Source organism: Streptomyces sp. NPDC050416, assembly GCF_044458845.1.
Taxonomy (GTDB): domain Bacteria; phylum Actinomycetota; class Actinomycetes; order Streptomycetales; family Streptomycetaceae; genus Streptomyces.
Map to the genome: position 1 here is coordinate 1 of NZ_JBITII010000011.1, position 54,883 is coordinate 54,883.

General features: G+C 71.0%; 54 protein-coding genes, 1 rRNA gene, 2 pseudogenes and 1 riboswitch (1 of these 58 cut by a window edge). Of the genes and pseudogenes, 35 read left to right on the forward strand and 22 right to left on the reverse strand.

All coding sequences use genetic code 11. From position 1 onward, the window contains the following. The 11 genes from rrf to ACIBL4_RS29660 form a co-directional block, all read left to right on the forward strand. Positions 1-95, forward strand: a 5S ribosomal RNA gene (rrf, locus tag ACIBL4_RS29610); the annotation flags it as partial. 109 nt (positions 96-204) lie between these two features. Beyond that, positions 205-813, forward strand: coding sequence for a CDP-alcohol phosphatidyltransferase family protein (locus tag ACIBL4_RS29615; RefSeq protein ID WP_399414857.1), 609 nt, complete (start codon positions 205-207; stop codon positions 811-813). A 115-nt stretch (positions 814-928) separates the two neighbouring features. Then, entirely contained in the window at positions 929-3,424 is a 2,496-nt protein-coding gene (locus ACIBL4_RS29620) for a mannose-1-phosphate guanyltransferase (protein WP_279539736.1), read from the forward strand. A gap of 97 nt (positions 3,425-3,521) precedes the next feature. Next, positions 3,522-4,436 (forward strand): DUF881 domain-containing protein, encoded by a 915-nt coding sequence (locus tag ACIBL4_RS29625; RefSeq protein WP_399414858.1) that lies wholly within the window; start codon positions 3,522-3,524, stop codon positions 4,434-4,436. Then, positions 4,433-4,765 (forward strand): small basic family protein, encoded by a 333-nt coding sequence (locus ACIBL4_RS29630; RefSeq protein ID WP_003988855.1) that lies wholly within the window; start codon positions 4,433-4,435, stop codon positions 4,763-4,765. Before ACIBL4_RS29625 ends, ACIBL4_RS29630 begins: the two co-directional genes overlap by 4 nt. Before the next feature lie 5 nt (positions 4,766-4,770). Beyond that, positions 4,771-5,733 (forward strand): DUF881 domain-containing protein, encoded by a 963-nt coding sequence (locus tag ACIBL4_RS29635; protein WP_399414859.1) that lies wholly within the window; start codon positions 4,771-4,773, stop codon positions 5,731-5,733. 61 nt (positions 5,734-5,794) lie between these two features. Beyond that, positions 5,795-6,736, forward strand: a complete 942-nt coding sequence (locus ACIBL4_RS29640) for an FHA domain-containing protein (protein WP_399414860.1) — start codon at positions 5,795-5,797, stop codon at positions 6,734-6,736. Positions 6,737-6,787: 51 nt separating this feature from the next. Continuing rightward, positions 6,788-7,522: a MerR family transcriptional regulator gene (locus ACIBL4_RS29645; protein WP_399414861.1), complete on the forward strand. Its 735-nt coding sequence runs from the start codon at positions 6,788-6,790 to the stop codon at positions 7,520-7,522. Between the two features lie 84 nt (positions 7,523-7,606). Beyond that, entirely contained in the window at positions 7,607-8,080 is a 474-nt protein-coding gene (locus ACIBL4_RS29650) for a bifunctional nuclease family protein (RefSeq protein WP_003988851.1), read from the forward strand. Positions 8,081-8,397: 317 nt separating this feature from the next. Continuing rightward, positions 8,398-9,081, forward strand: a complete 684-nt coding sequence (locus ACIBL4_RS29655) for a MerR family transcriptional regulator (protein WP_399414862.1) — start codon at positions 8,398-8,400, stop codon at positions 9,079-9,081. A 134-nt stretch (positions 9,082-9,215) separates the two neighbouring features. Beyond that, complete coding sequence (locus tag ACIBL4_RS29660; RefSeq protein ID WP_399414863.1) at positions 9,216-10,622, forward strand: DNA polymerase IV; 1,407 nt, start codon at positions 9,216-9,218, stop codon at positions 10,620-10,622. 17 nt (positions 10,623-10,639) lie between these two features. Here ACIBL4_RS29660 and ACIBL4_RS29665 read toward each other — a convergent pair whose 3' ends face one another. Continuing rightward, positions 10,640-11,014, reverse strand: a complete 375-nt coding sequence (locus ACIBL4_RS29665) for a PRC-barrel domain-containing protein (protein ID WP_399414864.1) — start codon at positions 11,012-11,014, stop codon at positions 10,640-10,642. A gap of 113 nt (positions 11,015-11,127) precedes the next feature. Continuing rightward, positions 11,128-11,223, forward strand: a riboswitch (glycine riboswitch). A gap of 177 nt (positions 11,224-11,400) precedes the next feature. Here ACIBL4_RS29665 and gcvP point away from each other — a divergent pair. Then, the gene (gene gcvP, locus ACIBL4_RS29670) at positions 11,401-14,286 is read left to right on the forward strand and encodes an aminomethyl-transferring glycine dehydrogenase (RefSeq protein ID WP_399414865.1); all 2,886 of its coding nucleotides are present in this window, start codon (positions 11,401-11,403) and stop codon (positions 14,284-14,286) included. A 51-nt stretch (positions 14,287-14,337) separates the two neighbouring features. Here the strand turns inward: gcvP and ACIBL4_RS29675 are convergent, their stop codons facing one another. The 5 genes from ACIBL4_RS29675 to ACIBL4_RS29695 form a co-directional block, all read right to left on the reverse strand. Next, the gene (locus tag ACIBL4_RS29675; protein ID WP_399414866.1) at positions 14,338-14,757 is read right to left on the reverse strand and encodes a molybdopterin-binding protein; all 420 of its coding nucleotides are present in this window, start codon (positions 14,755-14,757) and stop codon (positions 14,338-14,340) included. A 26-nt stretch (positions 14,758-14,783) separates the two neighbouring features. Continuing rightward, positions 14,784-15,869 carry an ABC transporter ATP-binding protein gene (locus tag ACIBL4_RS29680; protein WP_399414867.1) on the reverse strand — a complete coding sequence of 362 codons (1,086 nt, stop codon included), beginning with the start codon at positions 15,867-15,869 and terminating at the stop codon, positions 14,784-14,786. Between the two features lie 85 nt (positions 15,870-15,954). Then, positions 15,955-16,773, reverse strand: a complete 819-nt coding sequence (locus ACIBL4_RS29685) for an ABC transporter permease (RefSeq protein ID WP_399415143.1) — start codon at positions 16,771-16,773, stop codon at positions 15,955-15,957. Positions 16,774-16,781: 8 nt separating this feature from the next. Next, the gene (gene modA, locus ACIBL4_RS29690; protein ID WP_399414868.1) at positions 16,782-17,585 is read right to left on the reverse strand and encodes a molybdate ABC transporter substrate-binding protein; all 804 of its coding nucleotides are present in this window, start codon (positions 17,583-17,585) and stop codon (positions 16,782-16,784) included. A 163-nt stretch (positions 17,586-17,748) separates the two neighbouring features. Then, on the reverse strand, positions 17,749-18,144 hold the full coding sequence (locus ACIBL4_RS29695) for a molybdopterin-binding protein (protein ID WP_399414869.1): 396 nt from the start codon (positions 18,142-18,144) through the stop codon (positions 17,749-17,751). Between the two features lie 128 nt (positions 18,145-18,272). On the opposite strand from ACIBL4_RS29695, the gene ACIBL4_RS29700 reads away from it, so the two are divergent. After that, positions 18,273-18,869: a DUF1707 domain-containing protein gene (locus tag ACIBL4_RS29700; protein ID WP_399414870.1), complete on the forward strand. Its 597-nt coding sequence runs from the start codon at positions 18,273-18,275 to the stop codon at positions 18,867-18,869. Between the two features lies 1 nt (position 18,870). Here the strand turns inward: ACIBL4_RS29700 and ACIBL4_RS29705 are convergent, their stop codons facing one another. Next, a complete protein-coding gene (locus ACIBL4_RS29705) occupies positions 18,871-20,850 on the reverse strand; it encodes an amino acid transporter (protein ID WP_399414871.1) in 1,980 nt (659 codons plus the stop codon). A gap of 586 nt (positions 20,851-21,436) precedes the next feature. Here ACIBL4_RS29705 and ACIBL4_RS29710 point away from each other — a divergent pair. The 4 genes from ACIBL4_RS29710 to ACIBL4_RS29725 all read left to right on the forward strand — a co-directional run bounded on the left by ACIBL4_RS29710 (position 21,437) and on the right by ACIBL4_RS29725 (position 25,688). Beyond that, positions 21,437-22,729, forward strand: coding sequence for an extracellular solute-binding protein (locus ACIBL4_RS29710; RefSeq protein ID WP_399414872.1), 1,293 nt, complete (start codon positions 21,437-21,439; stop codon positions 22,727-22,729). 6 nt (positions 22,730-22,735) lie between these two features. Next, a complete protein-coding gene (locus ACIBL4_RS29715) occupies positions 22,736-23,734 on the forward strand; it encodes a carbohydrate ABC transporter permease (RefSeq protein WP_399414873.1) in 999 nt (332 codons plus the stop codon). A 71-nt stretch (positions 23,735-23,805) separates the two neighbouring features. Then, entirely contained in the window at positions 23,806-24,570 is a 765-nt protein-coding gene (locus tag ACIBL4_RS29720; RefSeq protein WP_399415144.1) for a carbohydrate ABC transporter permease, read from the forward strand. Between the two features lie 53 nt (positions 24,571-24,623). Next, positions 24,624-25,688 (forward strand): endo-1,4-beta-xylanase, encoded by a 1,065-nt coding sequence (locus tag ACIBL4_RS29725; protein WP_399414874.1) that lies wholly within the window; start codon positions 24,624-24,626, stop codon positions 25,686-25,688. A 696-nt stretch (positions 25,689-26,384) separates the two neighbouring features. On the opposite strand, the gene ACIBL4_RS29730 is transcribed toward ACIBL4_RS29725, so the two are convergent. From ACIBL4_RS29730 to ACIBL4_RS29740, 3 genes are all read right to left on the reverse strand, one after another. Continuing rightward, positions 26,385-27,419 carry a LacI family DNA-binding transcriptional regulator gene (locus ACIBL4_RS29730; protein ID WP_399414875.1) on the reverse strand — a complete coding sequence of 345 codons (1,035 nt, stop codon included), beginning with the start codon at positions 27,417-27,419 and terminating at the stop codon, positions 26,385-26,387. 200 nt (positions 27,420-27,619) lie between these two features. Next, a complete protein-coding gene (locus ACIBL4_RS29735) occupies positions 27,620-27,826 on the reverse strand; it encodes a DUF5999 family protein (protein WP_037667161.1) in 207 nt (68 codons plus the stop codon). Positions 27,827-28,222: 396 nt separating this feature from the next. Continuing rightward, positions 28,223-28,807 (reverse strand): hypothetical protein, encoded by a 585-nt coding sequence (locus ACIBL4_RS29740; protein WP_399414876.1) that lies wholly within the window; start codon positions 28,805-28,807, stop codon positions 28,223-28,225. A 554-nt stretch (positions 28,808-29,361) separates the two neighbouring features. Between ACIBL4_RS29740 and ACIBL4_RS29745 the strand changes: the two genes are divergently transcribed. Further along, a complete protein-coding gene (locus tag ACIBL4_RS29745) occupies positions 29,362-30,879 on the forward strand; it encodes a glutamate-cysteine ligase family protein (RefSeq protein WP_399414877.1) in 1,518 nt (505 codons plus the stop codon). A 67-nt stretch (positions 30,880-30,946) separates the two neighbouring features. Then, complete coding sequence (locus tag ACIBL4_RS29750; RefSeq protein ID WP_399415145.1) at positions 30,947-31,750, forward strand: CPBP family intramembrane glutamic endopeptidase; 804 nt, start codon at positions 30,947-30,949, stop codon at positions 31,748-31,750. Between the two features lie 18 nt (positions 31,751-31,768). On the opposite strand, the gene ACIBL4_RS29755 is transcribed toward ACIBL4_RS29750, so the two are convergent. From ACIBL4_RS29755 to ACIBL4_RS29765, 3 genes and pseudogenes are all read right to left on the reverse strand, one after another. Beyond that, positions 31,769-32,587, reverse strand: coding sequence for a PhzF family phenazine biosynthesis protein (locus ACIBL4_RS29755; protein WP_399414878.1), 819 nt, complete (start codon positions 32,585-32,587; stop codon positions 31,769-31,771). A gap of 63 nt (positions 32,588-32,650) precedes the next feature. Then, positions 32,651-33,328: pseudogene (locus ACIBL4_RS29760) on the reverse strand (MFS transporter); the annotation flags it as partial. Between the two features lie 43 nt (positions 33,329-33,371). Next, positions 33,372-33,869: pseudogene (locus tag ACIBL4_RS29765) on the reverse strand (TnsA-like heteromeric transposase endonuclease subunit); the annotation flags it as partial. A 195-nt stretch (positions 33,870-34,064) separates the two neighbouring features. Between ACIBL4_RS29765 and ACIBL4_RS29770 the strand changes: the two are divergent. Continuing rightward, positions 34,065-34,700: a PadR family transcriptional regulator gene (locus tag ACIBL4_RS29770; protein ID WP_399414879.1), complete on the forward strand. Its 636-nt coding sequence runs from the start codon at positions 34,065-34,067 to the stop codon at positions 34,698-34,700. Between the two features lie 82 nt (positions 34,701-34,782). On the opposite strand, the gene ACIBL4_RS29775 is transcribed toward ACIBL4_RS29770, so the two are convergent. After that, a complete protein-coding gene (locus tag ACIBL4_RS29775) occupies positions 34,783-35,211 on the reverse strand; it encodes an SRPBCC family protein (protein ID WP_399414880.1) in 429 nt (142 codons plus the stop codon). Between the two features lie 223 nt (positions 35,212-35,434). Here ACIBL4_RS29775 and ACIBL4_RS29780 point away from each other — a divergent pair, with 223 nt between their 5' ends. The 3 genes from ACIBL4_RS29780 to ACIBL4_RS29790 all read left to right on the forward strand — a co-directional run bounded on the left by ACIBL4_RS29780 (position 35,435) and on the right by ACIBL4_RS29790 (position 38,301). Next, positions 35,435-36,007, forward strand: coding sequence for a Clp protease N-terminal domain-containing protein (locus ACIBL4_RS29780; protein WP_399414881.1), 573 nt, complete (start codon positions 35,435-35,437; stop codon positions 36,005-36,007). A gap of 86 nt (positions 36,008-36,093) precedes the next feature. Beyond that, entirely contained in the window at positions 36,094-37,107 is a 1,014-nt protein-coding gene (locus ACIBL4_RS29785; protein WP_399414882.1) for an EamA family transporter, read from the forward strand. Positions 37,108-37,353: 246 nt separating this feature from the next. After that, the gene (locus ACIBL4_RS29790) at positions 37,354-38,301 is read left to right on the forward strand and encodes a DMT family transporter (RefSeq protein WP_399414883.1); all 948 of its coding nucleotides are present in this window, start codon (positions 37,354-37,356) and stop codon (positions 38,299-38,301) included. A 31-nt stretch (positions 38,302-38,332) separates the two neighbouring features. On the opposite strand, the gene ACIBL4_RS29795 is transcribed toward ACIBL4_RS29790, so the two are convergent. Continuing rightward, positions 38,333-39,016 carry a pyridoxamine 5'-phosphate oxidase family protein gene (locus ACIBL4_RS29795; RefSeq protein ID WP_399414884.1) on the reverse strand — a complete coding sequence of 228 codons (684 nt, stop codon included), beginning with the start codon at positions 39,014-39,016 and terminating at the stop codon, positions 38,333-38,335. Positions 39,017-39,051: 35 nt separating this feature from the next. Between ACIBL4_RS29795 and ACIBL4_RS29800 the strand changes: the two genes are divergently transcribed. Continuing rightward, positions 39,052-40,383: an aminotransferase class I/II-fold pyridoxal phosphate-dependent enzyme gene (locus tag ACIBL4_RS29800; protein ID WP_399414885.1), complete on the forward strand. Its 1,332-nt coding sequence runs from the start codon at positions 39,052-39,054 to the stop codon at positions 40,381-40,383. Between the two features lie 29 nt (positions 40,384-40,412). Here the strand turns inward: ACIBL4_RS29800 and ACIBL4_RS29805 are convergent, their stop codons facing one another. After that, the gene (locus ACIBL4_RS29805; protein WP_399414886.1) at positions 40,413-41,351 is read right to left on the reverse strand and encodes a DMT family transporter; all 939 of its coding nucleotides are present in this window, start codon (positions 41,349-41,351) and stop codon (positions 40,413-40,415) included. 75 nt (positions 41,352-41,426) lie between these two features. Between ACIBL4_RS29805 and ACIBL4_RS29810 the strand changes: the two genes are divergently transcribed. Beyond that, a complete protein-coding gene (locus ACIBL4_RS29810) occupies positions 41,427-42,329 on the forward strand; it encodes a LysR family transcriptional regulator (RefSeq protein ID WP_399414887.1) in 903 nt (300 codons plus the stop codon). 15 nt (positions 42,330-42,344) lie between these two features. Here the strand turns inward: ACIBL4_RS29810 and ACIBL4_RS29815 are convergent, their stop codons facing one another. Continuing rightward, positions 42,345-42,815: a pyridoxamine 5'-phosphate oxidase family protein gene (locus ACIBL4_RS29815; RefSeq protein ID WP_243381392.1), complete on the reverse strand. Its 471-nt coding sequence runs from the start codon at positions 42,813-42,815 to the stop codon at positions 42,345-42,347. 140 nt (positions 42,816-42,955) lie between these two features. Between ACIBL4_RS29815 and ACIBL4_RS29820 the strand changes: the two genes are divergently transcribed. After that, a complete protein-coding gene (locus tag ACIBL4_RS29820; protein WP_399414888.1) occupies positions 42,956-43,606 on the forward strand; it encodes an isochorismatase family protein in 651 nt (216 codons plus the stop codon). Here the strand turns inward: ACIBL4_RS29820 and ACIBL4_RS29825 are convergent. Next, a complete protein-coding gene (locus ACIBL4_RS29825) occupies positions 43,593-44,048 on the reverse strand; it encodes a Rieske (2Fe-2S) protein (RefSeq protein ID WP_399414889.1) in 456 nt (151 codons plus the stop codon). The genes ACIBL4_RS29820 and ACIBL4_RS29825 overlap by 14 nt on opposite strands. A 196-nt stretch (positions 44,049-44,244) precedes the next feature. Between ACIBL4_RS29825 and ACIBL4_RS29830 the strand changes: the two genes are divergently transcribed. Further along, complete coding sequence (locus tag ACIBL4_RS29830) at positions 44,245-45,000, forward strand: HipA family kinase (RefSeq protein ID WP_399414890.1); 756 nt, start codon at positions 44,245-44,247, stop codon at positions 44,998-45,000. Continuing rightward, a complete protein-coding gene (locus tag ACIBL4_RS29835) occupies positions 44,997-45,410 on the forward strand; it encodes a DUF3037 domain-containing protein (RefSeq protein ID WP_399414891.1) in 414 nt (137 codons plus the stop codon). The genes ACIBL4_RS29830 and ACIBL4_RS29835 overlap by 4 nt, the downstream gene beginning before the upstream one ends. Before the next feature lie 17 nt (positions 45,411-45,427). Here ACIBL4_RS29835 and ACIBL4_RS29840 read toward each other — a convergent pair whose 3' ends face one another. After that, positions 45,428-45,862 (reverse strand): excalibur calcium-binding protein, encoded by a 435-nt coding sequence (locus tag ACIBL4_RS29840; protein WP_399414892.1) that lies wholly within the window; start codon positions 45,860-45,862, stop codon positions 45,428-45,430. 231 nt (positions 45,863-46,093) lie between these two features. On the opposite strand from ACIBL4_RS29840, the gene fabG reads away from it, so the two are divergent. The 5 genes from fabG (at position 46,094) to ACIBL4_RS29865 (ending at position 50,826) form a co-directional block, all read left to right on the forward strand. Further along, positions 46,094-46,855 carry a 3-oxoacyl-ACP reductase FabG gene (gene fabG, locus ACIBL4_RS29845; protein ID WP_059418653.1) on the forward strand — a complete coding sequence of 254 codons (762 nt, stop codon included), beginning with the start codon at positions 46,094-46,096 and terminating at the stop codon, positions 46,853-46,855. A gap of 21 nt (positions 46,856-46,876) precedes the next feature. Next, the gene (locus ACIBL4_RS29850; protein ID WP_399414893.1) at positions 46,877-47,629 is read left to right on the forward strand and encodes an SDR family oxidoreductase; all 753 of its coding nucleotides are present in this window, start codon (positions 46,877-46,879) and stop codon (positions 47,627-47,629) included. Between the two features lie 198 nt (positions 47,630-47,827). Further along, positions 47,828-49,414 carry an ABC transporter substrate-binding protein gene (locus ACIBL4_RS29855; protein WP_399414894.1) on the forward strand — a complete coding sequence of 529 codons (1,587 nt, stop codon included), beginning with the start codon at positions 47,828-47,830 and terminating at the stop codon, positions 49,412-49,414. 115 nt (positions 49,415-49,529) lie between these two features. Further along, positions 49,530-50,213 (forward strand): uracil-DNA glycosylase, encoded by a 684-nt coding sequence (locus ACIBL4_RS29860; RefSeq protein ID WP_399414895.1) that lies wholly within the window; start codon positions 49,530-49,532, stop codon positions 50,211-50,213. A 97-nt stretch (positions 50,214-50,310) separates the two neighbouring features. Next, entirely contained in the window at positions 50,311-50,826 is a 516-nt protein-coding gene (locus ACIBL4_RS29865; protein ID WP_399414896.1) for a hypothetical protein, read from the forward strand. 653 nt (positions 50,827-51,479) lie between these two features. Here the strand turns inward: ACIBL4_RS29865 and ACIBL4_RS29870 are convergent. The 3 genes from ACIBL4_RS29870 to ACIBL4_RS29880 all read right to left on the reverse strand — a co-directional run bounded on the left by ACIBL4_RS29870 (position 51,480) and on the right by ACIBL4_RS29880 (position 53,277). Next, complete coding sequence (locus ACIBL4_RS29870) at positions 51,480-52,004, reverse strand: hypothetical protein (protein ID WP_399415146.1); 525 nt, start codon at positions 52,002-52,004, stop codon at positions 51,480-51,482. A 126-nt stretch (positions 52,005-52,130) separates the two neighbouring features. Then, the gene (locus tag ACIBL4_RS29875) at positions 52,131-52,643 is read right to left on the reverse strand and encodes a DinB family protein (protein ID WP_399414897.1); all 513 of its coding nucleotides are present in this window, start codon (positions 52,641-52,643) and stop codon (positions 52,131-52,133) included. 43 nt (positions 52,644-52,686) lie between these two features. Continuing rightward, the gene (locus ACIBL4_RS29880; protein WP_399414898.1) at positions 52,687-53,277 is read right to left on the reverse strand and encodes a TetR/AcrR family transcriptional regulator; all 591 of its coding nucleotides are present in this window, start codon (positions 53,275-53,277) and stop codon (positions 52,687-52,689) included. Between the two features lie 105 nt (positions 53,278-53,382). On the opposite strand from ACIBL4_RS29880, the gene ACIBL4_RS29885 reads away from it, so the two are divergent. Both ACIBL4_RS29885 and ACIBL4_RS29890 read left to right on the forward strand, forming a co-directional pair. Next, positions 53,383-54,567, forward strand: a complete 1,185-nt coding sequence (locus ACIBL4_RS29885) for an FAD-dependent monooxygenase (RefSeq protein WP_399414899.1) — start codon at positions 53,383-53,385, stop codon at positions 54,565-54,567. A gap of 13 nt (positions 54,568-54,580) precedes the next feature. Then, positions 54,581-54,883 carry the 5' portion of a Gfo/Idh/MocA family protein gene (locus ACIBL4_RS29890; protein WP_399414900.1) on the forward strand. The gene runs 603 nt beyond the window's last position, so the window shows 303 of its 906 coding nt (coding positions 1-303); it begins with the start codon at positions 54,581-54,583; the stop codon falls past the right edge of the window.

Sequence of the window (54,883 nt, forward strand, 5' to 3'; positions counted from 1 at the left end):
AAACGCCCGGTTACATTCCGAACCCGGAAGCTAAGCCTTACAGCGCCGATGGTACTGCAGGGGGGACCCTGTGGGAGAGTAGGACGCCGCCGAACTCCCTTTAGAGCTCTGGCTCTTGGGCACTCAGCCCGAGAGCCAGAGCTTTTTTGCGTTGAGGTAAGGTCAGGGAGCATCGTTGGCACGTTTCCCACAGGAGGCCCCCGGGTGGAGGTTCAGGAGACTCGCGTCCAGACGGACCGTGTGCTCACCATCCCGAACATCCTCAGCATGGCGCGCCTCGTCGGCGTGCCCCTCTTCCTGTGGCTGATTCTGCGGCCTGAGTTCGGTGGGCCCAAGAGTGACGGCTGGGCACTTCTGGTGCTGGCCCTGAGCGGCATCAGTGACTACCTGGATGGCAAGCTCGCGCGACGCTGGAACCAGATCAGCAGCCTCGGTCGGCTCCTCGACCCCGCGGCCGACCGGCTCTACATTCTTTCGACATTGGTCGGCCTCACCTGGCGCGAGATTCTGCCCCTCTGGTTGACCGCTGTACTTCTGGCGCGGGAGCTGGTTCTCCTGGTGATGGTGGGCATCCTCCGCCGGCACGGCTATCCGCCGCCCCAGGTGAACTTCCTGGGCAAGGCCGCCACCTTCAACTTGATGTATGCCTTCCCGCTGCTCCTGCTCAGCGACGGAAGTGGTTGGATCTCGTCACTGGCTGCTATTTTCGGATGGGCGTTCGCTGGATGGGGTACAACGCTGTACTGGTGGGCAGGAGTCCTCTACGTAGTACAAGTCCGCCGCCTGGTCCGTGCGGACGCCATGTCCGATTGAACTCGCGGATTGCTCCCACTGAAGCGGTGCGATGGCCCGTGGTGGAAAAGTGCGGGACAATCCTCGCGGGGGAAGTCGGCTAGACCGTCGTCTCTTCAAGGAGGACGCTTCCGACATGAAGGCCGTCGTGATGGCCGGAGGCGAAGGCACGCGTCTTCGCCCCATGACCTCAAGCATGCCCAAGCCGCTCCTGCCCGTGGCCAATCGCCCGATCATGGAGCATGTGCTGCGGCTGCTCAAAAGGCATGGGCTCAACGAAACAGTCGTAACTGTCCAGTTCCTGGCCTCGCTCGTCAAGAACTACTTCGGCGACGGCGAAGAGCTCGGTATGGAGCTCACCTATGCCAATGAGGAGAAGCCACTCGGTACCGCCGGAAGCGTCAAGAACGCCGAAGAAGCGCTGAAGGACGATGCCTTCCTCGTCATCTCGGGCGATGCGCTGACGGATTTCGACCTCACCGAGCTCATCAATTTCCACAAGGAGAAGGGTGCACTGGTCACGGTCTGTCTGACGCGTGTGCCCAATCCGCTGGAATTCGGTATCACCATTGTCGACGAGGAAGGCAAGGTGGAGCGCTTCCTCGAGAAGCCCACCTGGGGCCAGGTCTTCTCCGACACCGTGAACACCGGCATCTACGTGATGGAGCCCGAGGTCTTCGACTACGTCGAGCCCGACGTGCCCGTCGACTGGTCCGGCGATGTCTTCCCGCAGCTGATGAAGGAAGGCAAGCCCATCTACGGCTACGTCGCCGAGGGTTACTGGGAGGACGTCGGCACCCACGAGAGCTACGTGAAGGCCCAGGCCGACGTCCTGGAGGGCAAGGTCGACGTCGACATCGACGGATTCGAGATCTCCGCCGGGGTGTGGGTCGCCGAAGGGGCCGAGGTCCATCCCGACGCCGTCCTCCGAGGTCCGCTGTACATCGGGGACTACGCCAAGGTCGAAGCCGGCGCCGAAATCCGTGAGCACACCGTCGTGGGCTCCAACGTGGTCGTCAAGAGCGGCGCTTTCCTGCACAAGGCCGTCGTTCACGACAACGTCTACGTGGGACCCCACAGCAATCTGCGTGGCTGCGTGGTCGGGAAGAACACCGACATCATGCGCGCGGCGCGGATCGAGGACGGCGCGGTCATCGGCGATGAGTGCCTGATCGGTGAAGAATCGATCGTTCAGGGCAATGTGCGGGTCTATCCGTTCAAGACCATCGAAGCCGGTGCCTTCGTCAACACCTCCGTCATCTGGGAATCCAGGGGACAGGCACACCTCTTCGGCGCCCGTGGTGTGTCCGGAATCCTGAATGTGGAGATCACGCCGGAGCTGGCGGTGCGGCTTGCCGGTGCCTATGCGACCACCCTGAAAAAGGGCTCGACCGTCACTACGGCCCGCGACCACTCGCGTGGTGCCCGCGCGCTGAAGCGGGCGGTGATCTCCGCGCTGCAGGCCAGTGCCATCGACGTACGGGACCTGGAGAACGTGCCGCTGCCGGTGGCCCGGCAGCAGACGGCGCGCGGCAGTGCGGGCGGGATCATGATCCGTACGACGCCCGGGGTGCAGGATTCCGTCGACATCATGTTCTTCGACGGGCAGGGCGCCGACCTGTCGCAGGGCAGCCAGCGGAAGCTGGACCGGGTGTTCGCGCGGCAGGAGTACCGGCGTGCGTTCCCCGGGGAGATCGGTGACCTGCACTTCCCGGCGAGTGTCTTCGACTCGTACACGGGGTCGCTGCTGCGGAACGTCGACACCACCGGGATCGCGGACTCCGGCCTGAAGGTCGTCGTCGACGCCTCCAACGGTAGTGCGGGACTCGTCCTGCCGAGTCTGCTGGGCAAGCTCGGTGTCGACTCGCTGACGATCAATCCCGGTCTCGACGAGTCCAGGCCGACGGAGACGGCCGACATGCGGCGGTCGGGGATGGTGCGTCTCGGAGAGATCGTGGCGTCCTCGGGGGCCGCGTTCGGGGTGCGGTTCGATCCAGTCGGTGAGCGGCTGTCCCTCGTCGACGAGAAGGGCCGCATCATCGAGGACGACCGGGCGCTGCTCGTGATGCTCGACCTCATCGCGGCTGAGCGGCGCAGCGGCCGGGTCGCGCTGCCGGTGACCACGACCCGGATCGCCGAGCAGGTGGCGGCGTACCACGGGACCCAGGTCGAGTGGACGACCACGTCTCCCGACGACCTCACACGCGTGGGTGGTGAGGAAGGGACGATCTTCGGTGGTGACGGCAAGGGCGGGTTCATCGTCCCCGAGTTCAGCAGCGTGTACGACGCCACCGCGGCGTTCGTACGGCTCATCGGGCTCGTGGCGCGGACGCAGCTCACGCTCAGCCAGATCGACGCGCGGATCCCGCGGGCGCACGTTCTGAAGCGGGATCTGGCGACTCCGTGGGCCGTCAAGGGACTCGTGATGCGGCGGGTCGTCGAGGCGGCCGGAGACCGGTTCGTGGACACCACGGACGGCGTGCGGGTGGTGGAGACGGACGGTCGTTGGGTGATGGTGCTGCCCGACCCGGCGGAGGCCGTCACCCACCTGTGGGCCGAGGGGCCGGACGACGCTTCCGCGCAGGCCCTGCTGGACGAGTGGTCAGCGGTCGTGGACAGCGCCGGCCGGTAAACGGGCTGCACGCGTGCGTGCCGGACAAGTGTCCCCAACGGGGCCTGTCCGGCACGCCGTGGGGCCGTTTCGGAGGTAGTGGCCGCGACGTGCGACGATGTGCGGCATGCCGCAGCAACCCCCCATTCGGAGCACACCGACGCGGCCCCGGCGCCCGGACGCGTCCATGTCGTTGATCACCAACGTCATGGACCACAGCCTCGACGACGGATACGCCGAGGCCGCCGCGCGCAAGAAGGCCGCGGGCGACGGTGGCATGCCGAGGACGCTCAGGGCGAAGCTGGGACTCGCTGCCGGCCTGGTGCTGGCGGCCCTCGTCGTGACCTTGGGAGCGGCCCAGGCGCGCGTCGCCGCTCCGGTCGTCGCCAAGGAGCGGGAGGAACTGGTCGACCGGATCGACCGGGAGACCGAGGCGGCGGACAAGCTGGAGGACTCCGTCGACCGGCTGCGCGAGGACGTGAGCGCGCGCCAGCGGGAGGCCCTGAAGCACAGCGGTGGAAGCGCCGAGTCCGACATCGTGGGCATCCTGTCGGGCGCCACCGCTGTGCACGGCCCCGGAGTGAAGCTCGTGGTGAACGACGCCAAGGAAGCCGGCTCGGGTGGTGACGGCGACCCGCGTGAGACCACCGGGTTCTCCGACACGGGCCGGGTGCGCGACCGGGACATGCAGCGCGTGGTCAACGGGCTGTGGGAGTCGGGCGCCGAGGCCGTCTCCATCAACGGACAGCGGTTGACGGCCCTGTCCGCGATCAGGGCAGCGGGGGACGCGATACTGGTCGACAACAAGCCGCTGGTGCCGCCGTACACGGTGCTCGCGGTGGGGGACGGGCAGCGGCTGAGCACTCGGTTCCAGGACAGCGCGGACGGGCTGTATCTGAACGCGCTCCAGGAGAGTTACGGCATCAGGACAGGCATCTCCGTGGAGGACGACCTCCGGCTGCCTGCCGCGCCGAGTGTGATCGTACGTACAGCACAGCCGAGCATTGAGAAGAGCGAGAAGGGCACATCGTGATCGCCGTACTGGGCCTCGTCGTGGGAGTCGTGGCCGGCCTGTTGGTCCGGCCTGAGGTTCCGGCGGTGGTCGAGCCTTATCTGCCGATCGCTGTCGTGGCGGCGCTCGACGCCGTCTTCGGTGGCCTGCGGGCCATGCTCGACGGCATCTTCGACGACAAGGTCTTCGTGGTGTCGTTCCTGTCGAACGTGGTGGTGGCCGCGTTGATCGTGTTCCTGGGGGACAAGCTGGGCGTGGGTGCCCAGCTGTCCACCGGTGTGGTGGTCGTCCTCGGTATCCGGATCTTCTCCAACGCCGCGGCGATCCGCCGGCACGTGTTCCGGGCGTGAGGCCGATGAGCGAGCACGACGACAAGCGCCCCGAGGAGAACGGCGGCACGCGCGCGGACCAGCGTGACAGGAACGGCGAGTCCGGGAACCGGCTGCGCAGGGAACTGCCCCACGAGGTGTCCGCGCCGGCGCCGGCCGCCCAGGACGCCCCTGAAGCAAAATCAGCACCAGCACGGGAAGCAGAACCTGAACCTGAGCCCGAACCGCAGACGGCTCCCGGGCCCGGTCCCGAGTCCGAGCCGAGGCTGACCGGTCGGCAGCGGCTGGTGAAGGGGCTGTGGCCACCGCGGGTCTCACGGGCCCAACTCATCGTCGCGTTGCTGCTGTTCGGCCTCGGGTTCGGGCTGGCCGTGCAGGTGGCCTCGCACAGCGACAGTGACAGCGCGCTGCGCGGGGCACGGCAGGAAGATCTCGTCCGCATCCTCGATGAACTGGACGACCGTACGCAGCGTCTTGAGGACGAGAAGCAGGGCCTCGAGAAGCAGCGCGACGAGCTGGAGAACAGCTCGGACCAGGCCGAGGAGGCCCGGAAGCAGACGGTCGAGAAGGAGAGGCAACTCGGCATCCTGGCCGGCACCGTGGCCGCGCAGGGGCCCGGCATCACCATGACCATCGAGGACACCAAGGGCACGGTCGAGGCGGACATGCTGCTCGACGCGGTGCAGGAGCTGCGCGCGGCAGGTGCCGAGGCGATCCAGGTGAACGGCGTGCGGGTCGTCGCGGGCACGTACCTGGCGGACTCCGGCAAGGGCGTGGGCGTCGACGGGAACAAGATCAACGCGCCCTATCGTTTCAAGGTCATCGGCAAGCCGCAGGATCTCGAGCCGGCGCTCAACATCCCCGGAGGCGTGGTGCAGACTCTCGAGAAGGAACACGCCACGGTCACCATCGAGCGGTCGACCAAGATCGTCGTGGACGCCTTGCGGCAGGTGAAGCGGCCTGACTACGCTCGGTCGTCCTCCCAGTGAACCGGGGGTGCATGGGCGAGGTCGGGCTAGGGCATGAGGTTGCGGGGGGTCGGCGCACCGAATGGGTGGTGCGTGGTGGAAACTGTCTGGTGCAGACGGACGTTGTCAGGATGTCCGGGTCGGCCAGAGTGTTCAGTCAGGGTTCGTCCTGCCCCACGGGCGGGTCTGTTTCGGTCAAGGGGAATCGCCCGTGAAGTTGTTTGCGAAGTTGTTCGGCAAGAGCGCGCGAGAAGGCAGCGACAATGCGACCGCTCGCCATCGCGCACAGCCTGACGCGGAGGGCCAGCGGCCGCTGTTCCGGGACCAGGTCGGTGACGTTTCCGGAGGTCAGGGCGCGCCGTCGGTTGACCCCGCGCAGCCCGGCGGCATAGGTTTCGGGCAACCGTCAACCTCAAGTGCGGGTGGAGGGTTTTCCGACCCGTATGCGTCCAATGCCCCCGGTGGGCAGCCGCGGCAGGAGGATCCGATGTCGGCCCTGGTGTGTACGAGGTGCGGTAACCGCAACGCGGAGAACAGCCGCTTCTGCTCCAACTGCGGCGCGCCGCTGCGGGCGGGGGCGGCGGCGGAGCGTCCGTCCGAGACGACCTCCACGATCTCCATCTCCGGTCTCGAGGCCTACGACAGCGAGACCACCGGCCAGACGCCGATGCCGACGCTGTCCCCCGAGGCGCAGGCGGCCGTCGACGCGCTGCCGCTGGGCTCCGCGCTCCTGGTCGTGCGCCGCGGGCCGAACTCGGGCAGCCGCTTCCTGCTGGACGGCGATCTGACCACGGCCGGGCGTCATCCGCAGAGCGACATCTTCCTGGACGACGTGACGGTCTCCCGGCGCCATGTGGAGTTCCGCCGAGGTCAGGACGGCTCGTTCACGGTGGCTGACGTGGGCAGCCTGAACGGCACGTACGTGAACCGCGAGCGGATCGACCAGGTCGCCCTGAACAACGGCGACGAGGTGCAGATCGGCAAGTACCGGCTGGTCTTCTACGCCAGCCAGCGGGGCTACTGACCGGATTCCGTCCGGGGAAGCCCGCGAAGGTCCGTCCGTCAGGGAAGGTCCATGCTTCAAACACCGAGCGGCGGTGCCGGGCACGGCGCCGCCGCCACGGACAGGCTGATGAGCATCGGCACGGTGCTGAACGTGCTGCGCGACGAGTTCCCCGAGGTCACCATCTCCAAGATCCGTTTTCTGGAGGCGGAGGGGCTCATCGAGCCACAGCGGACCCCGTCGGGGTACCGCAAGTTCAGCGCCCATGACGTCGAGCGCCTCGGCCATGTCCTGAGGATGCAGCGGGACCACTATCTGCCCCTGAAGGTGATCCGCGAGCATCTGGACGCCATGGAGCGCGGTGAGGCCGTCCAGTTGCCGACGCTGGGCCGTCAGCGTGACGGCGAGAGCGTCCCCGAGTTCCCCGAGGCGCCCACGGCGGCCAGGATCGGGCGTGAGGAGCTCCTCGCCGCCGCCGGCGTCGGCGAGGAGGAGCTCGGAGAGTGGGAGTCGTACGGGCTCGTCACCCCCCTGGTGGACGGGGTGTACGACGCGGAGGCGGTCACGGTGGCCTCGCTGATCGCCGAGCTGAGGCGGTTCGGGATCGAGCCGCGGCACCTGCGGGTGATGAAGGCCGCCGCCGACCGCGAGGCCGGGCTCGTGGACCAGGTGGTGGCCCCGCTGAAGCGGCACCGGAACCCGCAGACCAGGGCTCACGCGGAGGCCCGTGCCAAGGAGCTGGCGGGGCTCACGGTGAGGCTGCATGCCGCCTTGGTGCAGACGGCGCTGGGTGTGCGGCTGCCCTGAGACGGCCGGCCGTGGGCGACCGGAACAGGCGCCCGTTCCCGGCCCGACTACCCAAACATCCCGAGCACGGCCTAGGGTTGCTGTGTGAACGAGCTCGATGTCGTAGGTGTCCGGGTGGAAATGCCCTCCAACCAACCGATCGTGCTGCTGCGTGAAGTGGGAGGCGACCGTTACCTCCCCATCTGGATCGGACCGGGTGAGGCGACGGCGATCGCCTTCGCCCAGCAGGGCATGGCTCCTGCGCGGCCGCTGACCCACGATCTGTTCAAGGACGTGCTGGAGGCGGTCGGCCAGGAGCTCACGGAAGTGCGCATCACGGACCTGCGTGAGGGCGTCTTCTACGCGGAGCTCGTCTTCGCCAGCGGCGTCGAGGTGAGCGCCCGCCCGTCCGACGCCATAGCGCTGGCCCTGCGCACCGGAACGCCGATCTACGGCAGTGACACGGTGCTCGACGACGCCGGTATCGCGATCCCGGACGAGCAGGAGGACGAGGTGGAGAAGTTCCGCGAGTTCCTCGACCAGATCTCCCCGGAGGACTTCGGCAGCAGCAGCCAGTGAGTTCCGGATCCCGGTGAGAGCCGGATGACCGGGGAGTGCCAGAGGCCAGTGAGGCGTGTGGGCGGCCCGGCGGACGATGTGGTCCGCAGCAGGGCCGCCCGCCGTGTGTGTGACGGGTGAAATGCCCGCATGTGCCGGAGGCGAGTGAGAGCGTCACGCGGCCCGCATCGGGGGCATTCGGCTAGCCTTTCCCCGCGGTGGGGCACGGGAAACCACTCTTAGGGTGATTATCACTCGGCGTGGCGAGTGTGGCGATCGTTGACGCACCCCCGGTGACTGCCTACCGTCGAGAGGGCAGGTCAAGGACGGAGGTCGGCGTGAGAAGCAGCGGCGACGGTACGGCTGGGGGTGGCCCCGAGCGCAGTCTCAGGGCGAGCGGTCCGTACCCTCCCCCGGGCTCACGGCTCCGCCCGAGCGGGGGGTGTCCCCAGCCCGGCGGGGTGGCTGATCACGTTCCGCAGCGACCGACGGCTGTGCCGAGCAGCGGAGGGACGACGTCCATGGCGTCCGAGCAGATCGGCTATCGGGGCCCCACGGCCTGCGCGGCCGCCGGTATCACCTACCGGCAGCTGGACTACTGGGCCCGCACCGGCCTCGTCGAGCCGAGTGTGCGCCCCGCCTACGGGTCGGGGACGCAGCGGCTGTACAGCTTCCGGGACGTCGTCGTCCTGAAGATCGTCAAGCGGTTCCTCGACACCGGGGTGTCGCTCCAGAACATCCGCACGGCCGTCCAGCACCTCAGAGAACGCGGTTTCCGCGATCTGGAGCGGATGACGCTGATGAGTGACGGGGCGACGGTCTACGAGTGCACCTCGCCGGACGAGGTCCACGCGCTGCTCCAGGGAGGCCAGGGCGTCTTCGGGATCGCCGTGGGCGTGGTGTGGCGGGACGTGGAGAGCGCGCTGTCCCAGCTGCACGGGGAGCGGATCGACACCGGCGAGACGCTGGTCGGGCCCAACCCGGCGGACGAGCTGGCGCGGCGGCGGAACCGGGCCGTCTGAACCGTCCGGCAGTGCGGTGCCCCCTGGCCGTTGCAGGCGGGACGTTTCCGCGCCGGGCGGCAAGCGGTTTCCCCCGGGGGGTGTCAGGGCGGTTGTCCGGGGCGTTGTCAGTGGCGTAGGGCAGCATCGGAGATGTGAGAACCGCGCCCACGATCCTGCATCTCGACATGGATGCCTTCTTCGCCTCGGTGGAGCAGGCGTCCAAGCCGAGCCTGCGCGGGAAGGCCGTCGTCGTGGGCGGGCTCGGGCCGCGGGGCGTCGTGGCCACGGCGTCGTACGAGGCGAGGGTCTTCGGTGTGCATTCGGCGATGCCGATGGGGCAGGCCCGGCGGCTGGCGCCCAACGCCGCGTATCTCGTGCCGCGCTTCGGGTTCTACAAGGCGATCAGCGAGCGGGTGATGGAGCTGCTGCGGGCGCTGTCGCCGCTGGTGGAGCCGCTGAGCCTGGACGAGGCGTTCGTGGACCTGGAAGCCGGGGGAGCGGCCTGGGACGAGCAGTCGGCGCGGCTGGTCGGGGGGCAGCTGCGCGCGGACATACGGGCCGTCACCGGACTCACGGGATCGGTGGGGCTCGCCGCTTCCAAGATGCTCGCGAAGATCGCCTCGGAGCAAGCCAAGCCGGACGGGCTGGTGGTGATCGAGCCGGGGACCGAGCGGGCGATGCTCGGGCCGATGTCGGTGCGGACGCTGCCCGGGGTCGGGCCGGCGACGGGCGATCATCTGCGGCGGGCCGGGATCACCACGATCGAGGAGATCGTCGAGGCGGGTGAGGACGAGATGGTCCGGCTGCTGGGAAAGTCGCACGGGCACGGCCTGTACGCCATGGCGCTGGCGCGGGACGACCGGCCTGTCGTGGCGGAGCGGGAGGCGAAGTCGGTGTCGGTCGAGGACACGTACGACGTGGACATCCACGACCGGGTGCGGGTCGGTCTCGAGGTGCAGCGTCTGGCCGACCGCTGCGTGCGGCGGCTGCGCGGGGCCGGGCTGTCCGGGCGGACGATCGTGCTGAAGGTGCGGCGGTACGACTTCTCGACGCTTACCCGGTCCGAGACGCTGCGCGGGCCGACGGACGATCCCGGGGTGATCCGCGAGGCGGCGGCCCGGCTGCTCGACTCGGTCGACACGACGGGCGGTGTGCGGCTGCTCGGGGTGGGCGTCAGCGGGCTCGCCGACTACACACAGGAGGATCTCTTCGCGCAGGCGGCAGGGGAGCGGCCGGAGGCGGAAGGGCCCCTCGAGGAGGACGCCGTGGCGCCGGCCGAGGAGCAGCCGGCGCTCGCCGAGCGGCGGTGGCCCGCCGGGCACGACGTACGGCACGCCCTGTTCGGGCACGGATGGGTGCAGGGCAGCGGTCTGGGGCGGGTCACCGTGCGGTTCGAGACGCCCGGCTCCGAGCCCGGGCGAGTGCGGACCTTCCGGGTCGACGACCCGGACCTGGAACCGGCGGATCCGTTGCCGCTGGTGTTATCGACTCCGGAGGAGAGCCGCGGTGGGCCGGAGGGCGGGGCCGGGGCTGTGGGGGTGCGGTCCGCTGCCCCCTAGGCCGGCCGGTCGGGGCTTCAGGCCGTCTCGTCCGTGCCCGCCAGCTTGCCGAAGTCGTGGTCGGGCAGCGAGGGAGGCGCGGTGACGTCGAGGCCGTAGTGGTGGTAGAGCTGGAGTTCCTGTTCGGGGGAGAGGTGTCGGCCCACGCCGAAGTCGGGGGCGTCCTTGATCAGGGCGCGGTCGAAGGGCACGTGGAGGGCGCCGTCGATCAGTTCACTGGGCTCGAGGGGGACGAAAGCGTCCCTGCTGAACAGGCCGGTCCGTATGGCCGCCCACTCCGGCTCGCCGGTGGCGTCGTCGAGGTAGACCTCGTCGATCGTGCCGATCCTGGTTCCGTTGCGGTCGAACGCCTTGCGGCCGATCAGGTTGCGCGGATCGATATCGGTTCGCACGGGCCCTCCACGTGGTCGCAACTCATCCGTAAGCACTACGAAACGGCACAATCGGAGAGGTGGCCACTCGAAGGTTCGTGCGTGGACCGCGCTGGTACGCTGGCAGCGGCTGCTGACCCCGTGCGGGAGAGTCCTCCAGACACCATCGGAGGCGCCGAAGGAGCAAATCCTCCCCGGAATCTCTCAGGCTCACGTACCGCACGGACGAGGTCACTCTGGAAAGCAGGGCGGGTGTCGACGGCTTCCGCTCTCACCGACGGTGAAAGCCGGAGGCCTTCGGGCGATCCGGTGAAGCTCTCAGGTCGAGATGACAGAGGGGGAGGCCGTTCGGGTACCCGTGCCGTGGTGCCCCTCGAAGGTCGTGTCAGACCAGGAGGCCTCCGCAAATGACCGCCCATCGCATCCCGCTCTCCGAACTCGAAGAGGCAGTTCCCTTCGAGCAGCGTCACATCGGCCCCGACCACGAGGCCCGCGCCAAGATGCTCGCGCAGGTCGGCTACGGCTCGCTGGACGAGCTCACAGCCGCCGCGGTCCCGGCCGTGATCAAGAGCACCGAGGCGCTGGACCTGCCGGGCGCCCGCAGCGAGGCCGAGGTGATCGCCGAGCTGCGCTCGCTCGCCGACCGCAACCAGGTCCTCGGCTCCATGATCGGACTCGGGTACTACGGCACGTTCACGCCGCCGGTCATCATGCGCAACGTCATGGAGAACCCGGCCTGGTACACGGCCTACACGCCGTACCAGCCGGAGATCTCGCAGGGGCGGCTCGAGGCGCTGCTCAACTTCCAGACCATGGTCGCCGACCTCACCGGACTGCCCACCTCCGGTGCCTCCCTGCTCGACGAGGGCACCGCGGCCGCCGAGGCCATGGCGCTGTCGCGGCGCCTCGGCAAGAACAAGAAGGGCCTGTTCCTGGTCGACGCGGACGCGCTGCCGCAGACCATCGCCGTGATCCAGACCCGGGCCGAACCGGCCGGCGTCGACGTCGTCGTCGCCGACCTCGGGGAGGGCATCCCCGCCGAGATCGCCGAGCGCGAGATCAACGGCGTGCTGATCCAGTACCCGGGCGCCTCCGGAGCCGTACGCGACATCAAGCCGGTCATCGACCAGGCGCACGAACTCGGAGCGCTCGTCACCGTCGCCGCCGATCTGCTCGCGCTGACGCTGCTGAAGTCGCCCGGTGAGCTCGGCGCGGACATCGCCGTCGGGACGACGCAGCGCTTCGGTGTGCCGATGGGCTTCGGCGGTCCGCACGCCGGCTACATGGCGGTCAAGGAGAAGATGGCGCGCAGCCTGCCCGGGCGGCTCGTCGGTGTCTCCGTGGACGCCGACGGGAACAGGGCGTACCGGCTGGCGCTCCAGACGCGTGAGCAGCACATCCGCCGCGAGAAGGCCACCAGCAACATCTGCACCGCCCAGGTGCTGCTCGCCGTCATGGCCGGCATGTACGCCGTCTACCACGGGCCGGAGGGCCTGAAGGGCATCGCGCGGCGCACCCACCGGTATGCCACGGTTCTCGCCGCCGGGCTCGCGAACGGCGGGGTCGAGGTCGTGCACGGCTCCTACTTCGACACGCTGACCGTGCGGGTCGAGGGCCGGGCCGCCGACGTCGTGGCCGCCGCGCGGGAGAGCGGGGTCAACCTGCGTCTCGTCGACGCCGACCACGTCTCGATCGCCTGCGACGAGACCACGACCCGGGCCCAGTTGCGTGCCGTGTGGGCCGCCTTCGGGGTCGAGGGGGTCATCGAGGCGCTGGACGCGACCACGGAAGACGGGCTTCCGGACGCCCTGCTGCGGACCGACGAGTACCTGACGCACCCCGTCTTCCACCAGCACCGCTCCGAGACGGCCATGCTGCGCTACCTGCGCCGACTGGCCGACCGTGACTACGCGCTCGACCGGGGCATGATCCCGCTGGGCTCCTGCACCATGAAGCTCAACGCGACCACGGAGATGGAGCCGGTCACCTGGCCCGAGTTCGGGCAGCTGCACCCCTTCGCGCCCGCCGAGCAGGCCGCGGGTTACCTCACGCTCATCCGAGAGCTGGAGGACCGTCTCGCCGAGGTCACCGGGTACGACAAGGTGTCCCTCCAGCCCAACGCCGGTTCGCAGGGCGAGCTGGCCGGGCTGCTCGCCGTACGCGGGTACCACCGGGCCAACGGGGACGGACAGCGCACCGTGTGCCTGATCCCGTCGTCGGCGCACGGGACCAACGCCGCGAGCGCGGTGATGGCGGGCATGAAGGTCGTCGTCGTGAAGACCGCCGACGACGGCGAGATCGACGTCGAGGACCTGCGGGCCAAGATCGAGCAGTACCGCGACGAGCTGTCGGTGCTGATGATCACCTACCCGTCCACGCACGGGGTGTTCGAGGAGCACGTCTCCGAGATCTGCGCGCAGGTGCACGAGGCGGGCGGGCAGGTCTACGTCGACGGGGCCAATCTCAACGCGCTCGTGGGGCTCGCCAAGCCGGGGCACTTCGGCGGTGACGTCTCGCACCTGAACCTGCACAAGACCTTCTGCATCCCGCACGGCGGCGGCGGTCCGGGCGTCGGTCCGGTGGCGGTGCGTGAGCACCTCGCGCCGTACCTGCCGAACCACCCGCTCCAGCCGGAGGCGGGCCCGGAGACGGGGGTCGGTCCCATCTCCGCGGCGCCGTGGGGTTCCGCCGGCATCCTGCCCATCTCCTGGGCGTACGTCCGGCTGATGGGCGGCGAGGGGCTGAAGCGGGCCACGCAGGTGGCCGTGCTCAGCGCCAACTACATCGCCAAGCGCCTGGAGCCGCACTACCCGGTGCTCTACACCGGCCCCGGCGGGCTCGTCGCGCACGAGTGCATCATCGACCTGCGGCCGCTGACCAAGGCGACCGGAGTGAGCGTCGACGACGTCGCCAAGCGGCTGATCGACTACGGCTTCCACGCGCCGACGATGTCGTTCCCGGTGGCCGGGACGCTGATGATCGAGCCGACCGAGTCGGAGGACCTGACCGAGCTGGACCGGTTCTGCGAGGCGATGATCGCCATCCGCGCGGAGATCGAGAAGGTCGGCTCCGGTGAGTGGCCCGCGGACGACAACCCGCTGCGGGGCGCCCCGCACACGGCCGGGACGCTCGCCGGGGAGTGGGAGCACGCCTACAGCCGTGAGGAGGCCGTCTTCCCGGCCGGGGTCGCGGTCGCCGACAAGTACTGGCCGCCGGTTCGCCGCATCGACCAGGCCTTCGGCGACAGGAACCTGGTCTGCTCCTGCCCGCCGCTGGACGCGTACGAGGACTGACCGACCAGACAGGTCGAGTGGGAGGGGCTCCGCGGTGCGGGGCCTCTCCCGTCATTCGGCGGCGAGGGACACATCGGTCGACTTGATCAGGGCGACGACGGGGGTTCCGGCCGACAGGGCGAGGTCGTCCGCGGCGTCCCTGGTGATCGCGGCGGTCAGTTCGCCGCCCTCGACGGTGATCCGGACGGACGCCATGGCGTCGCCGGTCGCGATGTCCGCGACCGTGCCGGGGAGCCGGTTGCGGATGGACAGGCCCTCGACGGGGGCGGTGGCCAGTGAGACCTCCGTCGACTTGACCAGGGCGCGTACGACGGTGCCCGGCGCCAGACCGAGGTCGTCCGCCGCCTCGCGGGTGATCGCCGCGGTGAGGGACTGGCCGCCGGTGAGGCGGACCCTGACCGTCGCCATGGCCTCGCCCGGCGTGACGGTGGTGACGGTGCCGGGGAGCTGGTTGCGGATGCTCAGGCTCATGGGGGCACGGTAGCCCGGCGAGTTCCTTATGCCGGGTATGCGTGCGTTTGCGTCGCCTTGACCGTCGCCCAGACCGGGGCGCCGGGATGCAGGTCGAGTTCGGCCGCGGCGACCGTGGTGAGGTCGGCGGTCAGGGCGAGTTCGCCGGTGAGGTCCGCGCGGATCTGGTCGCCGTGCGTCTCCAGCCCGGCGACCTCGCAGCGCCACAGGTTGCGGGCGCTGGAGCCCGTGGGGCGTTCGCGGTACAGCGTCACGGCGCCGGGCGGGAACGCCACGAAGGCCGGGCCGGAGAGCTCTTCGGTGGTCGTGATGGCGGGGCCCGTGTCGAGCTGGACGGCGTGGCCCTCGGCGTGTCCCCGGTAGAGGTTGAGGCCGACGAGCCGGGCGATGTAGTCCGTGCGGGGGTGGCGGGCGATGTGGGAGGGCGTGCCCTCCTGGACGACGTGGCCGTTCTCGACGACGACCAGGCGGTCGGCCAGCACCATGGCGTCCAGCGGGTCGTGCGTGACGAGGACGGCCACGGCCTCGAACTCGGCGAGATGGCGCCGGAGCTGGGCGCGCACCTCCAGACGGGTGCGGGCGTCGAGCGCGGCGAGGGGCTCGTCCAGCAGCAGCAGCCGGGGCCGGGTGGCCAGGGCCCGGGCCACGGCCACGCGCTGGGCCTGGCCTCCCGACAGACGGCGGGGCTTGGCGCCGGCGTGGTCGGCCAGACCCATCCGGTCCAGCCACTCCGCGGCCCGGGCACGCGCCTCGGCCTTGCTCGCACCCCGGCAGCGCGGGCCGAAGGCGACGTTGTCCAGGGCGGTCAGATGAGGGAAGAGCAGGTAGTCCTGGAAGACGACGCCGACGGGGCGCGACTCGGGCGCCATGGCGTCCAGCCGGGTGCCGTCCAGCCGCAGACGACCCGACGTGAGGGGCGTGAGCCCCGCGAGTGCGCGCAGGGCCGTGGTCTTGCCGGCGCCGTTCGGGCCGAGCAGGGCGACGACCTCTCCGGGGGCGGCGGTGAGTGTGACGTCCAGGCGGAAGGTGCCGCGGTCGACGACGAGGTGGGCGTCGAGGCCTTCGGAGAGGAGGGCGGGTGCTGTGCCGTCGCGGTCGGTCGTCTTGGTCATGAGGAGCGCGTCCAGGGTGTCAGGGAGCGGTCATCCGGACTCGGGCGATGCCCGAAGACCCTCTTCCGGCAGTCGGTTCCGGACATCACGACGCCGTCACCCAGCGGTCGCGCAGGGCCGCCAGGACCGCGATGGACACCGCCAGCAGGACCAGGCTGAGGGCGATCGCCGCCGCCGGGTCGTTCTGCAGGGCCAGGTAGACCGCCAGCGGCATGGTCTGGGTGCGGCCCGGGAAGTTGCCCGCGAAGGTGATCGTCGCGCCGAACTCGCCCAGGGCCCGGGCCCAGGCCAGTACGGCACCGGCCGCGATGCCCGGCGCGATCAGCGGCAGGGTGACCCGGCGGAACGCGGTGAAGCGGGAGGCGCCCAGAGTGGTGGCCGCCTCCTCGTAGCGCGGGTCGGCGGCCCGCAGGGTGCCCTCCACGCTGATGACGAGGAACGGCATCGCCACGAACGTCTCGGCGAGGACGACACCCGTCGTGGTGAAGGGCAGGGTGATCCCGAACCAGGAGTCGAGCCACTGCCCGATGACCCCGTTGCGCCCGAAGGCGAGCAGCAGGGCCACACCGCCCACCACCGGCGGCAGCACCAACGGCAGCGTCACCAGGGCCCGTACGAAACCCCGGCCGGGGAACCGCGTGCGGGCCAGCAGCCAGGCCAGGGGCACGCCGACGACCAGGCTCAGGACCGTCGCCGCCGTGGCACAGACGAGTGAGAGCCGGAGTGCCTCCCACACCTCGGGGCTCGTCAGCTGCTCGGGGAGGCTGCGCCAGGGCGCCCGTACGAGCAGGGCGATCAGGGGCAGGAGCAGGAACGCCAGGCCGATCAGGGCGGGCACCAGCAGGGGCACTGGCACCGACCGGGTCCGGCCGCGGTGGGGATCGCGGCGGGGTCGGCTTTCCAGCGTGTCGGTCACGGCTTGAGGAACCCGGCCTCGGACAGCACCTTCCGGCCCTCGGGGGACCGCACCAGCGCGACGAACGCCTTCGCGGTCTTGGGGTTGGGGGCGTTCTTGAGCAGGGCGATCGGATAGTCGTTGACGGCCTGGGCCGACTCGGGGAAGTCCACGCCCTTCACCTTGTCACCCGCCGCCCGCACGTCGGTCTTGTAGACGACGGCGGCGTCGGCCTCCTTCAGCTCCACCTTCGTCAGGGCGCTCTTGACGTCCTGTTCGTACGAGACGGGGGTGAGCTTCAGGCCGCCGGCGTCCAGCGCCTTCCGGGCGGCGGCACCGCACGGCACCCTCTTGTCGCACAGGACGACCTTCAGGCCGGGCTTCGTGAGGTCCTTCAGGGAGGAGATCCGGTCGGGGTTGCCGGGCGGCGTGGCGATCTCCAGCCGGTTGCGGACGAAGGTGACCGGCGTGCCCGCCGCGTCCTGCTGGTCGGTCACGGTCGCCATGGTCTTGGTGCTGGCGGCGGCGAAGACATCGGCCGGGGCCCCGCTGGTGATGCTGGCGGCGAGGGTGTCGCTGCCGCCGAAGTTGAAGGTGACCTTCGTGCCCGGGTGCTGCTTCTCGAACGTCTTGCCCAGGGCCTTGAAGCTCTCCTCCAGCGAGGCGGCGGCGAAGACGGTGACCGTGCCGGAGGGTTTGGCGGAGGAGGAGCCCTTGTCCGAGCCCGTGGCGGAGGAGCAGGCGCTCAGAGTCAGCAGCGCGGCTGCGGACGCACCGGCGACCTGGAGGATCCGGCGAGTCCGGTGCGCGGTACGGGTCATCTGGGGGCCACTCCCTCGGTGTACGGCGGAAGAGCCCGCAAGCTCCTCGATACGCCGATCATACTGACGCATCTGCGAGGGGGAAGTCTGCTGTGACTTCGCATGAGCCAGGGGAAGCAGGCAGCTGGGTGTGTATGTGCGTTTCCACGGGCCTCGGACGGTCTCAGACCCGGTCGATGTGGACGTTCGTCGACTTCACGCGGGCCGTCGCCTCCATGCCGACCTCCAGGCCCAGTTCCTCGACGGCCTCGCGGGTGAGCAGGGAGACGAGGCGGTGCGGGCCGGCCTGGATCTCCACCTGCGCGGCGACGTCACCGAGCTTGATCGCGGTGACGATGCCGGGGAAGGCGTTGCGGGCCGAGGTGTACGGGGCGCCCTCCTCGGCGGTGCCGGACCTGGCGAGTTCGACGGAGAACGCGGCCAGGTCCCGCCCGTCGACGAGCCGCCGCCCGGCCTCGTCGCGGTGGGTGGTGATGCGGCCCGCGTCCGCCCAGCGCCGGGCGGTGTCCGGGCTCACGCCGAGCAGTCGTGCTGCCTGGCCGATCGTGTAGGACTGCATGCCGGTCACGATAGGGGCGCGCGGCGGGAACGGCGGATGCGGGGTTGGCCGTTGGGTATAACGCGATATAGCGTTAGTCGTCGAGTGGGCGGGCCTCGTGCCGTGCCCGGGGAGATCGGGGTGATGTGATGGCGGGGGACCTCTCGCGTACCGGTGGACCACCCGAGGTGAGGGCCTCGCATGCGGACCGGGACCGGGTGGTGGACGTGCTGCGCGTCGCCGCGGGCGACGGCCGGCTGACCTTGGAGGAGCTCGACGAGCGGCTGGAGGCCGCGCTGTCCGCCCGTACGGTGGGCGAACTCGCCGTGCTGACCGCGGATCTGCCCGAGGAGACGGCCGGGAGGGGTGTCGAGGCGCAGGAGGTCGTCCGGATCGAGCAGGAGGGATCCTCGACCCGGCGCGGTGACGGCTGGGTGGTCCCGCGGGGGCTGGAGATCCGGTCGGCGTGGGGCGAGGTGACGCTCGACTTCACCGACGCGGTGATCACCCAGGACACGCTGGACATCGACCTGGACATGCGGGGCGGCGCCCTGAAGCTGCTGACCCGGCCGGGGGTCGTGGTGGACACCGGCGGGCTGGTGACGAACTTCTCCCGGATCAAGGCGCGCGGGGCGGCCGACGCCCCGGTCGTGCTGCGCGTGCGGATCACCGGTGAGATCAACTACGGGCAGATCGTGGTGCGTCCGCCCCGCAGGGGCTTCGGCCGGCGCAGACCCAAGGGCTGACTCAGCCCACGTGCACCTTCGGCCGCCGCTTGCGGTCCGGTTCCGCCTCGCGCAGGACCTCGCGGGTCACCGGGGCGACCTCGCCCTGGCCGAACAGGAAGAAACGCAGGAGGTTGGCGAAGGGGCCGCCTTCGGTCCACTCGAAGTAGATGTGCGGGGTGCGGCCGGTCATGTCGCGGACATACAGCAGGAGCGCGGCCAGGGCGTTGGGGACGGAAGAGGACTCCAGGGTCAGGACGCGGTAGCGGCCGTGGAGCACCTCGCCGCGTACGGTCAGGCCCGCCTCGAACTCGGACGGGTCGGTGACCGTCACCTCGACGAAGACGAAGTCCTCCTGCCCGGGTACGTCGTTGTCCTGCCGGATCTGCTCGATCTTGTCGCGGTACTCCGCGATGTCGCGCCGGTCGGGCTCGTTGGCGATGAACCGCATCCTGCGGCTGGCCATGTCCCGGACGAAGCGTTCCGCCATGGGGTCCAGCGTCACGCTGGTCACCCGGAGCTCGAACGACCGGGCCAGCCGCGACAGCAGGGAGACAAGGATGATGCCGGCGATGAAGCAGGCGCCGATCTTCACACCGTCCGGACGCTCGATGACGTTCGCCACGGTCGTGTAGAGGAACACCGCGGAGATGACCGCGAAGGCGATGGTCCAGTGCCGCTGCAGGGCCTTGTGGGCGGCGATGGTCACCGCGATCGCGGCGGAGCTGATGAGGACCAGCACACCGGTGGCATAGGCGCCGCCCTGCGCGTTGACGTCGGCGTCGAAGATCCACGTGACCAGGAAGGCGATCAGCGTGAAGACGATGACCATGGGGCGGACGGCACGGGCCCAGTGCGGGGCCATCCCGTAGCGGGGCAGGTAGCGCGGCATCAGATTGAGCAGGCCGGCCATCGCGGAGGCGCCGGCGAACCACAGGATGGCGATCGTCGAGGCGTCGTAGACGGTGCCGAAGGTGTTGCCCAGGTAGTCGTGCGCCAGATAGGCCAGCGCGCGGCCGTTGGCCTGGCCGCCCGGCTGGAACTCCTTCTCGGGGATGAGGAGGGTGGTGATGAAGCTGGTGGTGATCAGGAAGCCGCTCATGACGAGGGCGGCAGTGGTGAGCAGCTTCTTCGTGTCGCGGATGCGGCCGGCCGGCCGTGCCTCCGTGTCGTCCGGGTCGCCCTTGACGTGCGGCATCACGGCCACGCCGGTCTCGAAACCGGAGAGGCCGAGCGCCAGCTTCGGGAAGACGAGCAGGGCCACTCCGATCATGACGAACACATTGCCGTGCTGGGTGGTGAGGGCGCCGGTCCAGTCGGTGACCACATGGCCCGCGGTGACCACGTGGTACAGGCCGACGGTCACCACGACCACGTTGAGCGCGAGGTAGGCGCCCACCAGGGCGACCGCGACGCCGATCGCCTCCAGGAAGCCCTTGAGGAACACCGCGCCGAGCAGCGCCACGAGGACGAGCGTGATCAGCATCTGCTTGTCGTGCAGGACGCCGGTCAGATGCGGGTTCTCCACGAGGTGGGTGGAGGCGTCGGCGGCCGACAGTGTGATGGTGATCAGGAAGTCGGTGGCGGCGAAGCCCAGCAGGGTCAGCACGAACAGCTTGCCCTGCCAGAAGGAGAGCAGCCGCTCCAGCATCGCGATCGAGCCCTCGCCGTGCGGGCTCTCCTCGGCCACCCGGCGGTAGACCGGCAGGGCGCCCGCCAGGGTGACGATCACCAGAACGATCGTCGCGACCGGCGACAGCAGTCCGGCGGCGAGGGCCGCGATGCCCGGCTGGTAGCCGAGCGTGGAGAAGTAGTCGACGCCGGTCAGGCACATCACCCGCCACCAGCGCTGGCCCTTGTGCGGGGGCTCCGGTGTGGCATGGGGTCCGGTGTGGCCGCCGCCCTTGCCCATGTCGGACAGGCCCTCCAGCATCCAGGCGCGCAGGCGACCGGAGGGAGCGGGGTCGGTACGGCTGAGGGGCGAATGCTCAGTGGTGGCCATCGACGTGCTCCCGATGTGCGGTTCAGCGTGGTTCCGGCCATCACTGGACGGGCCCGATCAGCGTAAGCGGAGCGTGATGCGGTGGCCTGTGGATGAGGTCACTGAGCGCGTCAAGCTTCCGTTAAGACTGGCGGCGGGGGCTGTCGCGGGGAGGCGTGGGGCGTCAAAACGCGTGCTGAGGGCCCATGGGGTCGCCGATCGAGCCGTCGCAGGCTCCTCTGCGGGCGAGGGGTGAGCGCCCGTCGGGGCCTGAACACCCTGCGTGATCGCGGCCGCGCGGGTTGGGGCACCGGCCTTCTTGTCGCCGGAGGCGGGGAGACCTACAGTGCACCTTCGTAACGTTCGCCAAATCAGCCGAAACATTCGCACACTTCGCCGACTCTCGTCGAAGGGACTGACGGGGCTGGGAAGGCTGTTGCCGGTCAAGGTCCGTGCGTCGGCGAGAGATTGACCGTGCACAAGGGGTTGCCAGTGTTTGGCGCCTGTCTCTAGGGTGCGGCATCAACGAAGCTTTCTGGATCTCTTCCGAAACTTTCGATCCAGTGGACGGACGCGGGAGCGCCGTCCCGTACCCAAGGAGCGCATGATGGGCGACCCGGCACTGTCCCGCCGCGGCTTCCTGGCGGCCTCCGCCACAGCCGGTCTCGGAATGACGACACTGAGCGCATGCGGCGGGGACTCGGACGGAGGGTTGTCGGGGACGACCACGATCGAGTGGTGGAACATCTCCACCACCGAGCCGGCCAAGACCGTCTGGGCCGCCCTCGCCCGGAAGTTCGAGGCGCGGAATCCCAAGGTCAAGATAAAGATCGTCCAGATGGAGAACGACGCCTACAAATCGAAGATGACGGCCCTGACCTCCTCCGGGAAGCTGCCCGACATCTTCCACACCTGGGGCGGCGGCGTACTCAAGCAGCAGGTCGACGCCGGACTCGTCGAGGACCTCACGGACCGGACCAAGCCCTGGGGCGACGCCCTGCTCCCGGTCGCCAAGGAGCCGTACCTGATCGACGACAAGGTCTACGGCATCCCGTTCGACATCGGCATGATCGGCTTCTGGTACAACAAGGCGCTCTTCGCGAAGGCCGGCATCAGCGCGCCCCCGACCACCTGGAGCGGTTTCCTCGACGCCGTACGCAAGCTGAAGTCCGCCGGCGTCACGCCCCTGGCCCTGGCCGGCAAGGAGAAGTGGCCCGGCATGTACTACTGGGCCTACCTGGCGATGCGCACCGCCGGCGCCGAGGCTCTGGAGAAGGCCTACGCCGACAAGGACTTCACCGGCGCCCCCTTCGTCGAGGCAGGCGAGCACCTCGAGGAACTCGTCGGCCTCCAGCCGTTCCAGAAGGGCTTCCTCGGCGCCGCCTACAACAGCCCCACCGGCCAGGCCGCCGCCGTCGGCAACGGCAAGGCGGCCATGGAACTCATGGGCCAGTGGGCGCCGGTGGTGCAGGCCGACGCGGGCAAGGGCCTCGGCAAGGACCTCGGGTTCTTCCCGTTCCCCGCGGTCGAGGGCGGCAAGGGCGCCCTCACCGAAGTGTTCGGCGGAGGCGGCGGGCACGCCCTGCGCCGGGGTGCCCCGCAGGAGGCCGTCGACTTCCTGAAGTTCTTCGCGTCCGAGGCCACCGACATCGAACTGGTCAAGAAGACCGGCACCCTGCCCGTGGTCCCGGCGGCCGAGAGCGCCATCGCCGACCCCAACATCAAGGCCGTACAGGAGCAGTTGAAGAAGGCCACCGGCTTCCAGCTCTACCTCGACCAGGCGTACGCGCCCGCCGTCGGCCAGGAGGTCAACGACAGCGTCGCCGCGCTCATCTCCGGGTCGAAGTCGCCCGGGCAGGTCGCCCAGTCGATCACGAAGACCACGAAGGAAGAGCAGTAACCGGCGATGACCTCCACGTACCTGCCGGACAAACGGGCCGGCCGCGACGCCGGCCCGCCACCCCCGGCCAAGGACCGGGCCCGGAGCCGGGCCCGGCGGCGGACGCTGAACTGGCTGACCGCGGCCGGCTTCCAACTGCCCGCCCTGGTGCTGTTCATGGGGCTCGTCCTGCTGCCGATGCTGTTCGCGCTGTACGCCGCGTTCTTCCGCTGGGGCGGCTTCGGCATGCCCACCGACTACATCGGCGGCGAGAACTTCACCCGGCTCTTCCAGGACGACGTCTTCCTGGGCGACCTGTGGCGCTGCCTGGTCCTGCTGGTGCTGTCGCTCGTCGTCCAGCTGCCGTTCGCACTTGCCATGGCCGTCCTGCTCAACCAGCGGATGCGCGGCCGGGCGGTGTACCGGATGCTGTTCTTCGCCCCGTACGTCCTGTCCGAGGCCATCACCGGAATCCTCTTCGGCATGATCTTCGCCCCGGACGACGGCTTCGCCGACCAGGTCCTCGGCAAGGTCGGCCTGGACGGGCTGGGCGGGGAGTGGTTCGCCGATCCGTCCACCGTCATGGCGACCCTGTTCCTGGTCATGACCTGGAAGTACTTCGGCTTCCACATGATGCTGTACCTGGCCGGGCTGCAGGCCGTCCCCAGGGAGCTGACCGAGGCGGCCCTCATCGACGGGGCCGGCCCCTGGCAGCGCTTCCGCAACGTCACGCTGCCGCTGCTCGCGCCCACCCTGCGCATCAGCGTCTTCCTGTCGGTCATCGGAGCCATCCAGCTCTTCGACCTGGTCTGGGTGACCACCGCGGGCGGACCCGACCACCACTCCGAGACCATGGCCGTGACCATGTTCCAGTACGGCTTCAAGCGCTACCAGGTCGGCTACGCCAGCGCGATCAGCGTGGTCATGTTCGGCATCAGTCTCGTCTTCGCCCTCGCCTACCAGCGGTTCGTGCTCCGGCGCGACCTGGAAGGGGCCACCACGACCATGCGGGGAGACGGAAAGTGACGCACAGTCGGACATCCCGCAGGGGCAGAACCCTCCCTCTGCACCTCATCCTGGTCCTCGTCGGCGCGGTCATGGCCGTCCCGCTGCTCTACGCCATGCTCTCCGGCTTCAAGACCACCGACGAGCTCTCCCGCAACCCGGTCGGTCTGCCCGAGTCGTGGGTGACCTCCAACTACACCCAGATCCTCGGCTCGGGGGACTTCTGGCGGCTGATCGGCAACAGCACGCTGATCGCGGTGGGCACGACCGTCCTGGTCGTGGCGGTCTCCGCGCTGTCGGCCTTCTCCTTCGCGCGGTTCGCCTTCCGCGGCCGGGAGATGCTGTTCACGCTGTTCACGATGGGGCTGATGTTCCCCTTCGCGGTGGCGGCCCTGCCGCTGTTCCTGCTGCTGCGCTCCCTGGGCCTGCTGGACAACCCGCTCGGCGTGATCCTCCCGCAGGCGGCCTTCGGGCTGCCGATGACCATCATCATCCTGCGCGGCTTCTTCCGGCAGATCCCCGGCGAGCTGGAGGAGGCGGCGACGCTCGACGGATGCAGCTCGTTCGGCTTCTTCTGGCGGGTGCTGCTGCCCATGGCACGGCCCGCGCTCGGCACCGTGTCCGTGCTGGCCGTCGTCACCAGCTGGAACAACTTCTTCCTGCCGCTGCTGGTGTTCACGGACTCGCAGTGGTGGACGCTGCCGATCGGCGTGCAGCAGTTCCAGGGGCAGTACTCCGCGGAGTACGCCAAGGTCTTCGCCTATCTGGTGCTGGCCATGGTCCCCGCCCTCGCCTTCTACTCGGTCGCCGAGCGTCAGCTCGTCGGCGGCCTCACCGCGGGCGCGACGAAGGGCTGACGCGCGCCGCGGACGTACGGCTCACCCACCCATCGATCGTGAGGAGTCGCACCATGCGCAAGACCGCTCCACGGCTCAGACTCGCCGGGGCCCTCGCCGCCGCGTTGATGCTCGCAGGCCTCGCCACCGGGCCGACGGCACAGGCGGACGAGCGGCACGGCAAGGAACCGACCCTCGCCGACCTCGCCCAGCGGCACGGCCGCTACTTCGGCAGCGCGACGGACAATCCCGAGCTCGGCGACGCGCCCTACACGGCCCTGCTCGGCAGCGAGTTCGACCAGATCACCCCCGGCAACGGCATGAAGTGGTACGCGACCGAGCCCCAGCAGGGCGTGTTCGACTTCTCCCAGGGCGACGAGATCGTGAACCTCGCCCGTGCCAACCGGCAGAAGGTGCGCGGGCACACCCTGGTCTGGCACAGCCAGCTGCCCGAGTGGCTCACGGAACGGGAGTGGACGGCCCGGGAGCTGCGGGCCGTGCTGAAGAAGCACATCCAGACCGAGGTACGGCACTACCGGGGCAAGGTGTTCGCCTGGGACGTCGTCAACGAGGCGTTCAACGAGGACGGTACGTACCGCGAGTCGGTCTTCTACAAGACGCTCGGGCCCGGCTACATCGCCGACGCGCTGCGCTGGGCGCACGAGGCCGATCCGCGGGTCAGGCTGTACCTCAACGACTACAACATCGAGGGGATCGGCCCGAAGAGCGACGCGTACTACAAGCTGGCCAAGGAACTGAGGGCCAAGGGCGTCCCGCTGCACGGCATCGGCCTCCAGGCCCACCTCGCTCTCCAGTACGGCTATCCCACCACCTTGGAGGACAACCTCCGCCGCTTCTCCCGGCTCGGCCTCGACACCGCGCTGACAGAGGTCGACATACGGATGCAGCTGCCCGCGAGCGAGGAGAAGCTGACCCAGCAGGCCGAGTGGTACCGGGACGTGACCGAGGCATGCCTGGCGGTGCGCCGCTGCGTCGGTGTCACCCTCTGGGACTACACGGACAAGTACTCGTGGATCCCGGCGTTCTTCCCGGGCGAGGGCGCGGCCCTGCCGTGGGACGAGCAACTGGCCCCGAAGCCGGCGTACTTCGCACTGCGTGAGGCGCTCGGGGGGAGGTAGGGGGCGGATGGCGCCCCGTTGTGGGGGCGGGGCGCCATTTCCTGACCGTGCCGGGGAGCCGGGTTGCCTGCGGCCGGGGCCAGAGCGCGTGCTTCGGCGGCCGTGGGTGGTGGGCGGCGTGGCGGCGGGCGGCAGGTGGCGGGGGCGCGTGGCGGGAGAGGACGTGGCGGCAGGGGTGCGGTTGCCTCGGGCCAGGCCTGGTGGGAAAGCCGCGGTCGCCGCGCGTTACGCCTGGCGGGCTGCGGCTGCGCTCGCCGACCAGTGGGTGAGGCAACGCGCCGGGCCGAGGGTGGTGTCGGGCGCCGGGGGGCGGGCCCGGCAGAGTCGGCCACGGCCACACCCGAAGTGTGAGGGGCGGCTCAGCCATACCCCGCCGAGCTTCGCCGGCCTGGCCGGGCTTCCTCGGCTGGGCCAACGCACCCTGTCCGGCCCGGCAGTGCTTCTTCCGCCAGCCCTGTCGTCCTCGCCGGCTCTGTCCCGGTTCTTCGGCTGGCCCGCCGTGCCTGGTCGGCCTCCGCCCAGTCGGGCGGGTTTTTCAGGTTGCGCCGCTGGTGGGCGTGCACGCGCGCACGTCCAAGTCGAATGCGGCAGGTGCGCCCCGCCGGGGGTGGCGTGCTCGCCCCAACCCCGAAGTCGAATGCGGCGGGTGCGCCCCGCCGGGGGTGGCGTGCTCGCCCCAACGCCAAGTCGAATTCGTCAGGCCCGCCCCGCCGGAGGTGCCGTGCTCGACCGCACCACCAGGTCCGTTCCCAGTTCGACTCGCGGTGAGGCCGGTTGTTCGTCGCGGGCCAGGCGGAGCACCGTGCGGACGGCCAGTTTGCCCATGTCGGCCAGGGGCTGGCGGACCGTGGTCAGGGGTGGGGCCGACCAGCGGACTTCCGGAAGGTCGTCGAAACCGACCACGCTCATGTCCTGCGGCACCCGCATCCCGCGTCGGCGCAGTGCCTCGATCGCGCCGAGTGCCATCTGGTCGCTGGCCGCGAACACGGCGGTCGGCGGCTCGGGCAGGCCGAGCAGGGCCTCGCAGGCGGTGAAGCCGGACTCGGGGCGGAAGTCGCCGGGGACGACGAGGGCCTCGTCCGTGGCGATGCCCGCGCCTTCCAGAGCCGCGCGGTAGCCGTCCAGCCGGGCCCGGGAGCACAGCAGCCGCGGCGGCCCCGCGATCAGGCCGATCCGGCGGTGGCCCAGGGAGAGCAGGTGTTCGGTGGCCGCCATGCCGCCCGACCAGTTGGCGGCGCCGATGGTGGGAGCGTCCAGGGCCGGCGAGCCCGCCGGGTCGACGACGACCAGCGGGACGCCGAGGATGCGCAGTTCCTCGTGGAGCGTCGGTTCCAGGGCCGAGGTGACGAGGATGACGCCGTCGGAGGCCCGGGCCCGGAGGTTGCGCATCCACTCGCGGGCATCGCCCGAGCGTCCGTGGATGGCTGACACCACCGTGCCGACCCCGGCCGCGTGCGCGACTTCCTCGACTCCGCGGATGATCTCCACGGCCCAGGGGCTGTCGAGGTTGTTGAAGACCAGGTCGAGCAGGCCGGCCCGGGTGCCCGGGGCCGCGGGGCGCTTGCGGTAGCCGTGCCGGAGCAGCAGGTCCTCGACGCGGGCCCGGGTCTGCGGCGCCACGTCGGACCGGCCGTTGACGACGCGGGACACGGTCGGTACGGAAACGCCGGCCTGCCGGGCGATCTCCGTGATCGTGACTTTTCCCCCGGCCCCGGCCTCATGTGCTGCCACTTGCCCCACCTCCGTCGACGGGCGACCCCGAAACTTCCAGGAGTCTTCCGGAAAACGGGCATCCGTGGGAAGGCGTACCGTCCCGTTCGTGGCTGTGACGGGGAGTGACGGCACTCGGACACGCGTCGGGGCCGGTTCGCAGAGTCTCCTGCGGCCGGCCCCTCATGTCTGCGGGCGGGAGGTCACGCCGCCCGGCGGCCTCAGGCGGCCGTCATGACCTGGCTGGAGGCCAGCGGACGGTGCGGGGCGATGACCCGGCCGTCCGGCAGGAGCTCGCCGGTGTCCTCGAAGAGCAGCACGCCGTTGCACAGCAGGCTCCAACCCTGCTCCGGGTGGTGCGCCACGAGACGGGCGGATTCCCGGTCGGCGGATTCGGCTGACGGGCACGGAGTCTGGTGCTGGCACATGGGTGGGATCTCTCGCTGTGTCGTGGTGGATGGGATCGCTGAGTCGGCTGTCGTGTCTGTTCCGCGGCTAGAAGTGTCGTTCATGGCCGCCCCCCGTTGTGATAAGTCGTCGGAACCCAGTGTTGCCCCACGGGCGTCGATCCGCAGGGATTTCGCGGCACCGCTTCTCACAGGTTCATGACGCATCACCCGCGCGGACGGTTCATCCCAACTGGACTGTCACTTCGGATGGTTCGTGGTGGCCGAATAGGGCTAGTCCGGTCGAGCAGGTGATCCATTCCGGCTCGTACGAGCTATTCAGTGCTCGTACGAGCGGATAAGGGTGGTGGAAGGAAAAAGCGCGACCCCGTCGCCGGAATTCGACGACGGGGCGCTGAGGCTTCGGGGCGCGGTGCTTCAGGCGGGTGAGCCGAGCAGTCGCGTGGGAGTCACCCGGTGGGTCAGGACCGGGAGCAGCTCGGCGACGCGGTGCGGGCGGTGGGCCGCGATGCCGGGGGGCGCGGGGGCCAGTGGGACGAGCAGGTCGGTGGCGGCGGGGTGGCCGGCGGCGCCGTCGGCGGTGCAGTCCTCGTGCAGCCAGAGCGTCAGCATGTACAGGCCGGGCACGGACAGCAGGCGGGGCTGGTACGGCTGCGACATCGTCTCGGCCTGGCGCAGGGCGCGCTCGGTGGAGGCGATGTACGGGCCCTCGAAGAAGCGGGAGAAGGCCCAGCCGTCGGGAGTGAGCATGGTCTCCGCCGCGGCCACCGCACGGTCACCGCAGCGGATCAGGAAGCGCCACCCGGCCAGCCTGGTGGCCGACACCCCCTCGGCCGTGACGCGGTCGAGGACATGGACGGGCAGGGGGAGCTCGGGTGTGACGGGTCCCTGTGCGCGGAGCAGGGAGGGAGTTCGGGCCTCGCGGACCACGGTGGGAGAGGAGAGCGCAGTCAGGACGGAACGGAGTGCGGGCGCGGGAGCCGGGGGGACATGCAGCGGCATGGTGGGTCGCCTCTCAGTTCAAAGGCACGGTGGCACGAGGGCGGGGGCGGACGGCGCTGTCAGCTCACGGGGTTCAGACAGGCAGGGGCCGGGGTCTCAAGAACGAGAGGGGGGTGGGTCCGCCGAACATCGCCTCGACGGCATGACCCATCGACCGTGGGCGCCAACCTTCTGCCTTGTTCGCGGAGTTTATACGACACGGGTTGAGACTATGTTTCGTCTAGCCGTTTCCGGTGAGTAGAACAAGGGTACATTCGGTCGGCGATACGCGAGAATTATCCCCATTCCGCGCGGGGGAGCACGGCGATGACCTCGGCGAATGCTCCCGCGGCGGTCGGCCTATTCTCGTCGGCGTTTTTCACGAGTTCGCGCAACCCCGAAACCCGGGCCGCTGCCTCATGCCGAGTGAATGTGCCACCGGTCATCCATGACCAGCGTAGCGGCCGACGGGCCCGTCCGGGACGTTATCGATCGCTTTCGCTGGGCATCCTCCACCTGACCGGGACCCCGGCGGCCGGATCTTCGGCCCGCATCATCCGAGGAGGGACGCTTCGATGGGGGAGAAGGTCGTGGCAGGCGGGTTCGACCTGTCCGATCGCCAGCGCTACCGCGACAAGCTCCGTCGGTGCCTGACGGGCTTGGAGCGACTCCTGGCGGAGAAGCGGTTCGATCGCCCCAAGAACCTCATGGGGCTGGAGATCGAGTTGAATCTCGCGGGCACCGACGGCATGCCGAAAATGTTGAACGCGCAAGTCCTGGAGCGTATCGCGAGCCGCGATTTCCAAACAGAACTCGCCATGTTCAACCTGGAAGTCAACATTCCCCCACACCGTCTGGGTGGCCGGGTATTCGATCGTCTAGCGGAGGAACTCCGTACGTCACTGGCATATGCCGACCGGAAAGCCGGTGAAGTCGACGCCGGAATCGTGATGATCGGTATTCTGCCGACCCTCGACCGGGACGACCTGGTGTCGTCGAACCTCTCCGACGTCGACCGCTACACCCTCCTCAACGACCAGATCGTGGCCGCCCGCGGCGAGGAGTTCACCCTCGACATCGCGGGCGTCGAGCACCTGCGCTGCACGTCCAAGTCCATCGCGCCGGAGGCCGCCTGCACCTCCGTGCAACTGCACCTCCAGGTCACCCCGGCCCGCTTCGCCGACGTGTGGAACGCGGCCCAGGCGGTCGCCGCCGCGCAGATCGCCGTCGGCGCCAACTCGCCGTTCCTCTTCGGCCGTGAGCTGTGGCGCGAGTCGCGGCCCCCGCTGTTCCAGCAGTCCACCGACACCCGCCCGCCCGAACTCCAGGCCCAGGGCGTCCGGCCGCGCACCTGGTTCGGGGAGCGCTGGATCACCTCGGCGTACGACCTGTTCGAGGAGAACCTGCGCTACTACCCGGCGCTGCTGCCGATCTGTGACGACGAGGACCCGCTGGAGGTGCTCGACCAGGGCGGCGCACCGTCCCTCGCCGAGCTCGTCCTGCACAACGGCACCATCTACCGCTGGAACCGCCCGGTCTACGGCATCGCCGACGGCGTCCCCCACCTGCGCGTGGAGAACCGCGTCCTGCCCGCCGGGCCCACCGTCATCGACGTCGTCGCCAACGCCGCGTTCTACTACGGCCTCATCCGGGCCCTCGCCGAGGAGGCCCGGCCGGTGTGGACCCGGCTGCCGTTCGAGGCCGCAGCCGCCAACTTCGACGCCGCGTGCAAGGACGGCATCGACGCCCGTTTCACCTGGCCCCGGCGCGGCCGCTACGGCGGCACCGGGCAAGTCGACGCGGTGAGCCTGGTCCGCGACGAACTGCTGCCGCTCGCCGAGGCCGGGCTGGACGCGTGGGGAGTGGAGCCGGCCGACCGCGATCTGTATCTCGGTGTGATCGAGGAGCGGTGCCGGCGCCGGATGAACGGGGCGAGCTGGCAGGCCGCGACCTTCCACAAGGCCCTGGACGCGGGCCACCCGAGGGACGCCGCGCTGGCGGCCACGACCCGGCGCTATCGCGAGCTGATGCACAAGGGGGAGCCGGTGCACACCTGGCCCGTGGGGTCGCCGGAGCCGGTGCCGTTGGGCTGATGCGCCGCCGGGCCGATGTCCCGCTGCCCTCATACTGATCCGACAGGTCGGTGAAGTGGAGGCAGGTGTGCAGGCGGAGGCGAGCCCGGTGGCCGACGATTCCATTCCCCAGCAGCGGCTCTCTCGGCGGATGCTCCGCAACGAGACGCTGCTCGTGCTGGCGCTCTCGCTGGGGGCGAGCGGAGTCTCCGCCCTGATCAGCTTCATCGGCTCAGTCACCAAGCCCGGCGGGCTGAAGGACCAGGCGGCCACGATGAACGCCTCGGCCGCGCCCGGCCGTCCCTGGCTCGACCTGGCCTGGCAGCTCTTCGGGATCACGACGGCCCTCGTGCCCGTCGTGCTCGTCGCGCACTTCCTGCTGCGCGAGGGCGCGGGCCTGCGCACCATCGGATTCGACCGCACCCGCCCCTGGCCCGACCTCGGTCGCGGGGCGGCGATCGCGGCGGTCATCGGCAGCACCGGGATCGCCTTCTACCTGGCCGCCCGCGGCCTCGGCTTCAACCTCACCGTGGTGCCCGAAGCACTGCCCGGCGTGTGGTGGAAGTACCCGGTGCTGATCCTCTCGGCGATCCAGAACGCGGTGCTGGAGGAAGTGATCGTCGTCGGCTACCTGCTGCGCCGCCTCGGCCAGCTGGGCTGGACACCGGTGGCCGCGCTGGTGGGCAGCTCGGTCCTGCGCGGCTCGTACCACCTCTACCAGGGCATCGGCGGCTTCATCGGCAACATGGTCATGGGCGTGGTGTTCGTCTACCTGTACCGACGCTGGGGCCGGGTGGGCCCGCTGGTGGTGGCCCACTCGCTGCTCGACATCGGTGCCTTCGTGGGCTACGCCCTGCTGGCGGGCAAGGTCGGCTGGCTGCCGACGGCGTAAGAGACGAGGGGCTTCGTCTCAGGCCAGCAGCTCGCCCTCGATGACGGTGACCGCCCTGCCGGACAGCAGGGTGCGGTCGCCGCGCAGCTCCGTGCGGACGCGGCCGGAGCGGGGCGAGGCCTGGAGGCCGGTGAGGCGGGGGCTGCCGAGGCGCCCGGACCAGAACGGGGCGAGCGCGGTGTGGGCGCTGCCGGTCACCGGGTCCTCGTCGATGCCGACGTTCGGGAAGAAGCAGCGCGAGACGAAGTCGCAGCCCCGGCCGGGGTCGTCCGCGCGCGCCGTGGCGATGACGCCGCGCTCGGACTGGGCGGCGAGGGCCTTGAGGTCGGGGGCGAGGCCGCGCACCGTCTTCTCGTCGGCGACCTCGACCAGCAGGTCACCGATGTCCGGGCCGGTGTCGAGGACCGTGAGCGGCTCGGTGCCCAGGGACTCGGCGAGGCCGTCCGGCGGGTCGATCCGGGTGAGCGGAGCGGTCGGGAAGTCGAGCGTGACCGAGCCGTCCTCGGCGGGCGTGGCGGCGAGGACGCCGCTTCGGGTGGTGAACCGTACCGGGCCCTCGTGGGTGCCGGTGGTGTGCAGGACGTGGGCGGTGGCCAGGGTCGCGTGGCCGCACATCGCGACCTCGGTGGCCGGAGTGAACCAGCGCAGCGCCCAGTCGGCCCCGCCGCCCTCGGGGAGGGGATGGGTGAAGGCCGTCTCGGCGTGGTTGACCTCCAGGGCGACGTTCTGGAGCCAGGTGTCGTCCGGGAAGGCGTCCGCGTCGTTCAGAAGAACGACCCCGGCCGGGTTACCGGAGAAGGGGCGATCGGTGAAGGCGTCGACGATTCGAATCCGCATGCCCCGACGCTAGAGGCTCGCCGCAGCGGCGGACCAAGGCCAATGCGCGAGGCCTGGACCGGTTTACCCACGAGACTCGTCTCGCGCCGGGCGCTCACCCGGGCCGACCCGGAGCAGTCGCCTGTCGGCCCCCCGGACAACGAGGGCGCAGGCCGCGCATCCCGCCCCGAGGAGGCTGGAGCCCGTCCAGCCGTAGGCGGTGAAGGCGGCGGTGGTCGCAGCCGCGCCGAAGGCGGAGCCGAGGGAGTAGAAGACCATGTAGCCGCCGATGACGCTGCTGACGCGGTCGGGATACGCGGTGGTGAGCAGGTGCTGGTTGCTCACGTGCACGGCCTGGACCGCGAAGTCGAGAGCCACGATTCCGGCGATGAGAAGCCACAGAGACCACGGCAGTTGCCCGATCGCCGCCCACGAGAGGATGAGCAGGGCGAGCGCGAGACCGGTGACCGGGGCCGCCCGCCCGGCATCCGCCCACCGTCCCGCGCGGGCCGCACCGAGCGCGCCGGCGAGTCCGGCGAGGCCGAACAGTCCGATCCGGCTCTCGCTCAGCTGCCACGGCGCGTCCGCCAGCGGCAGGGAGAGTCCGCTCCACAGGATCCCGAACGATGCGAAGAGGAAGAACGCGATGAGCCCGCGGGTAAGGAAGACACGCTGCCCGAACAGTCCGCCGAGTGAGGCGACGACCTGCCTGTACCCCGCAGGCGGGTCGAGACGCTCCTCCGACGGCAGTGCCACGCAGACACCGTGGGTGCCGGTAGCGCGACAGCCACCGGACATTCGCGAGCAGCGCCGCGTCCGGTGTCCCCAGCCGCTCGAACCTCCACCCGGCCTGGACGCAGACTCGGCGGGTCACCTCAAACGCTTCGACGTCCTTCGGCTCGATCCGCTCGTCCGCACGCACATCGACGACCACCGCCGAGCCGTCCGCCCGGCGCACGAAGTAGTCCGGGGCGTGCCGACGCTCCCGCTCACCGTCATGCCAGTGCAGCCAGAACGGCTGCGAGCCGATCCCCACCACGCTCGGATCGAAGTCAATCAGCAGCAGTCGGTCCCGTTCCAGCCACGACCCAAAGCCGACGTGCCGCCCGGTCGTCGCTGACCAGTACCAGCCCGGGAAGTGACGCTCACCGCGCGACCAGCGAAACGTACGCACCGGTTCGACATCCTCGAACCGGCCCGTCACACAGTCCCGCAGCGGACGCCGACGACGCCCGTGCACCGCGTCCACGTACGACAACTCGATGCACGGCCCCGCGTGATCCACCCCAGCCGGTACAGCCATCCAGCACCCCCAGCGCACTCAGCCGCGCGACTAGGTCCGCTGACACAGAAGCCCGAATGACTCGGTTCGTTGAGAAAACGACTCGATTGAGTGAGACGGGTCAGCGACCCATCGAAGCGGCCTTGCCATCCGAACACTACCGATATATCGTTGAGATATCGCGACAGATCAACGATGGAATGGAGAGTGTTTGCGATGCATACTCACGGATTCGAGCACGGACACGGACATGGCCACGGCGGACCCCGTCACGGCGGCCGGGGCGGTTTCGAGGCGCTGCGTGCCGCCTTCGGGCCCTTCGGGCCGGGCGGTCCCGGCTGGGGCGGGCCCGGTGGTCCGGGCTTCGGCCCCGGACCCTGGGGCGGACGAGGGCGCGGCGGGCCGAGGGGACGGGCGCGGCGCGGTGACGTGCGGGCCTCGATCCTGGCCCTGCTCAAGGACCGGCCGATGCACGGCTACGAGATGATCCAGGAGATCGCCGAGCGCAGCGGCGGGGCGTGGAAGCCCAGTCCCGGCTCGGTGTACCCCACCCTTCAGCTGCTGGAGGACGAGGGCCTGATCACGAGTGAGTCCGAGGGCGGCAAGAAGCTGTTCTCGCTCACCGAGGCGGGCCGCGCCGCGGCCGAAGAAGGGCCCGAGGCGCCCTGGGAGGAAGCCTCCCGAGGGGTCGACTGGGAGGCTCTCGGGGAGATCCGCCAGGCCGGCTTCGGTCTCATGGAAGCCTTCGGGCAGGTCTGGAAGACCGGCAGCAAGGAGCAGCGGGACAAGGCGCTCGGCGTCATCAACGAAGCCCGCAAGAAGCTGTATCTGATCCTCGCCGACGAGGACTGACGATCAGGCGCTGGGCGCAGGCGCCCCGTGGAGTGATCCGCGGGGCGCCTCTGCTTGTGCCGGACCGCCCGCTTGGGGTGTGTCAGGTCACCAACTCGTCCAGCCTGCGCAGCGACTCGTTCAGGGCGGCCGTGGCCGAATCCTTGAGCTTGCCCGCCATCAGCGACACCGTCGCACCCGTGAACTCGCCGTCGATGCGGACCGTCGTCGCGTCGCCGTCGGGCGTGAGGGTGTAGCGCGTCGCCACGGTCACGCCCATCGGGCCCTTGCCGCGGATGGCGAGCACCCGGGCCGGTTCGAGTGCCTCGACGGTCCACTCCACCTCGGCCGGGAAGTTCATCAGCCGCATGTTCTCCCGGAATGTCGCGCCCACGTCGAGGGGGTCGGGGCCGCCCTCCGGGAAGCTCGTGTGGGTCGCGTTCCACTCGCCGTACGAGGACCAGTCCGTGAGCCTGGCCCACACCTTCTCGGCCGGCGCCCCGATGCGTGCCTCCGCGCTGACTTCGGCCATGCGACCACCTCTTCACGTCGGGCTGGATGTCGCGGAACGTAGCCGCGACGGTCGCAATGTTCAATACTGACGAACTGTCAGGCGTGCCGCGATCGCAGTGCGCAACAGCCTGATCTCCTCCGCAAGGAGGAGATCCCGGCCGGCGATGTCCACTTCCCGTGGGACGCGAAAATGCTCCCCTCCGGGGATGACCCGGGCGTCCGGGACTGATGGGGTGGAGGATGTGCAACCCCGTATCCCCCGCCAGTCGGCCCATGAGCACGGCATCCACCGCGCCGAGCGCGATGCCAGGCTCAGTGACGAGCTGGCATCGGTGGTCACCGGTGCCCGCCGCAGAGCGGTCAGGGATGCGGACCGGCAGATCGACACGGCCCATCTGCTCCACTCGCTGCTGGAGTCCGACCCGCAGGCGCGTGCCGTCTTCGGCGAGGGGCCGCAGATCGCGCGGCTGCTCGGCTACCTCGTCCAGCGCAGCATCGGCTACGGCCTGCGCTGGCAGAACGGCGTCGAGGACTCCGGCGCCGTCCCCGTCGTGACGGAGACCGCGGGCTTCTCGCCGCTGGCCGCGGCCTCGATGGCATACGCCTGCGAACGCGCCGCGCGGCACGGCGGTCCGGCCCGCGGCGTCGATCTGCTCGCGGCGATCGTCGTCGACCCGCAGGCACGCGCGGTCGAGGTGCTCCGACGTGCCGGTATCGACCCGCACGCGGTGCTCGCCCGGATCGACGGCCTGGCCGGCCGGCCCCGGGAGTGTGCGTCCGAGGGCTGCGTCCGAGGTGGCGAAGCCGCTTGCTGACCGGGCCTGCGCGGAGCCGCTCACCCCGTCCAGGCAGTGAGACAGGTGCCATAGGGGGTGACGCTCCTGTCAGGGCCTGCCATCATGTGCCGGTGCGTACGTCTGACAGCAGCCACAGCAACCCCAGCAGGCACGGCAAGGGCGTCGGGCTCGGCCTCGCGCTCCTGTCCGCGGTCGCCTTCGGCGGATCCGGTGTCGCAGCCAAGCCGCTGATCGAGGCAGGCCTGGACCCCCTGCACGTGGTGTGGCTGCGCGTGACCGGGGCGGCCCTGGTGATGCTGCCGCTCGCCGTGCGCCACCGGACGTTGCTGCGCCGTCGCCCCGGACTGCTCGCCGGGTTCGGGCTGCTGGCCGTCGCCGGCGTCCAGGCGTTCTACTTCGCCTCGCTCTCCCGCATCCCCGTCGGAGTGGCGCTGCTCATCGAATACCTGGCGCCCGCCCTCGTGCTGGGCTGGGTGCGGTTCGTGCAGCGGCGGCCCGTGACGCGGGCCGCGGCGGTCGGTGTCGTCCTCGCGGTCGGCGGGCTCGCGTGTGTCGTCGAGGTGTGGTCGGGGCTCCGCTTCGACGCCCTGGGGCTGCTGCTCGCCCTGGGCGCGGCCTGCTGCCAGGTCGGCTACTTCGTCCTCTCCGACCAGGGCAGCGACGCCGGGGACGAGGCGCCCGACCCGCTCGGCGTCATCGCCTACGGCCTGCTCGTCGGCGCGGCCGTACTGACCGTCATCGCCCGGCCCTGGAGCCTGGACTGGTCCGTGCTCACCGGCACCGCGCGCATGGACGGCTCGCCCGTCCCCGCGGTCGCCCTGCTGGCCTGGATCGTCCTCGTCGCCACGGTCGTCGCCTACGTGACCGGCGTGCTCGCCGTGCGCCGGCTCTCCCCGCAGGTCGCCGGTGTCGTGGCCTGTCTCGAAGCGGTCATCGCCACGGTCCTGGCCTGGATCCTGCTCGGCGAGCACCTGTCGGCGCCGCAGCTCGCCGGTGGCGTGATCGTGCTGGTGGGCGCGTTCATCGCGCAGTCCTCGACGCCCGCCAAGGGTTCGGGAGAGCCGGTGGCGAGCGGCGGCCCGGAAAGGAAGTTGTCCCGGCCCGGAACGGCCGCATAAGGTGCCGATCATGCCTTCGAACGCACTCGTTCTTCCGCCTCCGGCCGCCTGACGCGGGCCCTCCGGAAACCGCGCCCGGTATGTCACCGCCGGGCCGAACGGTGCTGCCCGCAGACGAAGTCCGCGGACCCCGCAGATCCCACGTGATCCGCTGATCCGACGTGATCCGGGGCCCTTCCCGAACTTCCGCGCACCAGCCGCCGCCGATCGCGCGCGGCGCGCCGTGCGCGTCTGCGGAGAGAACACGTGTCGAACACTTCCTCCGGCCTGCCCGTCGGGCGAGGCCTCCTCTATCTGATCGTCGCCGGTGCCGCCTGGGGCACCGCGGGCGCGGCCGCGTCACTGGTCTACCGGGCCAGCGACATGGGGCCCGTCGCCCTCTCCTTCTGGCGCTGCGCCGCCGGTCTCGGGCTGCTGCTCGCCGTCCGCCTCGTCCGGCCGCGCGCCCGCGCCGCCGCGCGCGGGCCGCTCGGCCGCCGGGCGTTGCGGGCCGGGGTCACCGGACTCGGGCTCGCGGTGTTCCAGACGGCGTACTTCGCGGCCGTCTCCGCCACCGGCCTCGCCGTCGCCACGGTCGTCACCCTCGGCGCCGGGCCCGTGCTGATCGCGCTCGGCGCGCGGCTGACCCTCGCCGAGCGCCTCGGCCGGGGCGGAACCGCCGCCGTCGCGGGTGCCCTCGCCGGACTCGCCGTCCTGGTCCTCGGCGGCGGGGACGCGACCGTACGCCCGTGGGGTGTGCTGCTCGCGCTGGTGTCGGCGGCCGGGTACAGCCTGATGACGCTGCTCACCCGCCGCTGGGGCCGCGACGGCGAGGCCGACGCCTCCCGGACGACCGTCGGGGCGTTCGCCGTCACGAGCCTGTGCCTGTTGCCGTTCGCCCTGGCCGAGGGGCTGCTGCCGCACACCGGGGATCCCGGCCGGGTCCTGGTCCTGCTGGCGTACGTCGCCGCCGTCCCCACGGCCCTCGCCTACGGCCTCTACTTCGCGGGCGCGGCCGTCGTACGGTCGGCCACCGTCTCGGTGATCATGCTGCTGGAGCCGGTGAGCGCGGCGGTGCTCGCCGTCGTCCTGCTCGGCGAGCACCTCACGGCGGCGACGCTGGCCGGCACCGTGCTGATGCTGGGCTCGGTCGTGGGGCTCGCGATGGGGGAGGTGCGGGGTGCCGGGACCAGGGAGCCGGTGATGCCGGTGTGACATCGCCGGGGTCTCGGACACCGGCCCGACATCATCGTGCCGTCAGGTAGTCGGGCAGTTCGGTGCCGGGGGCCAGGTCGGGGTTGGCGACCGGGGCGTCGTAGCCCTTGCGCAGCGGGACGACGCCGGCCCAGTGGGGCAGGGCGAGGTCCTCGGGTTCGTCGTTCGCGCCGCCGGTGCGGAGCTTGGCCGAGACCTCGTCCAGGTCCAGGCGGATCACCGCGGTGGCGGCGAGCTCCTTCTTGTTGGCCGGCCGTGAGTCGGCGGCGCGGCCCGGTACGACGTGGTCGACCAGGGCGTCGAGGGCCTGCCGCTTCTCCTCCGGGTCCGTCACGTCATGGGCGACGCCGTGCACCACCACGGAGCGGTAGTTGATCGAGTGGTGGAAGGCCGAGCGGGCCAGGACCAGTCCGTCGACGTGCGTGACGGTCAGGCAGACCGGGAGACCCGGGTCGGCCTGGCCGGCCTCCCGCAGCGGGCGCGAACCCGTCGAGCCGTGCACATAGAGCCGCTCGCCGACCCGGGCGTACAGCGTGGGCAGCACGACCGGCGCGCCGTCGCGGACGAAGCCCAGATGGCAGACGTAGGCCTCGTCGAGTATCGAGTGCACCAGGTCCTTGTCGTACGAGGCCTTGTGCGCGGCGCGGGTGGGGACCGTGCGGTCGGTCGGCGTGTAGGCGGCGGGCTGCGACGGCGTCTGCTTGGTCCCCTGCATGGCGCTCTCCATTGTACTAGTGCATAATCAGCTTTGTGCTAGGAGAGTATCGGATCAGTGGGCGTCGTGCAGCGGACATTTCCGCGAGCATCGAGCGTGCGGTGGGGAGCGGTGAGCTGTCACCGGGCCAACTGCTTCCACCCATGAGGGAGTTGGCGGAGCAGCTGGGGGTGAACCCGAACACGGTCGCGGCCGCGTACCGGACCCTGCGCGAGCGCGGGGTCATCGAGACCGCGGGCCGGCGCGGCAGCCGGGTGCGGCCCGCGCCGGCCACGACCGGGCGGGACCACATCAGGGTGGACGTCCCCGAGGGCGTGCGCGACGTGGCGAGCGGCAATCCGGATCCGGCCCTGCTGCCGCCGCTCGCCGGGGCGTTCGCGGCGGCAGCCGCCGAGGGCGACCGCGCGCCGGTGCTGTACGGGGCCGATCCGCTGGAGCCGGAGCTGGCCCGGCTGGCCCGCGCCGGTCTCGACGCCGACGGGGTGCCGGACGGGCCGCTTGCCGTGCTCTCCGGGGCACTCGACGGGGTCGAACGGGTGCTCGCGGCCCACCTCAAGCCCGGAGACACCGTCGCCGTGGAGGACCCCGGCTGGGGCCGCACCCTCGACCTCGTGCCGGCACTCGGGCTCCGGACCGTCCCCGTCGGCGTCGACGACGAGGGACCCCGAGCCGACGACGTACGGCGGGCGCTTCAGGCCGGGGTGCGGGCGCTCATCGTTACGGACCGGGCGCAGAACCCGACCGGCGCCGCGGTGAGCGCCACGCGCGCGCGGGCCCTGCGCGCCGTGCTCCGAGAGCACCCGGAGACCCTCCTCATCGAGGACGACCACGGCCACGGCATCGTCGACGTCCCCCTGCACCCTCTGGCCGGCGCCACCAGCCACTGGGCGTTCGTACGCTCGGCCGCCAAGGCCTACGGACCCGATCTGCGCCTCGCCCTGCTCACCGGGGACGCCGTCACCGTCGACCGGGTCCGCGGCCGGCAGCGGCTCGGACCCGGCTGGGTGAGCCGGCTGATGCAGCGGGCGCTGGCGCGGCTGTGGGCCGACGGGGCGGTGGACACGCGCGCGGTGGCGGCGGCGTACGGGGTGCGCCGGGACGCGCTGATCGGCGCGCTCGGCCGGCGCGGTGTCATGGCGCACGGACGCAGCGGCATGAACGTGTGGGTGCCCGTGCCGGACGAGACGGGCGCCGTCTCCCGGCTGCTGCACGCCGGCTGGGCCGTCGCCCCCGGTGCCCGCTTCCGGCTGAGCGCACCGCCCGGCATCCGGATCACCGTCTCGACGCTCACCGAGAACGAGACCGAGCCCCTGGCCGAGGCGATCGCCTCGGCCCTGGGGCCGGCTCCGGCACGGAGTTATGTCTGAGGCTTCCCGGCCGGGTGGGCGGGGCTCCCTCACACCCGAGGCTTCGGCCGTACCTGTGTCAGTGCCGCGCCGATCAGGACGATCACCGCGCCGACCGGGGTCGACCAGGTGAGCGACTCGCCGAGGAGGGCGACGCCCGCGGCCGTGGCGATGACCGGGATGAAGTACGTGACCATCTGGGCGGTCGTCGGTCCGACCTCGGCGACCAGGCCGTACTGGAGGAGGACGGCGAGGCCCGTGCCCAGTGCGCCCAAGGCGGCGATCGCCAGCAGCGGGCCGACGGACAGGCTGGTGGGCAGAGTGGTGAACAGCGGTGTGACGAAGGCCAGTTGGACCGTCGCGAGCAGCAACTGCGCGCCCGTCATCGACAGGTGCGAGTGGCCGGTGCCGGCCAGGGTGCGGCGGACGTAGATCCAGCCGATCGGGTAGCTGAGGGAGGCCAGCAGGGCCAGCGCCGTGCCGGTGGCGTCCAGGCCGTGGAAGCCCTGCCAGGCGCCAAGCACCGTGAGCACGCCGAGGAAGCCGAGCCCGAGCCCGGCGACCCGGACCCGCGTCGGGCGGTCCTCCGACAGGGCCACCAGCGACAGTGCCATGCCCCACAGCGGCGAGGTCGCGTTGCAGATGCCCGCGAGCGTGGACGGGATGGTCAGCTCGGCGTAGGCGAACAGCGAGAACGGCAGGGCGTTGAGCAGGAACGCGGCGACCGCCAGATGCCCCCACGTACGCGCCCCGCGAGGCAGTCGCTCGCGGCGCACCGCCATCGCGGCGGCCAGCACCGCCGTACCGAACACCAGTCGGCCGAGCGTCACCTGGAACGGCGCGTATCCCTCGGTGCCCACCTTGATGAGGAGGAAGCTGAAGCCCCAGATCAGGGACAGGGCGGCGAAGCGCAGACGCCAGTCGAGGCGGCGACGGGGGCGGTCGCCCGAAGGGGTGGCGACCCGGCCGGGGGTGGTGACGGTGCTCATGGAAGACACGATGCCGGGACGGAACCTCGTAGCACAATCGAGATTTCGCGCCCGGTATTGCGTAGCATCGCTTACATGTTGAACCTGGAGCGCCTGCGTACCCTCGACGCCCTCGCCCGGCACGGCTCGGTCAGCGGCGCGGCCGAGGGACTGCACATCACGACCTCCGCCGTCTCCCAGCAGATGTCCAAGCTGGAGCGGGAGGTCGGCCAGCGGCTCCTCGCCAAGAACGGCCGGGGCGTGCGCCTGACCGACGCGGGCCGGCTGCTCGCCGAGCACGCCGCTCGCATCCTCTCCCAGGTCGAACTCGCCCAGTCCGACCTGGAGGCGCAGCGCGGACAGGTCGTCGGCGAGCTGAGACTCTCGGCGTTCCCGACGGCCGCCCGCGGCCTGTTCCCGCTCGCGCTGCCCGCGCTGCGGGAGCGGCATCCCGCGCTCCGGCTGCGCTCCTGCGAGCTGGAACCGGAGGCCGCCCTCGCCGGGGTGGTGCGCGGCGACCTCGACCTCGCCGTCGTGCTCGACTGGTACAACAAGCCGATGGCGCTGCCCGACGGCCTGGTCAAGGCGTCGATCATGGACGACCCCGCCGATGTCGCCCTGCCCGCGGACCACCCGCTCGCCGGGCGGGACGAGGTGGACCTCGCCGAGTTCGCCGACGACGAGTGGATCACCTGGGGCGAGGGGGAGTTCTGCCACGAGTGGCTGATGTTCACGCTCCGCTCGAAGGGCATCGAGCCGCTCGTCGGCCACCGCGCCGCCGAGACCCACACCCAGCTCGCGCTGGTCGCCGCCGGCCTCGGCGTGTGCGTCGCCCCGCTGCTCGGCCGCCGTCCCGTGCCCGCCGGGGTCGTGACCGTCCCCGTCAGACAGCGGGTCCGGCGGCATGTGTACGTGGTCTGGCGCGCGGACGCCGACCGCCGCCCGTCGATCCGGGCCGCGGTCAAGGCCCTCCAGGCGGCAGGGGAGAGCCTCGGCTGAGCCCGGGCCGCGGCGCTACTGCGCCGAAAGCTTGCGGAAGTCCCAGGAGACGATCTTCTGCGGCGTCAGACGTATCCAGGCATGCCGGCCGTCGTGCGGCATCTCCTCCAGGCGGAAGTTCTTCCTGGCGAACAACGTCTCGGGGACGTCGAGTTCGGCGCGCAGCTCGCCGGTGCGCGGGATCTCGCCCACGAACTCGACGGTGCCCGACAGCTCGACGCCGCGCAGCTCGTCGTACTCCTCGCCGGTGTCGACCACGATCGCCACCCGCGGATCGCGCCGCAGGTCGGTCCAGCGTTTGCTGCGCACGACCGAGTACAGCCACATCGAGGTGCCGTCCCAGGCGAACCACAGCGTGCTCACATGCGGGGCGCCGTCGGCCGACACCGTGGCCACCCGGCAGGTGCGCTGCGTGGTGAGGAAATCGTCCAGCTCGCCAGGCGTCATCATGATCTTCCGGCCCCGGCGCTGCTGAGTGACGGTCATGCTCCCCCTCTTTCCTTCTTCTCTCACGTCGTGTCAGAGGAGATCCTCTGACATCACGTCAGAAAAGAATGAGTTCTCTTCCCTCCGCGCGCAATGGTGGTTACGCTCGCGCGCCCAGCCGCCGGCGCCCGGGAGGGACCGTGCCCGCGTACGCAGAGCTCAGCGAACTCCTCGACCCGCGGACCACCGTGCTGCTCACCGTCGAGTGCCAGGAGGGCGTCGTCGGAGTGGACAGCGCACTGCCCGAACTCGCCGAGCAGGCACGCGAGGGCGGAGTGCTCGCCAACGTCGCCCGGCTGGTGGCCGCCGCCCGCGCAGGCGGCGTCCAGGTCGTCCACGCCATCGCCGAGCGCCGCCCCGACGGCCGCGGGGCCGGCCGCAACGCCCCTCTGTTCCGGGCCGCCGAACGCCTGCCCGTCCAGCAGATGACCGGCACGCCGGCGGTGCGGGTCGCGGCCCCGATCGAGGTCGCCGACGAGGACCTCGTCGTACGGCGCCTGCACGGGCTGTCGCCCCTCCAGGGCACCGATGCCGATCCGCTGCTGCGCAACCTCGGCTGCCGCACGCTGATCGTCACCGGGGTCTCGGCCAACGTGGCCGTTCCCAATGCCGTGTTCGACGCCGTGAACCGCGGCTACACCGCCGTCGTCCCGGCGGACGCCATCGCCGGAGTGCCGTCCGACTACACCCGCGCGGTGATCCGCCACACCCTCGCATTGGTCGCCACGGTCGCGACCACGGATGAGGTGCTGGCCTGTCTGGAGCGCCCGCGGGGGCTCAAGCGAGGGTGATGGAGTCGCCGTTCACGCTGATCTGCTTGGCCGCCAGGGGTTCGACCGCAGGCCCCTTCTTCACGCTCCCGTCGAGCACGGAGAATCGACTGCCGTGGCAGGTACAGGAGATGATGTCGTCCTTGAGGTCCACCATCGGGCAGTCGCGGTGGGTGCAGACCGTCGAGAAGGCCTTGTACTCGCCCGCCGCCGGCTGGGAGACCACGACCTTCTCGTCCTTGAAGATCTTGCCGCTGCCCTCGGGGATCTCGGAGGTCTTGGCGAGCGCCGCACCACCGGCTCCCTCGTTCGTCGCGCCGGCGCCCTGTTCGGTGGACGGATCGGACGCCTTGTCCTCCGATCCGCACGCCGTCAGCGCCACGGTGAGCCCTGCCGCGCCCGCCGCCGCGACGACGCTGCGGCGGCTCGGTCCCGACTTCGGCTGAACTGATTCGCTGGTCATGCTGACGTTCCTTCCGGGGATTCGTGATCTGCCGAGAGGTACGGCCCCTGGGGACCGGCTGTTCAGACGGTGCCGAAATCCTGACCTGTGCGCGGAGCGGTGTGGGTAAAGCGGGGCTGTCGGTTCGCTGTCGGGTTCCGAGCCGCCCCCGCGAGGCCGGCGCCCGCAGGCCCGTGTGCGTCAGTAACCTGGGGCGATGCTCAAGGAAGTGATCGCGACCCGTTTCATCACGCCCCTGCGTGAGGGCGGTTCGCTGCCGGGACTCGTCGAGGCCGACGACTTCGGGACGTACGTCCTGAAGTTCACCGGCGCGGGGCAGGGACGCAAGACGCTCGTCGCCGAGGTGGTCTGCGGGGAACTCGCCCGTCGGCTGGGGCTGCGCGTGCCGCGCCTGGTCACGGTCGAGCTCGACGCGGAGCTGGGGCTCGGCGAACCCGACCAGGAGGTGCAGAGCCTGCTCAGGTCCAGCGGCGGCACCAACCTCGGCATGGACTTCCTCTCCGGCGCGCTCGGCTTCGACCCGCTCGCCTTCCCGGTCGGTCCCGGGGAGGCCGGGCGGATCGTCTGGTTCGACGCGCTGGTCAACAACGTCGACCGGTCCTGGCGCAACCCCAACCTGCTGATGTGGCGGGGCGAGCTGTGGCTCGTCGACCACGGGGCGACCATGATCTGGCACCACAACTGGCCCGGCGCGCAGGCCTCCGCGGCCCGCCCGTACGACGCCTCCGACCATGCCCTGGCGCCCTTCAGCCCCGATGTCGCCTCCGCCGCGGCCGAGTTGGCGCCCCTGGTCACCGAGGAACTGCTCGCCGACGTCACCGCGCAGATCCCGGACGCCTGGCTGACGGGCGAGCCCGGCTTCGACACCCCGGACGATCTGAGGCGGGCCTACGCGCGACCGCTGCTCGCACGGGCCGCCGTCATCCACGACCGCATCCAGGGGACCAAGTGAGCGACCGCCACATCATCAAGGGCGGTCCGCGCGACCGCCAGATCTACGAGTACGCCGTCCTGCGCGTCGTCCCGCGCGTCGAGCGCGGCGAGTGCATCAACGCCGGGGTGCTCGTCTACTGCCGTGCCGAGTCCTACGTCGGCGCCCGCACCCACCTCGACGAGGCCCGCCTGCTGGCCCTCGACCCCCGCGCCGACGTGGCCGGAGTCCGAGCCGCCCTGAGAGCCGTGGAGGGGGTGTGCGCGGGCGGGAGAGCGGCCGGCCAGGCGGCCTCCGACGACCCGGGCCGCCGCTTCCGCTGGCTCGTCGCCCCGCGCTCCACGATCGTCCAGCCCGGCCCCGTCCACACGGGCCTGACCACGGACCCGGCGGCGGAGACCGACCGATTGCTGGACGTGCTGGTGAGATGACCTACGCGCCGCGGCCGTCAGCGTCGGCGGCGCTTCACCGCGTAACCGGCGGCGACGGCGGCAGACGCCGCGAAGGCCAGGCCGACGGCGACGTCCCAGTCGCCCGGCCCCGAAGCCACCGCGCCCCCGAGCCCGCCTCGCACGCCTCGCGTCGGGGCACCGGTGGGGGTGGCGGTGACGGGAGGCGAGGGACTGACGGAGACACTGGGGGAGGTGGTCGGGGAGATGACGCCGCGGCGGGCCAAGGCCTCGCACGCGATGCCGTCGTCCGGGCCCTGGTCCTCGTCGAGCCTGTGGGGATCACTCGGATCCGCGTCGAAGACGGCCTGCGCGTCCTCCTGGAAGGAGAAGTCGCGGCAGTCCAGGTCCTGCCGGGCGTGCGCGGGGCCGGCCAACGGCGCGATCGCGGCGATCGCCAACAGCGTGCCTATGGCACCGGTACGACGGCGCATGGAGTGCCTCCCTTTCGGACCCCGAGTGACTCGCGCTCCGACGCTAGGCGCGCAGCGGCACCGCGGCGCGCGGCCGTAGGCCGATCGGGTGTTCCGGAGGGCGGCGTCGGGCAGGGTGGGTCCGGGTAATGGATCACACCGCGAGCGTGCCCGTTGACACCGGGTGCCAGGGCTTCTAGCGTCACACCCACTGAAGGTACTAAGCGGTCGCTCACCTGAGGAGAAGCAGCCATGTCCACCACTGAGCAGCGGGTCGCCGTCGTCACCGGTGCCGCGCGCGGGATCGGCGCCGCCACCGCCGTACGGCTGGCCGCCGAGGGCCGCGCGGTCGCCGTGCTCGACCTCGACGAGGCGGCCTGCAAGGACACCGTCGAGAAGATCACCGCCGCCGGTGGCAAGGCCATCGCGGTCGGCTGTGACGTCTCGGACGAGGCGCAGGTCGAGGCGGCCGTCGCGCGGATCGCCGAGGAGCTCGGCGCGCCGACGATCCTGGTCAACAACGCCGGCGTGCTGCGCGACAACCTGCTGTTCAAGATGAGCGTCTCCGACTGGGACACCGTCATGAACGTGCACCTGCGCGGCGCCTTCCTGATGTCCAAGGCCTGCCAGAAGCACATGGTGGACGCGGGCTTCGGCCGGATCGTCAACCTGTCGTCGTCCTCGGCGCTGGGCAACCGCGGGCAGGTCAACTACTCGGCCGCCAAGGCCGGCCTCCAGGGCTTCACCAAGACCCTCGCCAAGGAGCTCGGCAAGTTCGGCGTCACCGCCAACGCCGTCGCCCCCGGCTTCATCGCCACCGAGATGACCAAGGCCACCGCCGACCGCGTCGGCATGGGCTTCGAGGACTTCAAGGCCGCCGCCGCCACCCAGATCCCGGTGGCCCGCGTCGGTGAGCCGGAGGACATCGCCAACGCCATCGCCTTCTTCACGGGCGAGGCGGCCGGGTTCGTCTCGGGCCAGGTCCTGTACGTGGCCGGCGGACCGCTCGACTAGGGATCACAGGAGCTCACGGACATGACTGAACTCTCCGGCAAGGTCGCGCTCGTCACGGGCGCCAGCCGCGGCATCGGCTACGGCGTCGCCGAGGCCTTCGTCGCGCGCGGCGACCGCGTGTGCATCACCGGCCGCACCGAGGACGCCCTCAAGGAGGCCGTCGAGAAGCTCGGCTCCGACCGCGTGGTCTACGCGGTGGGCAAGGCGCACGACGAGGCCCACCAGGCCGCCGCCGTCGAGCGCACGATGGAGGCCTTCGGCCGCGTCGACTACCTGGTCAACAACGCCGGCACGAACCCGGTGTTCGGCCCGATCGCCGATCTGGACCTGAACGTCGCCCGCAAGGTCTTCGAGACCAACGTCGTCTCGGCGCTGGGCTTCGCCCAGAGGACCTGGCACGCCTGGCAGAAGGACAACGGCGGCGCGATCGTCAACATCGCCTCCGTCGCCGGCCTCTCGCCCTCGCCGTTCATCGGCGCGTACGGCGTCAGCAAGGCGGCGATGATCAACTTGACCGTGCAGCTCGCGCACGAGTTCGCGCCCAAGGTCCGGGTCAACGCGATCGCCCCGGCCGTCGTGAAGACCAAGTTCGCCACGGCCCTGTACGAGGGCCGGGAGGAGGAGGCCGCGGCCGGCTACCCGCTCGGCCGGCTCGGCGTGCCCTCCGACATCGGCGGCGCGGCGGCGTTCCTCACCTCCGAGCAGTCCGACTGGGTCACGGGCCAGACGCTCGTCGTGGACGGCGGCATCTTCCTCAACGCCGGCACCGGCTGACGCAGGCGCGTACGCGGCTCGGCACGGGCGCCCCCTCGCGCAGGGGGCGCCCGTGCGGGCGTAAAGGCACGGCAAACGGCGATGACAACGTAGTCAAAGGTTTATCGATCAAGGAGTCATGTCCCGGGGCGGGTCAGCGGGCGCGGCACTGCGGTATGGTCTGCCGACCCTTGGTATGGCAGATCGAGGAGCGTGCGCGTGTTCAACCGGAACCGATGCCTGCGGCGGGTGGCGGCCATCGCGTCCATATCGTCCCTGGTCGCCGGATGCGGCGTGCTGTCGTCCGACACTCCGGAGGACGAAGGGCCGATCGTCGTGGGCACCACCAGTGCCCCCAGCAAGCTCGACCCTGCCGCGTCCTGGGACAACTCCTGGGAGCTCTTCCGCAACGTCTACCAGACGCTCCTGAGCTATCCGACCGGCGCGAGCGAGCCCCAGCCGGACGCCGCCGAGAGCTGCGGCTTCAGCGACGCCTCGAACCAGGTGTACCGCTGCGAGCTGCGCGAGGGCCTGAAGTTCTCCAACGGCGACGCGCTCGACGCCCGGGCCGTGAAGTATTCGTTCGACCGGATCCGCAAGATCAACGTCAACGGCGGCCCCGCCGGGCTGCTCGGCAGTCTCGAACGGGTCCAGGCGCCGAACGAGCGCGAGGTGATCTTCCACCTCAACAAGCCCGACGCCACCTTCCCGTTCGTGCTCGCCACCCCCGCCATGTCGATCGTCTCCCCGGCCGCCTACCCGGAGAACTCCCTGCGCAAGGGCGACGACGTCGTCGGCTCCGGGCCGTACGTCCTCGACTCGTACGAGGCGGGCAAGGAGGCCGTCCTCGTACGCAACGACGGCTACAAGGGCTACGCCGAGCGCCGGAACGACGCGGTGACCATCCGCTACTTCAAGGACTCCGGCACCATGGTCAAGGCCCTGCGGGACGAGCAGATCGACGTGACCTACCGCGGTCTCGCCGCCGGCGATGTCGTCGACCTCCAGAGCAAGACCTCCAACGAGGAGGAGATCCAGCTCGTCGAGGGCACCGGCACCGACATCAACTACCTGGTGTTCAACCCGAAGAACTCCTGGGCGAACAAGAAGGCCGTGCGCCAGGCCATCGCGCAGGTCGTCGACCGTGCGGCGATCGCCCACAAGGTCTACAAGGACACCGTCGACCCGCTGTACTCCATGGTCCCCAAGGGCCTCACCGGTCACACGACGGGCTTCTTCGACGACTACGGCGACCCGGACGTCGGCAAGGCCCGCAAGATCCTCACCGAGGCGGGCATCAACCAGCGGGTCCCGCTCACCTTCTGGTACACGAGCGACCGCTACGGCTCCGAGACCGCCGCGGAGTTCAAGGAACTGGAGCGCCAGCTCGAGGCCTCCGGCCTGTTCCGGATCACGCTCGAGAGCCGCCCCTGGTCGACGTACGTCGAGGGCTACCAGAAGGGCGAGTACCCGGTGTTCGGGCGTGGCTGGTACCCCGACTTCCCGGACGCGGAGAACTTCATCGCGCCGTTCGTCGGCGAGCAGAACGCCCTCGGCACGCCCTACCCGGCGCCCGAGATCACCGGCGATCTGCTGCCCCGCTCGCGCCGCGAGAGCGACCGCGCGAACGTGGAGAAGGAGTTCGAGGAGGCCCAGCGGATCCTCGTGGACGACGCGCGGCTGCTGCCGCTGTGGCAGGGCAGGCAGTACGTGGCGGCGAGCCGGGACGTCTCGGGCGCGGAGCGGGCCATGGACCCGTCGACGATCATGATGATGTGGGAGCTGCACCGCAAGACGGCCTGGTAGGCGGGGCAAGACCGCCTGGCGGGTAGGTCGGGCAGCGGGCTTTCCCGGTGCGTTGTCAGTGGTCGCCGGTAGGTTCTGTGGCCTGGAAGTGACCGCACATCGTGAGGACGTTGACGTGACCGACATCGCCATGCTGCCCGAGTCCTGGCGCGGGGTTCTGGGCGACGAGCTGCAGCAGCCCTACTTCAAGGAGCTGACGGAGTTCGTCGAGGAGGAGCGGGCGAAGGGCCCCGTCTATCCGCCGCGCGAGGAGGTCTTCGCCGCGCTGGACGCCACGCCGTACGAGCGGGTCAAGGTCCTGGTCCTCGGTCAGGACCCGTACCACGGCGAGGGGCAAGGGCACGGGCTGTGCTTCTCGGTCCGGCCCGGTGTGCGGATTCCGCCGTCCCTGCGGAACATCTACAAGGAGATGCACGAGGAGCTGGGCACGCCGATCCCGGACAACGGCTACCTGATGCCGTGGGCCGAGCAGGGCGTCCTGCTGCTCAACGCGGTGCTCACGGTCCGCGGCGGCGAGGCCAACTCGCACAAGGGCCGGGGCTGGGAGAGGTTCACCGACGCGGTCATCCGCGCGGTCGTCGGCCGGCCCGACCCGGCAGTGTTCGTGCTGTGGGGGAACTACGCGCAGAAGAAGCTCCCGCTGATCGACGAGTCGCGCCACGTGGTGGTCAAGGGCGCGCATCCGTCGCCGCTGTCGGCGAAGAAGTTCTTCGGCTCGCGTCCGTTCACGCAGATCAACGCGGCGGTGGCGGCGCAGGGGCACGAGCCGATCGACTGGACGATTCCGAACCTGGGCTGACGGCTGACGCCCCGGCGACGTACGGAGCGGCCTCAGCCGGATCCTCCCGGCCTGCGGTTAGCGTCGGGAGGGACAGCGGGCGAGCGGTGCGGAGGGCGTGGTCGTGGAGCGACAGGGACATGCGGCGCCGGATGCCGTGCCGACGCGGATCGGGCAGGTCGTCATGCTGCACCACGCCGGGGACCGGGAGGAGGCCCGGCAGCGGTTCCTGGACCTGTGGGCGGAGATCGGGGAGCACGGCGACCCGCTGCACCGCTGCACCCTCGCCCACTACCTGGCCGACACGCAGGACGATCCCGCCGACGAACTGGCCTGGGACCTGCGCGCGTTGACGGCGGCGGAGGAGCTCACCGACGCCAGGGCCTCCTCGGGGGCGGGGGCCCTCGCGGTCCGAGCGTTCTACCCCTCCCTGCACCTCAACCTGGCCGCCGACTACGACAGACTCGGCCACCGCGACGCCGCACGCGCACACCTGCGCCGGGCCCGGGGAGCGGCCGTGGCCCTCACCGACGACCCCTACGGCGAGGGCATCCGAGCGGCCATCAGCCGCCTGGAGTCCCGGCTGGGCGAGGACGGCGGGGGGATGTGGACCCCGCCGAGGCAGCGGCCGTAGCGCCCGGAGAGGCCTTCCGGGCATAGGCCGTGGCTCCAGGAGGGGCCTCCGACATCGGCCGTGGCGCCGGGAGCGGGCCTTCCGGGCATAGGCCGTGGCTCCGGGAGGGGCGAGGGCCTCTCAGGACGTGATCGACCGGGCGAGGTGGTTGCCGGCCCGGACGCCCAGCGCCATGCCCGCCATGGCGCCGGTTGTGGTTCCGGGACCGCTCTGAGCTGCGGCCGTGGCGCCGGGAGCCAGGCGGGTTCCCCGGGCAGGTCGTGCGGGGGGGAGTAGGGCCCGGGGGTGGGGGCGGCTGTGCCGGCAGGCCGGCGCTATGCCCGCCGCGGCGCCGGGAGAGGGCCCGGCGGCTACCCCGGACAGTGGCCGTGCGCCGGTCGCGGTTCCGGGGCCGCTTGGGGCACGGCTGGCGTCGGCAGCCAGTCCTGGGCCGCTCGGGGCACCGCCTGGCGTCGGCAGCGGGTCCGGGGCCGCTCGGGGCAGGGGGCCGCGGCGTCCGGAGTCGGGCGGGTTTCCCGGGCAGGCCGCGGCCGGCGGAGTAGGGCCCGCGGGGCCGGGCCATGGTGTGGGGGCCGCCGTGTCGGCTGGACGTGGCCGAGGCGGTGGGTGGCGACTGCGGCGGGCCGATCCCAGGCCCGCCCCGGGCGTGTGGTTCAACGACCGTACGTGTCGCGGCAGATGGTCGCCTCCGGGCTGTCCGCCCGCCAGCCTCCGTAGCGTCTGCCCAGTGCGCACACGTCCGTGGTGTCCGGGACGCTCTCCCGGACGTCCTGGCGTACCGACTCCGGGACCTCGGGCAGGCCGGTGTGCGGGCGCCGTGGGCCGCGCGGGGCCGGGTCGGGGCGTTCCGGGCGGGCGGGGCGTGGGCGGACATCGCGGGGACCGGGCGGCTGCCGCCGCTGCTGCGGCGTGGCGGCCGGGGGCGTGGTCAGGCGCGACGGGAACGCGGACGGCTCCGGACGGCGGGACTCCTCGATGAGTTGCAGGGCCTCGCGGGCCGGTGCCTGCACGATCTGGGTCTCCGTCCGCCCCTCCGGCTGCGGCGCCGACGGCCGGGACGGGGCCGCCGGCGGTCCGGGGACCGGGGCATGCCGGACCGTCGTACAGCCGGTGAGGGCCGAGACAGCCACGGTCACCAGGAGCGTCGCTGTGGTCGTCGTTCGATGCACCCGCGCCACTCTGGTGCGTCCGGCCCGCGGCAGGGCAGCGGACGGGCGGAGGATGCCCCGCACGGGTGATCTCGCTCCCCGTACGGAGGCAGTCGGCCTGTCCGGGGTGACGTCGCCGGCCGGTCCCGGCCGGTGTCAGTCGCCGGTCGAGCCGTCGATGCGCTCACGGATCAGGTCGGCGTGGCCGTTGTGCCGCGCGTACTCCTCGATCATGTGGGTGTAGAGCCACCGCAGGTTGAACCGCTCGCCGCTGCGCCGGTGCTTGCCCTCGGTGATGTCGTCCAGGCCGAAGCGGGCGGCGTTGCTCCGGGCGGTCTCGATCTCGGCCTGCCAGGCGGCGTGGGCCTCCGCGTAGGTGTCGGCCTCGGTCAGGCGGAACTCGCCGTCCGGTTCCTCGTCGCTCCAATAGAGCGGCGCCACGTCCTCGTTCGTCAGCACCCGGCGGAACCAGCTCCGCTCCACGTCCGCCATGTGCCGCACCAGCCCCAGCAGTGACAGGTCTGAGGGCTCCACGGCGGGGGACCTGAGCTGCTCGTCGGTCAGGCCCTCGCACTTCCACGCGAGGGTCTGCCGGTGGAACTCCAGCCATCCCTCCAGCATGGTGCGTTCGTCGGCGGTCGTGGCAGGCATACGGCGTTCGGTCGTCATGCCGGCATCCTTTCCCAACGCCCCCTGCCGCACCACGGCTTTTTCAGGCCCCGAGCATCCCGTCCAGCAGCTCCCGCAGCCCGGTCCGCACCTCCTCCAGGCTCGGCACCTCGGCACCGAACGACCCCGCCACGCAACTGAACATCAGCCCGTCCGCCCAGGAGATCAGGGACAGCGTGTGCCGGGCCGGGTCCGTCGAGCCCATCCCGGTGACGAGGGCGGCCAGCTGCTCACGGAAGCGGGCGCCCGTCGCGTCGAAGTACGCCCGCAGCTCCGGGCGGCGCGTGGCCTCAAGGGCCAGTTCGTAGCGGGCGAGGGTGAGTTCGCGGTTGCGGGCCAGCGCGCGGTGGGTGGCCAGGGCCAGCGCGTCCGCCAGGGGGCCGGACCCGGCCCGGGGATCCGGCATCTCGTGCAGCGCCAGTACCCGCGCCTCGCGGTCGGCCAGGCGCCGCACCGCCAGTTCCAGCAGGGCCTGCCGAGTGCGCGCGAGGTTCGACGTGGAGCCCTGGGGGAGTCCGGCCGCCTCGTCGACCGCCCGGTGCGTGAGGCCCCGCATCCCGCGCTCGGCGAGCAGGGCGAGGGCGGTGTCGGCGACGAGGTCGGAGCGGGAGGGGCCGGCGGTGCGTACGGACATGGAGCTAACGGTACCCGTCTCACTACAACCGTAGTAAGCTCGATAGTGAACTACAGGTGTAGTCACCAGGCCGGGCGGATCCGGCCGCCGGTTGGAGGAGGAGCCATGACACAGGCGAGGCGGGCTGTCGTGATCGGCGGCGGCATCGGAGGCCTGACCGCGGCGGCCGCACTGCACCTGCTCGGCTGGCGGGTCACCGTGCTGGAGCGCGCCCGTTCACTGGAGCCGGTCGGCGCCGCCATCTCCCTCGCTCCCAACTCCCTGCGCGCGCTGGACGTCATCGGCCTCGGCGACGAGATCCGTGACCTCGCCGCCTGGTCCGGGGACGGCGGGCTGCGCACACCGTCCGGCCGGTGGCTCTCGCGCTCCTCCGCCGACGCCGCCGCCGAGCGCTTCGGCGGCCCGCTCGTGCTGCTGCACCGCGCCACCCTGGTCGAGCGCCTGACCGCACTGCTCCCGCCGGACGCGGTCCGCACGGACGCCGCCGCGACCCTCGCCCGCAGCGGCGACACCGGCCGGCCCGCCCGCGTCACCACCGCGGGCGGCGAGCTGGAGGCGGACCTGGTGGTGGGCGCCGACGGCGTCCGGTCCGCCGTACGCGGCGCGCTCTTCCCCGGCCACCCGGGGCCCGTCTACTCCGGATTCACCACCTGGCGGGTCGTGATCCCCGTGCCCGGCGTCGAGTTCGCCTCGCACGAGACCTGGGGCAGGGGCCACATCTGGGGCACGCACCCGCTGAAGGACGGCCGCGTCTACGCCTACGCCGCCGCCGTGACACCCGCCGGAGGACGCGCGCCCGACGACGAGAAGGCCGAGCTGCTGCGCCGCTTCGGCGACTGGCACGACCCGATCCCCGCCGTGCTCGCCGCCACCCGCCCCGAGGACGTCCTGCGGCACGACGTCCACCACATCGCCGAGCCCCTGCCCGCCTACCACCACGGCAGGGTGGCCCTGGTCGGCGACTCCGCGCACGCCATGCCCCCGACCCTCGGCCAGGGCGGCAACCAGGCCATCGAGGACGCGATCGTACTCGCGCACCACTGCGACGACCTCCCCGCCTACACCGCCGCCCGGCTGCCGCGTACGACCGCCGTCGCACGCCAGGCCGTGCGGGTCGCGCGCGTCAACCTCATGACCGGCCGCCTCGGGACAGTCGTACGCGACACGGCCCTGGCCGCGCTGTCGAAGGCCGGACTCGCTGTGTTCCTGCGGAGCTTCGACGGCATCGCCGGCTGGCGGCCCCCTCAGCAGTCGTATGCTTCCGAGCAGGCCCCGGCAGGCAACCGCTAGAGGAGAACACCCCGTGAAGGTCGGCTGCATCGGACTCGGCGACATCGCGCAGAAGGCCTACCTTCCGGTCCTCGCCTTCCAGCCCGGGGTGGAGCTGCACCTCCAGACGCGCACGCCCGCCACGCTCGACCGGGTCGCCGACGGCCTCCACGTCCCGCGCGAGCGGCGGCACACTACCCTCGACTCCCTTCTCGCGGCCGGCCTCGACGCCGCCTTCGTGCACGCGCCCACGATCGTGCACCCGGAGATCGTGACCCGGCTGCTGGAGGCGGGCGTGCCGACGTACGTAGACAAGCCGCTCGCCTACGAACTCGAC

What these genes read in the sequence shown, in the direction of transcription:
- ACIBL4_RS29620 (WP_279539736.1), top strand. Translation starts at nt 929, where the DNA reads ATGAAGGCCGTCGTGATGGCCGGAGGCGAAGGCACGCGTCTTCGCCCC.
- ACIBL4_RS29625 (WP_399414858.1), top strand. Translation starts at nt 3,522, where the DNA reads ATGTGCGGCATGCCGCAGCAACCCCCCATTCGGAGCACACCGACGCGG.
- ACIBL4_RS29635 (WP_399414859.1), top strand. Translation starts at nt 4,771, where the DNA reads ATGAGCGAGCACGACGACAAGCGCCCCGAGGAGAACGGCGGCACGCGC.
- ACIBL4_RS29640 (WP_399414860.1), top strand. Translation starts at nt 5,795, where the DNA reads ATGGGTGGTGCGTGGTGGAAACTGTCTGGTGCAGACGGACGTTGTCAG.
- ACIBL4_RS29645 (WP_399414861.1), top strand. Translation starts at nt 6,788, where the DNA reads ATGCTTCAAACACCGAGCGGCGGTGCCGGGCACGGCGCCGCCGCCACG.
- gcvP (WP_399414865.1), top strand. Translation starts at nt 11,401, where the DNA reads ATGACCGCCCATCGCATCCCGCTCTCCGAACTCGAAGAGGCAGTTCCC.
- ACIBL4_RS29675 (WP_399414866.1), bottom strand. Translation starts at nt 14,757, where the DNA reads ATGAGCCTGAGCATCCGCAACCAGCTCCCCGGCACCGTCACCACCGTC.
- ACIBL4_RS29680 (WP_399414867.1), bottom strand. Translation starts at nt 15,869, where the DNA reads ATGACCAAGACGACCGACCGCGACGGCACAGCACCCGCCCTCCTCTCC.
- modA (WP_399414868.1), bottom strand. Translation starts at nt 17,585, where the DNA reads ATGACCCGTACCGCGCACCGGACTCGCCGGATCCTCCAGGTCGCCGGT.
- ACIBL4_RS29695 (WP_399414869.1), bottom strand. Translation starts at nt 18,144, where the DNA reads ATGCAGTCCTACACGATCGGCCAGGCAGCACGACTGCTCGGCGTGAGC.
- ACIBL4_RS29700 (WP_399414870.1), top strand. Translation starts at nt 18,273, where the DNA reads ATGGCGGGGGACCTCTCGCGTACCGGTGGACCACCCGAGGTGAGGGCC.
- ACIBL4_RS29705 (WP_399414871.1), bottom strand. Translation starts at nt 20,850, where the DNA reads ATGGCCACCACTGAGCATTCGCCCCTCAGCCGTACCGACCCCGCTCCC.
- ACIBL4_RS29710 (WP_399414872.1), top strand. Translation starts at nt 21,437, where the DNA reads ATGGGCGACCCGGCACTGTCCCGCCGCGGCTTCCTGGCGGCCTCCGCC.
- ACIBL4_RS29715 (WP_399414873.1), top strand. Translation starts at nt 22,736, where the DNA reads ATGACCTCCACGTACCTGCCGGACAAACGGGCCGGCCGCGACGCCGGC.
- ACIBL4_RS29720 (WP_399415144.1), top strand. Translation starts at nt 23,806, where the DNA reads ATGGCCGTCCCGCTGCTCTACGCCATGCTCTCCGGCTTCAAGACCACC.
- ACIBL4_RS29725 (WP_399414874.1), top strand. Translation starts at nt 24,624, where the DNA reads ATGCGCAAGACCGCTCCACGGCTCAGACTCGCCGGGGCCCTCGCCGCC.
- ACIBL4_RS29735 (WP_037667161.1), bottom strand. Translation starts at nt 27,826, where the DNA reads ATGTGCCAGCACCAGACTCCGTGCCCGTCAGCCGAATCCGCCGACCGG.
- ACIBL4_RS29740 (WP_399414876.1), bottom strand. Translation starts at nt 28,807, where the DNA reads ATGCCGCTGCATGTCCCCCCGGCTCCCGCGCCCGCACTCCGTTCCGTC.
- ACIBL4_RS29745 (WP_399414877.1), top strand. Translation starts at nt 29,362, where the DNA reads ATGGGGGAGAAGGTCGTGGCAGGCGGGTTCGACCTGTCCGATCGCCAG.
- ACIBL4_RS29755 (WP_399414878.1), bottom strand. Translation starts at nt 32,587, where the DNA reads ATGCGGATTCGAATCGTCGACGCCTTCACCGATCGCCCCTTCTCCGGT.
- ACIBL4_RS29770 (WP_399414879.1), top strand. Translation starts at nt 34,065, where the DNA reads ATGCATACTCACGGATTCGAGCACGGACACGGACATGGCCACGGCGGA.
- ACIBL4_RS29775 (WP_399414880.1), bottom strand. Translation starts at nt 35,211, where the DNA reads ATGGCCGAAGTCAGCGCGGAGGCACGCATCGGGGCGCCGGCCGAGAAG.
- ACIBL4_RS29795 (WP_399414884.1), bottom strand. Translation starts at nt 39,016, where the DNA reads ATGCAGGGGACCAAGCAGACGCCGTCGCAGCCCGCCGCCTACACGCCG.
- ACIBL4_RS29805 (WP_399414886.1), bottom strand. Translation starts at nt 41,351, where the DNA reads ATGAGCACCGTCACCACCCCCGGCCGGGTCGCCACCCCTTCGGGCGAC.
- ACIBL4_RS29810 (WP_399414887.1), top strand. Translation starts at nt 41,427, where the DNA reads ATGTTGAACCTGGAGCGCCTGCGTACCCTCGACGCCCTCGCCCGGCAC.
- ACIBL4_RS29815 (WP_243381392.1), bottom strand. Translation starts at nt 42,815, where the DNA reads ATGACCGTCACTCAGCAGCGCCGGGGCCGGAAGATCATGATGACGCCT.
- ACIBL4_RS29825 (WP_399414889.1), bottom strand. Translation starts at nt 44,048, where the DNA reads ATGACCAGCGAATCAGTTCAGCCGAAGTCGGGACCGAGCCGCCGCAGC.
- ACIBL4_RS29830 (WP_399414890.1), top strand. Translation starts at nt 44,245, where the DNA reads ATGCTCAAGGAAGTGATCGCGACCCGTTTCATCACGCCCCTGCGTGAG.
- ACIBL4_RS29840 (WP_399414892.1), bottom strand. Translation starts at nt 45,862, where the DNA reads ATGCGCCGTCGTACCGGTGCCATAGGCACGCTGTTGGCGATCGCCGCG.
- fabG (WP_059418653.1), top strand. Translation starts at nt 46,094, where the DNA reads ATGTCCACCACTGAGCAGCGGGTCGCCGTCGTCACCGGTGCCGCGCGC.
- ACIBL4_RS29850 (WP_399414893.1), top strand. Translation starts at nt 46,877, where the DNA reads ATGACTGAACTCTCCGGCAAGGTCGCGCTCGTCACGGGCGCCAGCCGC.
- ACIBL4_RS29875 (WP_399414897.1), bottom strand. Translation starts at nt 52,643, where the DNA reads ATGACGACCGAACGCCGTATGCCTGCCACGACCGCCGACGAACGCACC.
- ACIBL4_RS29880 (WP_399414898.1), bottom strand. Translation starts at nt 53,277, where the DNA reads ATGTCCGTACGCACCGCCGGCCCCTCCCGCTCCGACCTCGTCGCCGAC.
- ACIBL4_RS29885 (WP_399414899.1), top strand. Translation starts at nt 53,383, where the DNA reads ATGACACAGGCGAGGCGGGCTGTCGTGATCGGCGGCGGCATCGGAGGC.